This window comes from Stenotrophomonas sp. JC08 (assembly GCF_052180205.1).
In the GTDB taxonomy this organism is placed as follows: domain Bacteria; phylum Pseudomonadota; class Gammaproteobacteria; order Xanthomonadales; family Xanthomonadaceae; genus Stenotrophomonas.
Map to the genome: position 1 here is coordinate 2,778,674 of NZ_CP197473.1, position 57,671 is coordinate 2,836,344.

The 57,671-nt window shown below is 60.1% G+C and carries 50 protein-coding genes, 1 tRNA gene and 2 pseudogenes (2 of these 53 running past the window's edge); 33 read left to right on the forward strand and 20 right to left on the reverse strand.

The window, feature by feature from the left end:
• The 6 genes from purD to ACSBPQ_RS12755 all read left to right on the forward strand — a co-directional run.
• Positions 1–908, forward strand: the 3' portion of a protein-coding gene (gene purD / locus ACSBPQ_RS12730) for a phosphoribosylamine--glycine ligase (RefSeq protein ID WP_442682499.1). It extends 379 nt beyond the left edge of the window; the window shows 908 of its 1,287 coding nt (coding positions 380–1,287); its start codon lies off the left edge, out of view; the stop codon is at positions 906–908.
• A 152-nt stretch (positions 909–1,060) separates the two neighbouring features.
• On the forward strand, positions 1,061–3,268 hold the full coding sequence (gene yccS, locus ACSBPQ_RS12735; protein ID WP_442684589.1) for a YccS family putative transporter: 2,208 nt from the start codon (positions 1,061–1,063) through the stop codon (positions 3,266–3,268).
• An 85-nt stretch (positions 3,269–3,353) separates the two neighbouring features.
• Positions 3,354–5,243: an MFS transporter gene (locus ACSBPQ_RS12740; protein WP_442682500.1), complete on the forward strand. Its 1,890-nt coding sequence runs from the start codon at positions 3,354–3,356 to the stop codon at positions 5,241–5,243.
• A gap of 99 nt (positions 5,244–5,342) precedes the next feature.
• Positions 5,343–5,669, forward strand: a complete 327-nt coding sequence (locus ACSBPQ_RS12745) for a hypothetical protein (RefSeq protein WP_442682501.1) — start codon at positions 5,343–5,345, stop codon at positions 5,667–5,669.
• A 25-nt stretch (positions 5,670–5,694) separates the two neighbouring features.
• Entirely contained in the window at positions 5,695–6,003 is a 309-nt protein-coding gene (locus ACSBPQ_RS12750) for a CD225/dispanin family protein (protein ID WP_442682502.1), read from the forward strand.
• A gap of 10 nt (positions 6,004–6,013) precedes the next feature.
• Entirely contained in the window at positions 6,014–6,424 is a 411-nt protein-coding gene (locus ACSBPQ_RS12755; RefSeq protein WP_442684590.1) for a DUF2752 domain-containing protein, read from the forward strand.
• Positions 6,425–6,979: 555 nt separating this feature from the next.
• On the opposite strand, the gene ACSBPQ_RS12760 is transcribed toward ACSBPQ_RS12755, so the two are convergent.
• Positions 6,980–8,023 carry a hypothetical protein gene (locus ACSBPQ_RS12760; RefSeq protein ID WP_442682503.1) on the reverse strand — a complete coding sequence of 348 codons (1,044 nt, stop codon included), beginning with the start codon at positions 8,021–8,023 and terminating at the stop codon, positions 6,980–6,982.
• 44 nt (positions 8,024–8,067) lie between these two features.
• On the opposite strand from ACSBPQ_RS12760, the gene ACSBPQ_RS12765 reads away from it, so the two are divergent.
• The 5 genes from ACSBPQ_RS12765 (at position 8,068) to ACSBPQ_RS12785 (ending at position 16,824) form a co-directional block, all read left to right on the forward strand.
• On the forward strand, positions 8,068–9,504 hold the full coding sequence (locus tag ACSBPQ_RS12765) for a hypothetical protein (RefSeq protein ID WP_442682504.1): 1,437 nt from the start codon (positions 8,068–8,070) through the stop codon (positions 9,502–9,504).
• 254 nt (positions 9,505–9,758) lie between these two features.
• Positions 9,759–12,530, forward strand: coding sequence for a class I SAM-dependent DNA methyltransferase (locus tag ACSBPQ_RS12770; RefSeq protein WP_442682505.1), 2,772 nt, complete (start codon positions 9,759–9,761; stop codon positions 12,528–12,530).
• Complete coding sequence (locus tag ACSBPQ_RS12775) at positions 12,527–14,608, forward strand: DEAD/DEAH box helicase (RefSeq protein ID WP_442682506.1); 2,082 nt, start codon at positions 12,527–12,529, stop codon at positions 14,606–14,608. The genes ACSBPQ_RS12770 and ACSBPQ_RS12775 overlap by 4 nt, the downstream gene beginning before the upstream one ends.
• The gene (locus tag ACSBPQ_RS12780; protein WP_442682507.1) at positions 14,601–15,791 is read left to right on the forward strand and encodes a GIY-YIG nuclease family protein; all 1,191 of its coding nucleotides are present in this window, start codon (positions 14,601–14,603) and stop codon (positions 15,789–15,791) included. Before ACSBPQ_RS12775 ends, ACSBPQ_RS12780 begins: the two co-directional genes overlap by 8 nt.
• 22 nt (positions 15,792–15,813) lie before the next feature.
• Positions 15,814–16,824, forward strand: coding sequence for a restriction endonuclease (locus ACSBPQ_RS12785; RefSeq protein ID WP_442682508.1), 1,011 nt, complete (start codon positions 15,814–15,816; stop codon positions 16,822–16,824).
• A gap of 293 nt (positions 16,825–17,117) precedes the next feature.
• Here the strand turns inward: ACSBPQ_RS12785 and ACSBPQ_RS12790 are convergent, their stop codons facing one another.
• The 5 genes from ACSBPQ_RS12790 to aph(3')-Ia all read right to left on the reverse strand — a co-directional run bounded on the left by ACSBPQ_RS12790 (position 17,118) and on the right by aph(3')-Ia (position 20,873).
• Entirely contained in the window at positions 17,118–17,954 is an 837-nt protein-coding gene (locus ACSBPQ_RS12790; protein WP_000480968.1) for an aminoglycoside O-phosphotransferase APH(6)-Id, read from the reverse strand.
• The gene (gene aph(3'')-Ib, locus ACSBPQ_RS12795) at positions 17,954–18,757 is read right to left on the reverse strand and encodes an aminoglycoside O-phosphotransferase APH(3'')-Ib (protein ID WP_001082319.1); all 804 of its coding nucleotides are present in this window, start codon (positions 18,755–18,757) and stop codon (positions 17,954–17,956) included. Before aph(3'')-Ib ends, ACSBPQ_RS12790 begins: the two co-directional genes overlap by 1 nt.
• A 65-nt stretch (positions 18,758–18,822) precedes the next feature.
• Entirely contained in the window at positions 18,823–19,191 is a 369-nt protein-coding gene (locus ACSBPQ_RS12800) for a recombinase family protein (protein ID WP_012360778.1), read from the reverse strand.
• Positions 19,192–19,196: 5 nt separating this feature from the next.
• Positions 19,197–19,901, reverse strand: a complete 705-nt coding sequence (locus ACSBPQ_RS12805; RefSeq protein ID WP_001067855.1) for an IS6-like element IS26 family transposase — start codon at positions 19,899–19,901, stop codon at positions 19,197–19,199.
• A gap of 156 nt (positions 19,902–20,057) precedes the next feature.
• Complete coding sequence (aph(3')-Ia, locus tag ACSBPQ_RS12810; protein ID WP_000018326.1) at positions 20,058–20,873, reverse strand: aminoglycoside O-phosphotransferase APH(3')-Ia; 816 nt, start codon at positions 20,871–20,873, stop codon at positions 20,058–20,060.
• 150 nt (positions 20,874–21,023) lie between these two features.
• On the opposite strand from aph(3')-Ia, the gene ACSBPQ_RS12815 reads away from it, so the two are divergent.
• The 9 genes and pseudogenes from ACSBPQ_RS12815 to ACSBPQ_RS12855 all read left to right on the forward strand — a co-directional run bounded on the left by ACSBPQ_RS12815 (position 21,024) and on the right by ACSBPQ_RS12855 (position 29,190).
• The gene (locus tag ACSBPQ_RS12815) at positions 21,024–21,728 is read left to right on the forward strand and encodes an IS6-like element IS26 family transposase (RefSeq protein WP_001067855.1); all 705 of its coding nucleotides are present in this window, start codon (positions 21,024–21,026) and stop codon (positions 21,726–21,728) included.
• 448 nt (positions 21,729–22,176) lie between these two features.
• On the forward strand, positions 22,177–23,652 hold the full coding sequence (gene msr(E) / locus ACSBPQ_RS12820) for an ABC-F type ribosomal protection protein Msr(E) (protein ID WP_000052512.1): 1,476 nt from the start codon (positions 22,177–22,179) through the stop codon (positions 23,650–23,652).
• 55 nt (positions 23,653–23,707) lie between these two features.
• Complete coding sequence (locus ACSBPQ_RS12825) at positions 23,708–24,592, forward strand: Mph(E) family macrolide 2'-phosphotransferase (RefSeq protein ID WP_000155092.1); 885 nt, start codon at positions 23,708–23,710, stop codon at positions 24,590–24,592.
• A gap of 83 nt (positions 24,593–24,675) precedes the next feature.
• Positions 24,676–25,380 (forward strand): IS6-like element IS26 family transposase, encoded by a 705-nt coding sequence (locus ACSBPQ_RS12830; protein ID WP_001067855.1) that lies wholly within the window; start codon positions 24,676–24,678, stop codon positions 25,378–25,380.
• A 54-nt stretch (positions 25,381–25,434) separates the two neighbouring features.
• Positions 25,435–25,764 (forward strand): annotated as a pseudogene (locus ACSBPQ_RS12835) (transposase); the annotation flags it as partial.
• A gap of 315 nt (positions 25,765–26,079) precedes the next feature.
• Entirely contained in the window at positions 26,080–26,661 is a 582-nt protein-coding gene (mphR(F), locus tag ACSBPQ_RS12840; protein WP_021263609.1) for a macrolide resistance transcriptional regulator MphR(F), read from the forward strand.
• A 52-nt stretch (positions 26,662–26,713) separates the two neighbouring features.
• Positions 26,714–27,613, forward strand: a complete 900-nt coding sequence (locus tag ACSBPQ_RS12845; protein ID WP_021263608.1) for an Mph(F) family macrolide 2'-phosphotransferase — start codon at positions 26,714–26,716, stop codon at positions 27,611–27,613.
• Positions 27,610–28,803, forward strand: a complete 1,194-nt coding sequence (mrx(F), locus tag ACSBPQ_RS12850; protein WP_031943236.1) for a macrolide resistance MFS transporter Mrx(F) — start codon at positions 27,610–27,612, stop codon at positions 28,801–28,803. The genes ACSBPQ_RS12845 and mrx(F) overlap by 4 nt, the downstream gene beginning before the upstream one ends.
• Before the next feature lie 33 nt (positions 28,804–28,836).
• Positions 28,837–29,190 (forward strand): nuclear transport factor 2 family protein, encoded by a 354-nt coding sequence (locus tag ACSBPQ_RS12855; RefSeq protein ID WP_031943237.1) that lies wholly within the window; start codon positions 28,837–28,839, stop codon positions 29,188–29,190.
• Positions 29,191–29,333: 143 nt separating this feature from the next.
• On the opposite strand, the pseudogene ACSBPQ_RS12860 reads toward ACSBPQ_RS12855, so the two are convergent.
• A pseudogene (locus ACSBPQ_RS12860) lies at positions 29,334–29,842 on the reverse strand (IS5 family transposase); the annotation flags it as partial.
• A gap of 58 nt (positions 29,843–29,900) precedes the next feature.
• Here ACSBPQ_RS12860 and ACSBPQ_RS12865 point away from each other — a divergent pair.
• A complete protein-coding gene (locus tag ACSBPQ_RS12865) occupies positions 29,901–30,605 on the forward strand; it encodes an IS6-like element IS26 family transposase (protein WP_001067855.1) in 705 nt (234 codons plus the stop codon).
• On the opposite strand, the gene ACSBPQ_RS12870 is transcribed toward ACSBPQ_RS12865, so the two are convergent.
• Positions 30,551–30,958, reverse strand: coding sequence for a recombinase family protein (locus tag ACSBPQ_RS12870; protein ID WP_012360777.1), 408 nt, complete (start codon positions 30,956–30,958; stop codon positions 30,551–30,553). The genes ACSBPQ_RS12865 and ACSBPQ_RS12870 overlap by 55 nt on opposite strands.
• A 125-nt stretch (positions 30,959–31,083) precedes the next feature.
• Here ACSBPQ_RS12870 and ACSBPQ_RS12875 point away from each other — a divergent pair, with 125 nt between their 5' ends.
• Complete coding sequence (locus ACSBPQ_RS12875) at positions 31,084–33,969, forward strand: Tn3 family transposase (RefSeq protein WP_032494790.1); 2,886 nt, start codon at positions 31,084–31,086, stop codon at positions 33,967–33,969.
• A gap of 117 nt (positions 33,970–34,086) precedes the next feature.
• Here the strand turns inward: ACSBPQ_RS12875 and ACSBPQ_RS12880 are convergent, their stop codons facing one another.
• The 3 genes from ACSBPQ_RS12880 to ACSBPQ_RS12890 all read right to left on the reverse strand — a co-directional run bounded on the left by ACSBPQ_RS12880 (position 34,087) and on the right by ACSBPQ_RS12890 (position 36,410).
• A complete protein-coding gene (locus ACSBPQ_RS12880; RefSeq protein WP_442682509.1) occupies positions 34,087–34,491 on the reverse strand; it encodes a Mov34/MPN/PAD-1 family protein in 405 nt (134 codons plus the stop codon).
• A gap of 37 nt (positions 34,492–34,528) precedes the next feature.
• Positions 34,529–35,491: an IS1595 family transposase gene (locus ACSBPQ_RS12885; RefSeq protein WP_442682510.1), complete on the reverse strand. Its 963-nt coding sequence runs from the start codon at positions 35,489–35,491 to the stop codon at positions 34,529–34,531.
• 130 nt (positions 35,492–35,621) lie between these two features.
• Positions 35,622–36,410: a ThiF family adenylyltransferase gene (locus tag ACSBPQ_RS12890; protein WP_442682511.1), complete on the reverse strand. Its 789-nt coding sequence runs from the start codon at positions 36,408–36,410 to the stop codon at positions 35,622–35,624.
• Positions 36,411–36,477: 67 nt separating this feature from the next.
• On the opposite strand from ACSBPQ_RS12890, the gene ACSBPQ_RS12895 reads away from it, so the two are divergent.
• Positions 36,478–37,713 (forward strand): IS256-like element ISEc58 family transposase, encoded by a 1,236-nt coding sequence (locus ACSBPQ_RS12895; protein WP_001137513.1) that lies wholly within the window; start codon positions 36,478–36,480, stop codon positions 37,711–37,713.
• A 14-nt stretch (positions 37,714–37,727) separates the two neighbouring features.
• On the opposite strand, the gene ACSBPQ_RS12900 is transcribed toward ACSBPQ_RS12895, so the two are convergent.
• The 5 genes from ACSBPQ_RS12900 to ACSBPQ_RS12920 form a co-directional block, all read right to left on the reverse strand.
• Positions 37,728–38,612, reverse strand: a complete 885-nt coding sequence (locus tag ACSBPQ_RS12900; RefSeq protein ID WP_442682512.1) for a hypothetical protein — start codon at positions 38,610–38,612, stop codon at positions 37,728–37,730.
• A 48-nt stretch (positions 38,613–38,660) separates the two neighbouring features.
• Entirely contained in the window at positions 38,661–39,836 is a 1,176-nt protein-coding gene (locus tag ACSBPQ_RS12905) for a CBASS cGAMP synthase (protein ID WP_442682513.1), read from the reverse strand.
• Complete coding sequence (locus ACSBPQ_RS12910) at positions 39,829–40,776, reverse strand: CBASS cGAMP-activated phospholipase (protein WP_442682514.1); 948 nt, start codon at positions 40,774–40,776, stop codon at positions 39,829–39,831. The genes ACSBPQ_RS12905 and ACSBPQ_RS12910 overlap by 8 nt, the downstream gene beginning before the upstream one ends.
• A gap of 480 nt (positions 40,777–41,256) precedes the next feature.
• Positions 41,257–41,394, reverse strand: a complete 138-nt coding sequence (locus ACSBPQ_RS12915) for a hypothetical protein (protein WP_442682515.1) — start codon at positions 41,392–41,394, stop codon at positions 41,257–41,259.
• A 170-nt stretch (positions 41,395–41,564) separates the two neighbouring features.
• On the reverse strand, positions 41,565–42,065 hold the full coding sequence (locus ACSBPQ_RS12920; RefSeq protein WP_442682516.1) for a helix-turn-helix domain-containing protein: 501 nt from the start codon (positions 42,063–42,065) through the stop codon (positions 41,565–41,567).
• On the opposite strand from ACSBPQ_RS12920, the gene ACSBPQ_RS12925 reads away from it, so the two are divergent.
• The 4 genes from ACSBPQ_RS12925 (at position 42,015) to ACSBPQ_RS12940 (ending at position 47,320) form a co-directional block, all read left to right on the forward strand.
• Positions 42,015–42,293, forward strand: a complete 279-nt coding sequence (locus ACSBPQ_RS12925) for a DNA-binding protein (RefSeq protein ID WP_414547115.1) — start codon at positions 42,015–42,017, stop codon at positions 42,291–42,293. The genes ACSBPQ_RS12920 and ACSBPQ_RS12925 overlap by 51 nt on opposite strands.
• 250 nt (positions 42,294–42,543) lie before the next feature.
• Positions 42,544–44,904 (forward strand): Mu transposase C-terminal domain-containing protein, encoded by a 2,361-nt coding sequence (locus ACSBPQ_RS12930; protein ID WP_442682517.1) that lies wholly within the window; start codon positions 42,544–42,546, stop codon positions 44,902–44,904.
• Positions 44,898–45,971: an AAA family ATPase gene (locus tag ACSBPQ_RS12935; protein ID WP_414547117.1), complete on the forward strand. Its 1,074-nt coding sequence runs from the start codon at positions 44,898–44,900 to the stop codon at positions 45,969–45,971. The genes ACSBPQ_RS12930 and ACSBPQ_RS12935 overlap by 7 nt, the downstream gene beginning before the upstream one ends.
• Positions 45,971–47,320: a TniQ family protein gene (locus ACSBPQ_RS12940; protein WP_442682518.1), complete on the forward strand. Its 1,350-nt coding sequence runs from the start codon at positions 45,971–45,973 to the stop codon at positions 47,318–47,320. The genes ACSBPQ_RS12935 and ACSBPQ_RS12940 overlap by 1 nt, the downstream gene beginning before the upstream one ends.
• Before the next feature lie 63 nt (positions 47,321–47,383).
• Here ACSBPQ_RS12940 and ACSBPQ_RS12945 read toward each other — a convergent pair.
• From ACSBPQ_RS12945 to dtd, 3 genes are all read right to left on the reverse strand, one after another.
• Positions 47,384–47,459 (reverse strand) — tRNA-Ile (locus ACSBPQ_RS12945).
• Between the two features lie 344 nt (positions 47,460–47,803).
• Positions 47,804–49,654 (reverse strand): RNA polymerase sigma factor RpoD, encoded by a 1,851-nt coding sequence (gene rpoD, locus ACSBPQ_RS12950; protein WP_442682519.1) that lies wholly within the window; start codon positions 49,652–49,654, stop codon positions 47,804–47,806.
• A gap of 91 nt (positions 49,655–49,745) precedes the next feature.
• Complete coding sequence (dtd, locus tag ACSBPQ_RS12955) at positions 49,746–50,186, reverse strand: D-aminoacyl-tRNA deacylase (RefSeq protein WP_442682520.1); 441 nt, start codon at positions 50,184–50,186, stop codon at positions 49,746–49,748.
• A gap of 63 nt (positions 50,187–50,249) precedes the next feature.
• Here dtd and ACSBPQ_RS12960 point away from each other — a divergent pair, with 63 nt between their 5' ends.
• The 5 genes from ACSBPQ_RS12960 (at position 50,250) to ACSBPQ_RS12980 (ending at position 55,765) form a co-directional block, all read left to right on the forward strand.
• Positions 50,250–51,170: a lauroyl acyltransferase gene (locus ACSBPQ_RS12960; RefSeq protein ID WP_442682521.1), complete on the forward strand. Its 921-nt coding sequence runs from the start codon at positions 50,250–50,252 to the stop codon at positions 51,168–51,170.
• 73 nt (positions 51,171–51,243) lie between these two features.
• Positions 51,244–52,371 (forward strand): GTP cyclohydrolase II RibA, encoded by a 1,128-nt coding sequence (gene ribA / locus ACSBPQ_RS12965; protein ID WP_442682522.1) that lies wholly within the window; start codon positions 51,244–51,246, stop codon positions 52,369–52,371.
• A 65-nt stretch (positions 52,372–52,436) separates the two neighbouring features.
• Positions 52,437–52,952, forward strand: a complete 516-nt coding sequence (locus tag ACSBPQ_RS12970) for a PH domain-containing protein (protein WP_442682523.1) — start codon at positions 52,437–52,439, stop codon at positions 52,950–52,952.
• An 11-nt stretch (positions 52,953–52,963) separates the two neighbouring features.
• Positions 52,964–54,457 (forward strand): PH domain-containing protein, encoded by a 1,494-nt coding sequence (locus ACSBPQ_RS12975; RefSeq protein ID WP_442682524.1) that lies wholly within the window; start codon positions 52,964–52,966, stop codon positions 54,455–54,457.
• A 297-nt stretch (positions 54,458–54,754) separates the two neighbouring features.
• The gene (locus tag ACSBPQ_RS12980; RefSeq protein ID WP_442682525.1) at positions 54,755–55,765 is read left to right on the forward strand and encodes an IS110 family transposase; all 1,011 of its coding nucleotides are present in this window, start codon (positions 54,755–54,757) and stop codon (positions 55,763–55,765) included.
• 346 nt (positions 55,766–56,111) lie between these two features.
• On the opposite strand, the gene ACSBPQ_RS12985 is transcribed toward ACSBPQ_RS12980, so the two are convergent.
• A complete protein-coding gene (locus tag ACSBPQ_RS12985) occupies positions 56,112–57,143 on the reverse strand; it encodes a CDP-glycerol glycerophosphotransferase family protein (RefSeq protein WP_442682526.1) in 1,032 nt (343 codons plus the stop codon).
• 103 nt (positions 57,144–57,246) lie between these two features.
• On the opposite strand from ACSBPQ_RS12985, the gene ACSBPQ_RS12990 reads away from it, so the two are divergent.
• Positions 57,247–57,671 carry the 5' portion of a glycosyltransferase family 2 protein gene (locus ACSBPQ_RS12990; RefSeq protein WP_442682527.1) on the forward strand. It continues 364 nt past the right edge of the window, so the window shows 425 of its 789 coding nt (coding positions 1–425); its start codon is at positions 57,247–57,249; the stop codon falls past the right edge of the window.

Sequence of the window (57,671 nt, forward strand, 5' to 3'; positions counted from 1 at the left end):
AAGTGGAAGCGGCACTGGCCTACCTGCGCGAGAAGGGTGCGCCGATCGTGATCAAGGCCGATGGCCTGGCCGCCGGCAAGGGTGTGATCGTGGCGATGACGCTGGCCGAAGCCGAGGCAGCGGTACGCGACATGCTCAGCGGCAACGCCTTTGGCGATGCCGGCGCACGTGTGGTGATCGAGGAATTCCTTGAAGGCGAGGAAGCCAGCTTCATCTCGATGGTCGATGGCACCACCGCCCTGCCGATGGCCACCAGCCAGGACCACAAGCGCGTGGGCGACGGCGACACCGGCCCCAACACCGGCGGCATGGGTGCCTACTCGCCGGCCCCGGTGGTGACACCGGACGTGCATGCGCGCGTGATGCGCGAAGTGGTCAACCCCACCGTGCAGGGCATGATCAAAGATGGCGTGCCGTTCACCGGCTTCCTGTATGCCGGGCTGATGATCGATGCCAGCGGCGCGCCGAAGGTGATCGAATTCAACGTGCGCTTCGGCGACCCGGAAACCCAGCCGGTGCTGCTGCGCCTGCAGTCGGACCTGGTCGACCTGCTGGAAGCCGGCATCGACGGCACGCTGGCCGGGGTGGAAGCGCAGTGGGACCCGCGTCCGTCACTGGGCGTGGTGATGGCGGCCAGCCCCTATCCGGAAACCCCCATCACCGGCGAGGTGATCGGCGGTCTGGCCGACGTGCCCGACAGCGCCAAGGTGTTCCATGCCGGCACCACGATGGATGCCGACGGCAATGTGGTCAGCGCCGGTGGCCGCGTGCTGTGCGTGACCGCGCTGGGCGACTCGGTCGCTGAGGCGCAGCGCAATGCCTATGCCGGCGTGGCCAAGGTCAGCTGGGCCAACGAGTTCCACCGCAACGATATCGGCTGGCGCGCGATCGCCCGCGAGCAGCACTGAACCGCAGACGCGCAGGATCGGGCAGCGTTCATTCCGCCCCGAGCCTGCGCGCCACTTCCGCCGATGCGGACAAGAGTTGCCGGCGCAACTGCGCTTGCCCGGGCAACACACGCACCGCAAGCTGGACGTCCGCCCCACTGCAAGGCAATGCCATCGGCATGTCGCGCCTCGAACGCCATCTGGGCCAGCTCTGGGCCCACGAGAAAGCCAGCTACGGGCTGCGCGTGTTCATCGCGCTGGCCAGCGCCATCGCCTTCGGCTGGTACCACGGCCAGATCCAGGCCATTCCCAGCCTGTTCCTGGGCATCATCGCCAGCGCCATTGCCGAAACCGATGACAACTGGTGGGGCCGCACCCGCTCGGTACTGCTGTCATTGCTGTGCTTCACCATTGCCGCCGCCGCGGTGGTGGCGTTGTTTCCGTATCCGCTCGCCTTCATCGCCACACTGGCGCTGGCCGCCTTCGGGCTGACCCTGCTCGGTGCGCTGGGCGAGCGCTACGCGTCCATCGGCCAGGCTACCGTGACGCTGTGGATGTACGCGGCGATCGCCCTGGACCAGCATCAGGGCGGCGACCGCCAGCAGCTGCTGTACGACCTGCTGATGCTGCTGGCCGGCGCGGCCTGGTACGGCCTGTTGTCGATCCTGTGGACGGCGATGTTCGCCAACCGGCCGGTACGCGAGCGGCTGGCGCGGCTGTTCTTCGAGCTGGGCCACTACCTGCAGCTCAAGGCCGACCTGTTCGAACCGGTACGGCATGGCAACCTGCAGCAGCGGCAACTGGCGCTGGCCGAGCAGAACGTGCGCGTGGTGCAGGCGCTGAACATCGCCAAGACCGCCATCATCAGCCGCTTCGGCCGCTCCGGCCGACCGGGGGTGCAGTCGGGCCTATATTTCCGCCTGTACTACATGGCGCAGGATTTCCACGAGCGCGCCAGCTCCTCGCACTACCCCTACGAGGCGCTGGCCGAAGCCTTCTTCCACAGCGACGTGCTGTACCGCTGCCGGCGCCTGCTGTCGCTGCAGGGCAAGGCCTGCCAGGCGCTGGGCGAGGCGATCCGCCTGCGCCAGCCCTTCGACTATGGCGAGCGCACGCGGGTCGCCGGACAGGACCTGCAGTCCTCGCTGCACTACCTGCGCAGGCAGCACAATCCGCAGTGGGCGCGGCTGCTCGGTTCGCTGCAACTGCTCACCACCAACCTGTCCAGCATCGAACGGCAGCTGTCCGAAGCCACGCTGGCCGACACCCCGCTGGAAGGCATCGACACCCGCCTGCGCGATTCCTCGCCGCACACCCTGCGCGAGATGGCCACGCGCCTGCGGCAGGCGCTCACGCCGGGGTCACTGCTGTTCCGTCACGGCGTGCGCATCGCACTGGCACTGACCGCCGGCTACGCGGTGCTCACGTTGATGCATGCGGAGAACGGCTACTGGATCCTGCTGACCATCCTGTTCGTGTGCCGCCCGCATTTCGGTGCCACCCGGCGCCGGCTGGTGGAGCGCATCGCCGGCACGCTGGCCGGCCTCGGTGTGACCTGGGCACTGATGCAGCTGTTCCCCGGCATCGGGCTGCAGCTGCTGCTGGCGCTGGCCGCGGCACTGGTGTTCTTCTTCAGCCGCACCGACCGCTACCTGCTCGCCACCGCTGCGATCACGGTGATGGCGCTGCTGTGCTTCAACCTGCTGGGCGATGGCTTCGTACTGATCTGGCCACGCCTGCTCGACACCCTGATCGGTTGCGCGATCGCCGCCATCGCCTCGCTGCTGGTGCTGCCCGACTGGGAAGGCCGGCGCCTGCACAAGGTGATGGCGCAGGTGGTGACCGCCGCTGCGGCCTATCTTGATGAAGTACTGGGCCAGTACCGCAGCGGCATGCGCGACGACCTGCCCTATCGCATCGCCCGGCGCGACATGCACAACACCGATGTCGCCCTGTCGGTGGCCCTGTCCAACATGCTGCGCGAGCCCGGCTACGCGCGCGGCAACCTCGATGCCGGCTTCCGTTTTCTGGCCCTGTCCAACACCCTGCTCGGCTACCTGTCGGCGCTGGGTGCACACCGCGCGCAGGCCAGTGTGGTCGGCGAGGATCCGCTGATCGAGCAGGGCGTGCAGCTGCTGCGGCAATCGCTGGCGCAACTGGCCACCGCACTGGCCCAGCGGCAGCCCGCACCGCCCCAGGAAGATGAAATCGCCGTGGCCGATGCGCTGGAACAGCTGCCCGAGGACAGCGACGAGAAATCGGGGCTGGTGCGTACCCAGCTGGCGTTGATGCTGCGTCTGCTGCCCAGGCTGCGCGCGGTGGCGGCCGAGGCGATCACCCCCGTCAACAGTGCACCGCGGCCATCACCGGCACCGGCCTGAGATCGCCACGTCCCACGTAGTCCATCGCCGTCGCCATCCTGCCGCTGCCGCTCTGCTAATGTGCCGCGCAGACCAAGGAGTCCCGATGTCCGGCCACAGCCAGTTCTCATTGCTGAAGCAGCGACGCTTCCTGCCATTTTTCATTGTCCAGGCGCTGGGCGCGTTCAACGACAACATCTACCGGCAGGCAATCATCGGCCTGCTGTTCTATCTGGGCGTCAGCACCGAAGAACGCACGCTCTACACCAATCTGGCACCGGCACTGTTCATCCTGCCGTACTTCCTGTTCTCGGCGCTGGCCGGGCAGATCGCCGAGAAGCTGGAAAAGCAGCGCCTGATCGTGATCACCACGACGATGGAGATCGTGATCATGTCGCTGGCCGCCATCGGCTTCCTTACCCTGAGCCTGCCGGTGCTGCTGGTGGCACTGTTCTGCACCGGCCTGCAATCCACCCTGTTCGGCCCGGTGAAATATTCGGTGCTGCCCTCGATCCTCAAGCCGGAGGAGTTGACCGGCGGCAACGGGCTGGTGGAAATGGGCACATCGATCTCGATCCTCACCGGCATGATCGCCGGCGGCACGATCTTCGTGCTGGCCGGCAGCAACGGCCCGATCGTCGCGGCGACCGCGATCATCGTCCTGTCGCTGGCCGGCAATCTCGCCGCACGCATGATTCCCACCGTCGATGCCGGTGCACCGGAACTGAAGATCAACTGGAACCCGCTGCGCGAATCGCTGGCGGTGCTGCGCATGGCGAAAAAGCAGAAGGCCGTACGCAACGCCATCCTCGGCGTGTCGTGGTTCTGGTTCTTCGGCACCATCCTCACCTCGCAGCTGCCCACCTACGCCGAGGTGAATCTGGGCGGCGGCTCGACGCTGTATATCTTCGCGCTGGCGCTGTTCTCGCTGGGTACCGGCACCGGCTCGCTGCTGTGCGAAAAGCTGTCCGGGCGCATCGTCGAGATCGGGCTGGTGCCGCTGGGCGCATTCGGCATGAGCGCGTTCCTGCTGGACCTGTACTTCGCCCGCAGCGGCACGGTGACGGTCAGCGGCCTGGATGTGCTCGGCTTCCTGCAGCAGCCCGGCAGCGTGCGCATCGTCATCGACCTGCTCGGCATCGGCCTGTTCACCGGCTTCTTCGTGGTGCCACTGTTCGCACTGATCCAGAGCCGCTCGCCGAAGTCGGAGATGTCGCGCGTATTCGCCGCGCTCAACATCCAGAACTCCGGCTTCATCGTGCTCGCCGCCGGCCTCGGCCTGCTGACCCAGAGTGTGCTGGACTGGAGCGTGCCGCAGCTGTTCCTCGCGCTGGCCATCACCAACGCGCTGGTGGCGCTGTACATCTTCAGCATCGTCCCCGAATTCCTGATGCGCTTCCTCAGCTGGCTGATGGTGCACACGCTGTACCGGCTGCGGGTGCACGGCGTGGAAGACAACGTGCCCGACGACGGCCCGGCGCTGATCGTCTGCAACCATGTCAGCTACATGGACGCATTGATCCTTGCAGCGACCATCCCGCGGCCGGTACGTTTCGTCATGTACTACCGGATCTTCAACATCCCGGTGATGCGCTGGATCTTCACCACCGCCAAGGCGATCCCGATCGCCAGCCCACGCGAGGATGCCGCGCTGATGCAGCGTGCCTTCGACGAGGTCGATGCGGCGCTGGCCGAAGGCGAGCTGGTGTGCATCTTCCCGGAAGGCGCACTGACCCGCGATGGCGGGATCGCGCCATTCAAGTCCGGCGTGGAAAAGATCCTGGCACGACGCCCGGTGCCGGTGGTGCCGATGGCGCTCAAGGGGATGTGGTCGAGCATGTGGAGCCGGCGCGACACCCGGCTGGGGCGGATGCGCGTCCCGCGTCGCTTCCGCGCACATATTCAGATCATCGCGGCACCCGCTTTGGATGGCACCGACACCGATGCCGCCCGGCTGGAGACATCGGTTCGCGCCTTGCGCGGTGATGACGCCTGAGGCGCAAGTCACGCTTTCCAGATGCAGGGCAACTGGCTACGCTAGCGGCCTTGCGCATCGCAGGGGAAATGCGAGGCAACCGATACGCGCCGGGGATCCATGGACAACACCACACCACCATTGCCAGCGGTACCGCCACCGCCTGCCCAGCAGCAGGTGCACCACTACTACCACCCGCACAAATCCGGTGGCGTGGCCGCATTGCTGGAGGTGCTGCCCGGACTGTTCCAGGTGTTCGGCATCGGCCATATGTACGCTGGCAATGTCGCCACCGGCCTGATCATCATGTTCGGCTACTGGGCGATCGCCTTCGTCAACTTCCTGCTGTGCTTTGTCTTCATCGGCTTCATCACCTGGCCACTGTGCTGGATCGCCACCATGATCATCTCGCCGCTGACCGCGGCCAATGCCTGCAAGTCACGCTGACCGACGCTTTCAACCGGAGATATCAATGAACACCGCAACCTCCAGCAGCAACATTCCCAATCACCTCGCCTGGTCGATCATCGCCACCGTGCTGGCTACCTGCCTGTGCTGCCCGCTGGGGCTGCTGGGCATCGTCGGCATCGTGTTCTCTTCCAAGGTGAATTCGTTGCTGGCGCAGGGCGATATCGACGGCGCCCGCCGTGCATCCGACAGCGCCAAGACCTGGTGCTGGGTAACCACCGCACTGGCCATCATCGGCCTGCTGATCAATATCGTGATGTTCGCCACCGGCGGCATGGCCGAATACATGCAGATGATGCAGCAGCTCCAGTAAGCGCGTGACGCTGGCCCTGAAAACCAGCCACAGACTGCTGCTGGCCGGCACCGCGCTCGCGGTTCCGGCCGGCGTCTGGCTGCTCTGGAAATTCGATCCAAATGCCGCGGGAAACCCGTTCCCGCCGTGCATGTTCTATGCCTTCACCGGCCATTACTGCATCGGCTGCGGCCTGACCCGCGCCCTGCATGCACTGGTGCACGGCGATATCGCCCGCGCCTTCTCGTTGAACCCGGTCGGGCTGGTCACGCTGGCACTGGTTCCGCTGATGGCGCTGTGGTCGGCAGGCTGGCAACCACGCTGGCTGCAGCCTCTGATGCGATGGGTGATGGAACCAAAGTTCTGGCTGATCCTGCTGCCGTCCTACTGGATCGCCCGCAATCTGCCCTGGTATCCGCTCACGCTGCTGGCACCGGTCTGAGCGAGTCGCTCCAGCGACGTTGACCACCAGCATCGATCCACGGCGGGAGACACCCTCATCCGCCTCATCCCTCTCTACCAAACCAGCGTAATGCGGATCATCTGCGGCCCGTCCCTGCTGCGTCGGACAGGCAAACAGCGCACCAGAAGATATGAAAGCCGGCGGCTCGGGCTCATGCGTGGACTGCCCCCCAGACCGGCACATATCGCTCTGGCGAAACGGGCACCCAACGGACACCAGCAGGAATTGCGGGCAACCGCTTCACGGCAAGCAACATGTGCGAGAAAGCATAGTTGTACCCCGGCCTGAAAGCATAACCTGGCCAAACACATAAAATTTCATGTGTTTCAATGGGTTGCTGCACTTCAGGCCGGCACCGCTGAACAAGCTCTGTACCTTGCGGCAGCTGGGCCAGGCCCATACGGTACCGGATGCAAAATTATGCATTCGGCCATAACGATGCATAAGCGAACCGCCCTCCAATGCGAGCGCCGACGGACCTGCGGCCGGCTTGCCGGCCTTCTGCCACGCCCCCCGGCATCAGCCGGGGGAGTTTCATTGTCGGAAGCTCTGGGCCATTGTGGGGAGTTCTGGGCGCAGGAGTCGTCCTGTCAGCCGCACCGGATCGAAGCTGAAGACATGTTCCGACGGCGCATCGTGACATTTCCCTACAAGGCGCCCCGGAAACTCCCTGCCCCCATCCCCTAGGTCCACCTCTGCCGAGCAAACCGGGCATGTGCCCCAGTGGCGCACGACCGAGAAGATGCGTCGGCGGTCCGGCGTCTTTCCTTCCGGCATGGTCCTCAGCTGCCCGTAGAGCTCGCCGAACGCGAGGTACTGGGCGGTGGCCAAGGTGACCCGCTGCTCCGGCAGTCGGCGCACCGGCCCAGTCGCCCACCAAAGACACCACGACAGAACAGCGGTGATGCTCAGCACGGCGAACTCGTCGGTCGTCACCGGCCGGGGCGTTGCCCAGCGCGTGTAGAGCGCCCACCACATGAGGGCGATGATCAGGAAGTTCAGGACCGCAGATCCCATCAGGATCCAGCCGCGCCACGACGCAACCGGGAACGGCTTGCTGCCGAGCATGAGGCGAAGCCACAGCGCCGGCCGGGCAGGATCAATGCGGTAGACGATCTCGCTCCGAGGTTCCAGTCCGCCCGGATCCTCGTCCAGTTCCACGGCGGGATCCCGGTCCACCTGCTGGAAGCTGATGCGATAGCGCGTCGGGATGCTACGTCCACCCCCTGACAGGACTTCCAGCACGGGGACCAGCTCTGCGCCCTCGTCCTCCAACCGCTGCCGCAGGGGCTGCTGCCGAGCCTGCCACCATTTCCGAACAACGCCACTCCGCAGCGGCGCGACCTCGGACGACCGGGGTGCCTCCTCCTGCCGCCAGATCTCGGCCAAGGCGCCCGATTCCATCGCGGGCAGCGGCTGTCCGCTGCGCAGGGCCTCCTGGGTGGTCGTGACCAGCGTCTTGAGCAGGTGCCCCGGGCGGCTCGCGCTCCCCTCGCCATCGAGCCATTTGAGTGCAATTGCCAGCGCAGAAAGCTGCGCAATCGTGTTTTCGTCAGGTTTTGAGCTGTTTCCGTCCACGGCTGCCGATCAATTTGAGCTTTCCCCAACCCCGAGGAAAGCACATGGAGAGCATGCCGTTCCACCCTCAGCCGCAGCCCGATACCGCCTGCGAGTCTCCGAACCGCAATGGCCTGCGGGTCCCCTTTGGTCTCCGTAACGGCCGGGTCTGGGCGCCGCGGGAAGTCGCTCCGGGCCTTGCCTGCGGCTGTGTCTGCCCGGCCTGCCATCAGCCGCTGATCGCCAAAGCCATCACCAGCACCAAGCGCGTCCCCCATTTCGCCCATGCGGTCGAGGTGGCCTGCGAGACCGGGGCCGAGTCCGGCATCCATATGCGGGCCAAGCAGGTGATCGCCGACCGGATGCGCGTCGCGCTGCCGGCCTGGGGCGGCAATCTGCTCGACCGGCCCAATCCGCCCACCGGGCGCGACAACCTGCGCCGCCCCTACGAGGGGCGCCGGATCGACATCCCGGGTAGCGACGCCCCCTTGCTGGAGGTCCACCAAGAGTTCGTGATGGACGGCTTCATCCCCGACGTGCATGCCTTCGACGCCGACGGCGAGTTGCTGATCGAGATCCGCTACACCCATGCCGTCGACGACCAGAAGGAGGAGCGCGTCCGCGCCGGCGGGTACCGGATGTTCGAGATCGACCTGTCCGGCATGGACCGGGACACTCCCCACGACCCCGACGCCTTCGAGCGGCTGGTCCTGGACGAGCCCGCCAACCGCGCCTGGATCTGCTTCCCTGGCGCGGAAGCCGCCTGGGCCGAGTCCAAGCGCCTGCTGGACGAGCGGATTGAAGAGATCAACCGGCAGATCGAGGAAGATGCCCGGCGCGAGCAGCGGGAGGCCCGGCAGCGGCTTGAGGCGCTCCAGGCCGAGGCCAAGGACAAGGAGGGGCGCAGAGCGTACATGCGGCAGAAGCTCAGAACGCGGCACCTACCGGCGCTGGCTGAGTTGCCCGGTCGCGTCTCACCCGACCGGATCGCCAGCTTCACCGCCGATCTGGAAGCCCAAGCCGCCGACAGGATCGCCGAATTGCGTGAGGGGTTGCCGTCCGCGCTGGACCGGCTGTGCATGAAGCCGGACGAGGACGACTGGATCTACGGCGTCGCCCCCGCACTGTGGCGCCTCTGCCTGCTCCGCCACTACGTCCAGCGCCGCGAGCCGGGTGACCGGATCAACAACCGCGACGTCTTCCAGTGGATCAAGAGCAGCTTCCCGATCGACAGGGACCTCTACGGCCTATTCATTGCCCAATACGGCGCTCGACGCGAGGCCCGCGAAGCCGGCTACCGGAAGCGCACGCTCGATTTCTGGGCCTTCACCGAGGAGGAGAACGGCTTGATCCCGAACTTCTACCTGCCGGTGAACCGCTTCATCGAACGCCTGGCCTGGCTTCACGTGCTAAAGCCAGTCCCCGGAGAGCTGGGGGGCTACGAAGTCGCTTCGCCCCCGGAACACGGGATGTTTCCTGACGCCGAAGTGGCCCCTGACTGAGGAAATTCCACAGCACCGGATCCTGCATCCAAGCCGTCTTACCAAGCCGGAGCGCGCCAGTCGCACAAAATGGTGCGACTGTCTCGCCCGCTGCGACGGGCTCCACTACACTGTCTTTTCGCCGCCTTGAGGCCGAATTTTCAGGCGTTGCCCGCCTCGTCCGAGGCAGCGACCGGCCGGCGAAAGTCTGGGGGAGTTTGCTGCACTGTCGTTCCTCCGATTCGCTGCGCAAGAACCGGAGCCCGTGCCGCAAGATGAACGCCGTAGAGATTGAGCAAGCCCTCTCCGACCTCGCCCTCCAGCCCTTTGATGGGACCGAGTTCCCCTTCCAGTTCTTGGCTGCCTTCGGCAACAAGGCGGTCACCATCGACCGCCTGCGCAAGGGCAACACCAACCATTCCGACGTGCCCGGCGGGGTGCTGCAGCGCAGCCATATCCACATCGCTGTGGCCGAGCCCGGGCAAGTCGGGCAGACCCTCGCCGCGCTGAAGGCCAGCCCCGGCACCGCCAAGGCAAAGGCCAAATTCGTCCTGGCCACCGACGGCACTACCCTGGAGGCCGAGGACCTGGCCACCGGGGACGCCATCGCCGCCGACTACCCCCAGTTCCCCGACCACTTCGGCTTCTTCCTGCCGCTGGCCGGCATCTCCACCATCAAGGAGATCAAAGACAACCCCATCGACGTGCGCGCCACCGGGCGCCTGAACAAGCTGTACGTCGAACTGCTAAACGAAAACCCCGAGTGGGCCTCCGCCGAGCGGCGCCCGGACATGAACAAGTTCATGGCCCGGCTGGTGTTCTGCTTCTTCGCCGAGGACACCGACATCTTCCCCGGCACCACCCTGTTCACCACCACCGTCGACCGCATGACCGAGCGCGACGGCGGCAACGTGCATGAGGTGCTGGAAACCGTCTTCCGCGCCATGAACGTCAAGACCCAGGAGCGCGCCGCCGCCGGCCTGCCGCGCTGGGCCATCGAGTTCCCCTACGTCAACGGCGGGCTGTTCTCAGGCAGCACCGAGGTGCCGAAGTTCACCCGTACCGCCCGCGCCTACCTTTACCAGGCCGGACAACTGGACTGGAAGGAGATCAACCCCGACATCTTCGGCTCGATGATCCAGGCCGTGGCCGACGACGAGGAGCGCGGCGCCCTGGGCATGCACTACACCAGCGTGCCCAACATCCTGAAGGTGCTCAACCCCCTGTTCCTGGACGACCTGCGGGCGCAACTGGAAGCGGCCGGCGATAACAAGATCAAGCTGCTGAACCTGCGTAAGCGGATGGCACGAATCCGCGTGTTCGACCCCGCCTGCGGCAGCGGCAACTTTCTCGTCATCGCCTACAAGCAGATGCGTGAGATCGAAGCCGAGATCAACCGGCGGCGCGACGAGACCGATCTGGCCTCCGAAATCCCGATCAACAACTTCCGCGGGATCGAGCTTCGCGACTTCCCGGCTGAGATTGCGCGGCTGGCGCTGATCATCGCCGAGTTCCAGTGCGATGTGCTGTATCGCGGGCAGAAGGAGGCACTGAAAGATGTGCTGCCGCTGGACAGCCAAAACTGGATCACGTGCGGAAATGCCCTGCGACTGGACTGGCTGGCCGTGTGCCCACCTACTGGTACAGGTGTGAAGTTGGTTGGCGACGACCTCTTCAACACGCCACTGGACCAAGCTGAAATCGACTTCGAGAACGAAGGGGGCGAGACGTATATCTGCGGCAATCCGCCGTACAAGGGCAGTCAGACCCAGTCCAAAGAACAGAAAGCTGACTTGGCTGTCGTGTTCGACCCTTACGGCATATCGTCGAAGCAGATTGACTATGTGGGCGGTTGGTTCATGAAGGCCGCCGCCTATGCAAAAGCCACCAAGGCTGATTCGGCCTTCGTCAGCACGAACTCCGTTTGCCAAGGCCGGATCGTGCCGCTCCTTTGGCCGGTGATCTTCAAGGCCGGTTCGTTTATTAGCTTTGCGCACACGTCATTCAAGTGGGCGAACTTGGCTGCGCACAATGCCGGTGTGACAGTTGCCATCGTCGGCCTTTCGTCGGACACAAGCAAGAATCGCACGCTCTACGATTTGAACATTGAAGGTGAAACCACGGTGCGCGAAGCGGCGAACATCACGCCGTATCTGACCATTGGCGAGAATATGGTTGTCGAAGGACAGCGAAAAAGCATATCTGGGTTGCCGGACATGTCTTTCGGGAACATGCCCATCGATGGGGGGAATCTTCTGCTTTCGGCGGATGAAGCTACCTCCTTGAATCTGAGCAAGCGGGACGAAGAAACCTTTGTACGTCGCATTTACGGCTCACAGGAATTCATACGCGGGCAGGTTCGCAAGTGTTTGTGGATTGTCAATGAAGAATTGGAGCGAGCACAGGAGATCGGCGCGATCCGTGCGCGCATTGAAGGCGTGCGAGCCATGCGAATGGCCAGTAAAGATGCTGGCACGCGGGAGATGGCAGCGCGGGCGCACCAGTTCCGTGAAATGTACTGTGGCCAGCGGCACACGCTCATCTTGCCTGGTGTTTCATCTGAGGGGCGAGAATATTTGCCCGTCGGGTTGATTGACAGCCATTCTGTCGTCAGCAACCTTGCCTTCGCCCTATACGACGCGCCGCTCTGGAACATGGCGCTCATAGCCTCCCGCCTACACAAGGTTTGGGTTTCGACAGTTTGCGGCCAACTGGAGACGCGTATTCGCTACTCGAACACCATTGGCTGGAACGCTTTCCCGGTTCCTGCACTCACCGAACAGAACAAGGCTGACCTGACAGCGTGCGCTCAAGAGATCCTGCTGGCCCGTGAAAGCCACTTTCCGGCCACCCTCGCAGACCTGTACGACGCGGAAGCCATGCCGGACGATCTGCGCCGAGCGCACGAGAGGAACGACGAGGTGCTGGAACGCATCTACATCGGTCGCAAGTTCAAGAACGACACCGAGCGGCTGGAAAAGCTGTTCGACCTCTACACCAAGATGACGGCGAGCCCAGCCAAGCCGAAGAAGGGGAAGGCGAAATGACATCGGAAGGAACGAAGGCGATCCCGTCGGTTTCGATCGCGACCGCCCGCACAGGCGCGTCCAGCAAGCTCAACGAACTGGGCATGCGCCCCATGCAGGAGCGCGCCTACGCCAAGCGAGGCGAGCAGTACCTGCTGATCAAGTCGCCGCCGGCCTCGGGCAAGTCCCGCGCCTTGATGTTCATTGCCTTGGACAAGCTGCATAACCAGGGCATGAAGCAGGCCCTCATCGTGGTCCCGGAGAAGTCCATCGGCGGCAGCTTTGCCGATGAACCGCTGACCGAGCACGGGTTCTGGGCAGACTGGATCGTGCAGCCGCAGTGGAACCTGTGCAACGCCCCCGGCGACGATGAAGAGCGGGTCGACAGAAGCAAGGTGCGAGCTGTCGGCCGCTTCCTGGAAAGCGAAGACAAGGTGCTGGTCTGCACCCACGCCACCTTCCGCTTCGCCGTGGAGGAGTACGGCATCGCCGCCTTCAATGACCGGCTGATTGCCGTGGACGAGTTCCATCACGTCAGCGCCAATCCGGACAACGTGCTGGGCCGCCAGCTCACCCAGCTTATTGCTGCCGAGTCGGTTCACATCGTGGCGATGACCGGCTCCTACTTCCGCGGCGACTCGGCCGCCGTGCTGGCGCCGCAGGACGAGAACCGCTTCGAGATGGTGAGCTACACCTACTACGAGCAGTTGAACGGCTATACGTGGCTGAAGTCGCTGGAGATCGGCTACTACTTCTACACGGGCCGGTATCTGGACGCGATCACCAAGGTGCTCGACCCGGCCCTCAAGACCATCGTCCACATCCCGAACGTGAACTCCCGCGAGAGCCTGCAGGACAAGTACCGGGAGGTGGAGGAGATCATGGAGGCCCTGGGCACCTGGAAGGGTGTCGATGGGGCGACCGGCTTCCACCTGGTCGAGCGGGCGGATGGAACTGTGCTGAAGGTCGCCGACCTGGTCGACGACAGTGACGCCACCCGGCGCTCGAAGGTGCTCGGTGCGCTGAAGGACCCGGCGCAGAAGAACAACCGCGACCATGTGGACATCATCATCGCACTGGGTATGGCCAAGGAAGGGTTCGACTGGATCTGGTGCGAGCACGCCCTGACCATCGGCTATCGCAGCAGCCTGACCGAGATCGTCCAGATCATCGGTCGCGCCACCCGCGATGCACCAGGCAAGGAGCGGTCCCGCTTCACCAACTTGATTGCCGAGCCGGCCGCGGGCGAGGCGGAGGTGGTGGCCGCGGTGAACGACACCCTGAAAGCCATCGCCGCCAGCCTCCTGATGGAACAGGTGCTGGCCCCGCGCTTCGAGTTCACGCCCAAGGACCAGGGCAAGCTGGAAGGCTTCGAGTACGAGGGTGGCTATGTGGAGGGCGGCAACAATGTCGGCGTCAATGCCGCCACCGGGCAGGTGCATGTGGAGGTCGGCGGCCTGAGCATGCCGGAGTCGCAGGAAGCCACCCGGATCTGCAAGGAAGACCTCAACGAAGTCATCACCGCCTTCGTCCAGGACAAGACTGCGCTGGAGCAGGGCCTGTTCAACGACCAGACCCTGCCGGAGGAGCTCACCCAGGTACAGATGGGCAAGATCGTGCGCGATCGCTACCCGGATCTGAGCGACGCCGATCAGGAAGCCGTGCGCCAGCACGCCATCGCCGCCCTCAACATCACCCAGCAGGCCAAGCAGGCGCTGGCCGTGGCCGAGGAGAAGGGCGAGTACGCCAATACCGCGCTGATTGACGGGGTGCGCAAGTTCATCAACGTCCGCGACCTGGACATCGACCTGATCGACCGGATCAATCCGTTCGAGGCGGCGTACTCCGTGCTCGCCCGGGCCATGGACGAGAAGGTGCTGCGCCAGGTGCAGGCCAGTATCTCTGCCAAGCGGGTGAAGATTCCCATCGACGAGGCACGCAACCTGGCCCGCCGTGCGCTCGCCTTCAAGACCGAGAAGGGTCGCTTGCCCGACATCAATGCGGCCGACCCTTGGGAGAAGCGCATGGCCGAGGGCGTCGCCGCCCTCGCCCGCTACCGGGCGGAGGACAAGGCCCGGGAGGCTGGCGCAAATGTCTGATCTGGACGACGACGGCCTGCTGGACGCGCTGGGCGTTGAGGTCGCACCGGTCAAGGCTGCGGCCTACACCCGGCTGGAGGAGCGACTGATCGCGGGCTTCGAGGACATCCTGCGCTTCGTGGAGGCCAACGGCCGTGCGCCGCAGCATGGCGAGGACCGCGACATCTTCGAACGCCTGTATGCCGTGCGCCTGGACCGCCTGCGCGGCATGAGCGATGCGCGAGAGCTGCTGGCGCCGATGGATCCGGCAGGCTTGCTTGACGCCTCCGAATCGGCCGCGCCAGTCGATGCCGATGCGCTGGACGACGAAGCTCTGCTGGCAGAGCTGGGCGCCGATGAGCCGGCAGGTGAGGATGACATCACCCTGTTGCGCCATGTTCCCAGCCACGCCGAGCGCAAGGCGGCCGAGGAGATTGCCAATCGGACCCGCTGCGAGGACTTTGACAAGTTCAAGCCGCTGTTCGAGCGCGTGGAGCAGGAACTCAATGAGGGGCAGCGCAAGGCGCTGCGTTTCGGCCGGGATGCCAGCATCGACCTGGGCAACTTCTTCATCCTGGATGGGCAGATCGCCTATGTAGCCGAGGTGGGGGAGCGCACGCGCACGCCGAATGGAGAATCGAACGCTCGCCTGCGGGTGATCTTCTCCAATGAAACCGAGAGCAACTTGCTGGAGCGGTCCCTGCAGCGGGCCCTCTACAAGGACGAAACCGGTCGGCGGATTACCGATTCGGCGACTGGTCCGCTGTTCGGCGATGCGATGGAGCCGGACGACATCGTCTCCGGGACCATCTACGTGCTGCGTAGCAAGTCGACCGTGCCCTACATCGCCGAACACCGCGAACTGATCCACAAGATCGGCGTCACCGGCGGCAAGGTGGAAGCGCGGATCGCAAATGCAGCGAAGGACGCGACCTACCTGCTGGCAGACGTGGAAGTGGTCGCCACCTACAAGCTGTCCAACATCAACCGAACCAAGCTGGAGAACCTGTTCCACCGGATCTTCGGCCCGGCCCAGATCGATCTGACCATCGATGACCGCTTCGGCAACCCGGTGAAACCGCGCGAATGGTTCCTGGTGCCCCTGCCGGTGATCGACGAGGCGGTCAGCCGGATCAGGGATGGTTCGATTATCCAGTACGTATACGACCCGAAGGAGGCGTCGCTGGTGAGGGGAAAGCAGTGATGGTTGACCGCCCGGAGGCGATATGAGCGAGACCACGATTTGGGGAATCCATGCCGGGAAGACCGGCAATGCGGACGCGCTGTTCAAGCAACGCGGGTGCGTCGCCATCGGCTGGGCCAGGATGGGCGACCTGGCCGCGATTCCAGGCAACCGTGAGGCCTTCAAGAAGAAGTACGAGCTGGCCTATCCCGAGGCCAAGCCCGGGGCCATTCCCACGGCGTCCGGCGTCTCCTTCCGCTTTGTCCACGAGATGAAGCCCGGTGATCTTGTGGTCTACCCATCCAAAATGGACAAGCAGGTGCACATCGGTCGAATTACCGGCGAGTACACCCACGACCCATCGCAGGAGGCTAGCTATCCGCAACGTCGTGCTGTGGCATGGCTCAAGAGCGTCCCGCGCACGCGGTTCTCGCAGGGCGCCCTGTATGAGATCGGCTCGGCCCTGAGCATGTTCCAGATCAAGACCTATGCCGACGAATTCCGTGCGGTGGTGGAAGGCAAGGCAGTTACCGCGCCGGTTCCGGTGACCGACGATCACACCATCGCCGCGGTGGCCGACGAGATCGAAGAGAACACGCGGGACTTCATCATCAAGCGGCTGTCACAGGAGACCAAGGGCCTGCCGCTTGAGTCCTTCATTGTCCACCTGATGCAGTGCATGGGGTATCACGCACGCCTGACACGGAAGAACGAGCCCAGCGTGGACGTGATCGCCCACAAGGATCGGCTTGGAATCGAGCCGCCGATCATCAAGATCCAGGTCAAGAGCGGTGAAGGTACCGTGCAGGATCGAGACGTTTCCGCGCTTTACGGCAAGCTGTCGGCGGGTGAGTACGGCTTGTTCATCACCCTGTCGACCTTCAGCCCCGCGTGCCTGAACTTCGAGGCGGGCAAGCCCAACCTGCGGCTGATTGATGGCGACGAACTCGTTAGGCTAATCCTCGACCATTACGAATCTTTCGACTCCCAGCACAAGGGGCTGCTGCCGTTGCAGCGGGTGTACGTGCCGCTACCAATCGAGACAGATGGTTAGTGTCGCCCGGGGTCGATACAGGGAACGGCTTTGAGTCGGAGTTGCATTGCCCTTTAGGGGGAGAATTTCATGAACTATTCGGAGGCTTGGAGTTCTACGCAGACCGTGTTCACGGGAGTTGGGCGTAGGTCGAGCCGGGTGCAAAGCGCTATCTAAGGCGAACAAATTTCTGACAAGCAGTCTTCTAGGGGTCGTTTGCGGGAGAGGGCGAAATCCTACGCTAAGGCTTTGGCCAACGATATTCTCCGGTAAGATTGATGTGTTCCCAGGGGATAGGAGAAGTCGCTTGATATCTAGTATGACGTCTGTCGCACCTGCTTGATCGCGGCCGCGATAGCTAGATCGCGTTGCTCCTCTTCTCCATCCGCGTTCCAAGCTGCGGAAAGGCACCCATAAGCGTACGCCTGGTCGAGCAGGCGACGCGGATCGACGTCCAGCGCACGAGAGAATGCGTCCGCCATCTGTGCAATGCGTCTAGGATCGAGACAAAGGTCGTCTCTGTCAGCCGGATCGTAGAACATATTGGCGGCGCCAAAGCCCACTTCACCGACCAGACCGACGGGATCTATCACCAGCCAGCCGCGACTGGAGAACATGATGTTTTCATGATGCAGATCGCCATGTAGCCCACGCAGTTCCGAGGCATTGCTCATCATTTGATCGGCTATAATCGCCGCGTGGACGTAGTCAGTTTGACAACCTGCGTTTTGATCATCGCGCGCCCGCTGAAACAAAGCTGCAAAGCGATCCCGGATCGGGAGAAGGGCAGAAGGCAGGGGTTCCTCAGATGCGGCATACAGCTTCGCCATTAGTTCCGCTGCAATTTCGGTCGCCTGGTAGTCGCCGTGCTCGGCAACGATGTGAGAGAGCATTCGCTCCCCGGCATATTCGAGCAACATCAGATTGTTCTCACGACCGAGCAACCGGACTGCTCCCCTCCCATTGCGCCATACCAGATAGTCGGCCCCGCGCAGTTCATCAGCAATGTCTTCTATAGGTTTCAATCCCTTGACGATTGCAGGAGTCCCGTCTGGCAATGAAACTTTCCAAACGAGGCTGGAAAAGGTGTCCGCAATGAGAACAGGTTGCGAAACGTGCCAATGAGCAGGAAAAACAGGCGGCATGAACATCAACCCCAAGTCAGAGGGTCCAATCGCAGATAGAAGGCAAGGCGTTCGCGGTCGGGGGCTTCGATCCCCAATACATTGAATAGGACAGCGAAGGCGCGCTCTGCTTCATCTGGCGCTGCCCAGTTCTCTTCGGCGTTAGCAATCATGAGTGCCAAATCGGCATAGCGATCTGCTGTTCCGAGCCGCCCAAGGTCGATCAGACCCGTGCATTGAAGAGTTTTAGGGTCCACCATGAAGTTCGGCATGCAGGGATCACCATGGCAAACAACCATATCGGTGCGCTCTTGGTCGAGCCGCACCGGTAGCTCTCGTTCGACACGAGCCAAAAGATCGAGCTGCGGCGTACTCTTGTCCTCGTCCGGTAAGAAGTCGGGATTGACGGCATTGCGGGACACCACATCAACGGCGCGTCCGAACATTCGCGACAGCCTGCGCTCAAACGGACATTGATCAACCGATAGGCTGTGAACAGCGCCAAGTTGCTGCCCCATTGACGGCCACGCTTTGAGCAAATCCGCTCCAGACAGATCAGCCGCCGGTACTCCCGGAATTGCCGTTATCACCAAGCATGCACCCTCCTGTTCCTCCTGCCAGTTGATCACCTCGGGGCAAGCCACACCTCGACCTTTGAGCCAAATGAGGCGGTCACGCTCTCCAGCGAGCTCACCGCGGCGGGAAGCAGGTGCGATTTTCGCGAAGGCATGCCCGTCACCACGTCGAAAAACAAAATCACCAGATTCTCCGCCTCTGACAGGCAACCAGTCAGAATGCGATTCACCAAAAAAAATATTAGTTCGATTCAATGGAGGTTCCTTCAGTTTTCTGATGAAGCGCGGAGGTGGCTCAACCTGCGAAAAGAAACGAGTTGCTACGTAAGTCCGAGAACATGCTTTCCATGGTCTCTGAGCTCGCCTTTGGGACCGACATATCGGTAGAGAGTGACGCGCTCGATGCCGAGTTCCTTGCAGAGATCGGAAACTGAAGTATCGCGCTGGGCCATGGCGGCTTGCGCGAGACGCACCTGAGCTTTGGTGAGCGCGAATTTTCGTCCGCCCTTGCGACCGCGCGCTCTCGCGGAGGCGAGACCCGCCATGGTGCGCTCTCGGATCAGATCCCGCTCGAACTCGGCCAAGGTGGCGAAGATTCCGAACACCATGCGACCGGACGCAGTCGTGGTGTCGATCTGAGCGGGCACTGTTGCAAAGTTAGCGATGAGGCAGCCTTTTGTCTTATTCAAAGGCCTTACATTTCAAAAACTCTGCTTACCAGGCGCATTTCGCCCAGGGGATCACCATAATAAAATGCTGAGGCCTGGCCTTTGCGTAGTGCACGCATCACCTCAATACCTTTGATGGTGGCGTAAGCCGTCTTCATGGATTTAAATCCCAGCGTGGCGCCGATTATCCGTTTCAGTTTGCCATGATCGCATTCAATCACGTTGTTCCGGTACTTAATCTGTCGGTGTTCAACGTCAGACGGGCACCGGCCTTCGCGTTTGAGCAGAGCAAGCGCGCGACCATAGGCGGGCGCTTTATCCGTGTTGATGAATCGTGGGATCTGCCACTTCTTCACGTTGTTGAGGATTTTACCCAGAAACCGGTATGCAGCTTTGCTGTTACGACGGGAGGAGAGATAAAAATCGACAGTGCGGCCCCGGCTGTCGACGGCCCGGTACAGATACGCCCAGCGGCCATTGACCTTCACGTAGGTTTCATCCATGTGCCACGGGCAAAGATCGGAAGGGTTACGCCAGTACCAGCGCAGCCGTTTTTCCATTTCAGGCGCATAACGCTGAACCCAGCGGTAAATCGTGGAGTGATCGACATTCACTCCGCGTTCAGCCAGCATCTCCTGCAGCTCACGGTAACTGATGCCGTATTTGCAGTACCAGCGTACGGCCCACAGAATGATGTCACGCTGAAAATGCCGGCCTTTGAATGGGTTCATGTGCAGCTCCATCAGCAAAAGGGGATGATAAGTTTATCACCACCGACTATTTGCAACAGTGCCCCGTCCGGATACTGCCAGATATCGGCGTCCAGGGAGATGTCCTGAAGCGCGGTGTCCGGAATTTCAGGTTTGTGTCTCTACAAAGACTAACTATCAGAAAAACTCATCGAGCATCAAATGAAACTGCAATTTATTCATATCAGGATTATCAATACCATATTTTTGAAAAAGCCGTTTCTGTAATGAAGGAGAAAACTCACCGAGGCAGTTCCATAGGATGGCAAGATCCTGGTATCGGTCTGCGATTCCGACTCGTCCAACATCAATACAACCTATTAATTTCCCCTCGTCAAAAATAAGGTTATCAAGTGAGAAATCACCATGAGTGACGACTGAATCCGGTGAGAATGGCAAAAGCTTATGCATTTCTTTCCAGACTTGTTCAACAGGCCAGCCATTACGCTCGTCATCAAAATCACTAGCATCAACCAAACCGTTATTCATTCGTGATTGCGCCTGAGCGAGACGAAATACGCGATCGCTGTTAAAAGGACAATTACAAACAGGAATCGAATGCAACCGGCGCAGGAACACTGCCAGCGCATCAACAATATTTTCACCTGAATCAGGATATTCTTCTAATACCTGGAATGCTGTTTTCCCGGGGATCGCAGTGGTGAGTAACCATGCATCATCAGGAGTACGGATAAAATGCTTGATGGTCGGAAGAGGCATAAATGCCGTCAGCCAGTTTAGTCTGACCATCTCATCTGTAACATCATTGGCAACGCTACCTTTGCCATGTTTCAGAAACAACTCTGGCGCATTGGGCTTCCCATACAATCGATAGATTGTCGCACCTGATTGCCCGACATTATCGCGAGCCCATCTATACCCATATAAATCAGCATCCAGGTTGGAATTTAATCGCGGCCTCGAGCAAGACGTTTCCCGTTGAATATGGCTCATAACACCCCTTGTATTACTGTTTATGTAAGCAGACAGTTTTATTGTTCATGATGATATATTTTTATCTTGTGCAATATAACATGGGTTGGCACTGTTGCAAATAGTCGGTGGTGATAAACTTATCATCCCCTTTTGCTGATGGAGCTGCACATGAACCCATTCAAAGGCCGGCATTTTCAGCGTGACATCATTCTGTGGGCCGTACGCTGGTACTGCAAATACGGCATCAGTTACCGTGAGCTGCAGGAGATGCTGGCTGAACGCGGAGTGAATGTCGATCACTCCACGATTTACCGCTGGGTTCAGCGTTATGCGCCTGAAATGGAAAAACGGCTGCGCTGGTACTGGCGTAACCCTTCCGATCTTTGCCCGTGGCACATGGATGAAACCTACGTGAAGGTCAATGGCCGCTGGGCGTATCTGTACCGGGCCGTCGACAGCCGGGGCCGCACTGTCGATTTTTATCTCTCCTCCCGTCGTAACAGCAAAGCTGCATACCGGTTTCTGGGTAAAATCCTCAACAACGTGAAGAAGTGGCAGATCCCGCGATTCATCAACACGGATAAAGCGCCCGCCTATGGTCGCGCGCTTGCTCTGCTCAAACGCGAAGGCCGGTGCCCGTCTGACGTTGAACACCGACAGATTAAGTACCGGAACAACGTGATTGAATGCGATCATGGCAAACTGAAACGGATAATCGGCGCCACGCTGGGATTTAAATCCATGAAGACGGCTTACGCCACCATCAAAGGTATTGAGGTGATGCGTGCACTACGCAAAGGCCAGGCCTCAGCATTTTATTATGGTGATCCCCTGGGCGAAATGCGCCTGGTAAGCAGAGTTTTTGAAATGTAAGGCCTTTGAATAAGACAAAAGGCTGCCTCATCGCTAACTTTGCAACAGTGCCTAAAATAAGCCTTATATCCAAGCATAAAACAAGGTTGTCTAGACTTCTTTTAACAGTAAAGTTATCATAAAACTGAATTTTATTTTTTAGGTAAGTTTATGCATTCTATCCGCATTCGTTAAGACACAACTATTTGCATAGTGACACTATTTTATAATGGTGGGCTTTTGTTGTGTCTTTAAGAATATATGCGGATATATAAAGTAAAAGTATGCTTAATTTATAAGTATGCTTTTAGTGCATAGTTTCCAGTTATAACTTAATTGACTAGCTATTTGTCCACCCTGTGGATGAATAGCTTTTTTTTGGGAGGACACTGTGATGCTAGCTTTTGTTTTCACCTAAATCCTGTTTGCTGCATAAAAAATTTCAAGAGCTAAACAGGAGTAAATAAAAATGAGTTTAATTATTAAAGCGAGAAACATACGCTTGGATTATGCTGGGCGTGATGTTTTGGATATTGATGAATTGGAAATTCACTCTTATGACCGTATTGGTCTTGTGGGTGATAACGGAGCAGGAAAGAGTAGTTTACTCAAAGTACTTAATGGCGAAATTGTTTTAGCCGAAGCGACATTACAGCGTTTTGGTGATTTTGCACATATCAGCCAACTGGGCGGAATCGAAATAGAAACGGTCGAAGACCGGGCAATGTTATCTCGCCTTGGTGTTTCCAATGTACAAAACGACACAATGAGTGGCGGAGAGGAAACTCGTGCAAAAATTGCTGCCGCATTTTCCCAACAAGTACATGGCATTCTAGCGGATGAACCAACCAGCCACCTTGATCTCAATGGAATAGATCTACTTATTGGTCAACTTAAAGCATTTGATGGAGCATTACTTGTTATCAGTCATGACCGATATTTTCTTGATATGGTTGTAGACAAGATATGGGAGTTAAAAGACGGTAAAATTACGGAATATTGGGGTGGTTACTCGGATTACTTGCGTCAAAAAGAAGAAGAGCGACAACACCAAGCCGTAGAATATGAGCTGATGATGAAGGAACGGGAGCGATTAGAATCTGCTGTGCAAGAAAAACGCCAGCAAGCTAATCGATTAGACAATAAGAAAAAAGGAGAAAAATCCAAAAACTCTACCGAAAGTGCTGGACGACTTGGGCATGCAAAAATGACTGGCACCAAGCAAAGAAAACTGTATCAGGCAGCTAAGAGTATGGAAAAGCGTTTGGCTGCATTAGAAGATATTCAAGCACCAGAGCATTTGCGTTCTATTCGTTTTCGTCAAAGTTCAGCCCTAGAACTGCACAATAAGTTCCCGATTACGGCAGATGGTCTGAGCTTAAAATTTGGTAGCCGTACTATCTTTGATGACGCTAACTTTATAATACCGCTTGGCGCTAAAGTCGCTATAACTGGATCGAATGGAACAGGGAAAACGTCCTTGTTAAAAATGATATCAGAACGTGCTGATGGATTAACCATATCTCCAAAAGCTGAAATTGGCTACTTTACACAAACAGGATATAAATTTAACACGCATAAATCTGTGCTCTCCTTTATGCAGGAAGAGTGCGAGTACACAGTTGCGGAAATTCGTGCAGTATTGGCTTCAATGGGGATCGGAGCGAATGATATTCAAAAAAACTTATCCGACTTATCGGGAGGTGAAATCATCAAACTGCTTTTATCCAAAATGCTTTTAGGAAAATATAATATTTTGCTTATGGATGAACCAGGAAACTATCTTGACCTAAAAAGTATTGCCGCATTAGAAACAATGATGAAGTCCTATGCAGGAACTATTATCTTCGTATCTCATGACAAGCAATTGGTCGATAATATTGCTGACATTATCTACGAGATCAAAGACCACAAAATCATCAAGACTTTTGAGAGAGATTGTTAATGATAGCCAATCTAATCCGAACATTAATTATTGAACTCTTTAAAGGAAATTAAAAATGACAATTCAAGATATTCAATCACTTGCTGAAGCACACGGCTTGTTGCTTACGGACAAAATGAATTTCAATGAAATGGGCATTGATTTTAAGGTCGTTTTTGCTCTTGATACAAAGGGGCAACAATGGTTGCTGCGTATTCCTCGTCGTGATGGCATGAGGGAACAAATCAAGAAAGAAAAACGCATTTTAGAATTGGTAAAAAAACATCTTTCTGTAGAGGTTCCTGATTGGAGAATTTCATCTACAGAATTAGTGGCTTATCCCATACTTAAAGATAATCCTGTTTTAAATTTGGATGCTGAAACCTATGAAATAATTTGGAATATGGACAAAGATAGCCCGAAATACATAACATCTTTGGCAAAAACCTTATTTGAAATCCATAGTATTCCTGAAAAAGAAGTTCGGGAAAATGATTTGAAAATTATGAAACCTTCAGATTTAAGACCTGAAATAGCAAACAATTTGCAGTTAGTAAAATCTGAAATTGGTATAAGTGAGCAATTGGAAACCCGCTACAGAAAATGGTTGGATAATGATGTTCTATGGGCAGATTTCACCCAATTTATACATGGCGATTTATATGCTGGGCATGTACTAGCTTCAAAGGATGGAGCTGTTTCAGGCGTTATTGATTGGTCAACAGCCCATATAGATGACCCAGCGATTGATTTTGCTGGGCATGTAACTTTGTTTGGAGAAGAAAGCCTCAAAACTCTAATCATCGAGTATGAAAAACTAGGGGGTAAAGTTTGGAATAAACTATATGAACAGACTTTAGAAAGAGCAGCGGCCTCTCCTTTGATGTATGGTTTATTTGCCTTAGAAACTCAAAATGAAAGCCTTATCGTTGGAGCAAAAGCTCAGTTGGGAGTTATATAATTTAAAAATATGATTGCTGAGGCACTGTTGCAAATAGTCGGTGGTGATAAACTTATCATCCCCTTTTGCTGATGGAGCTGCACATGAACCCATTCAAAGGCCGGCATTTTCAGCGTGACATCATTCTGTGGGCCGTACGCTGGTACTGCAAATACGGCATCAGTTACCGTGAGCTGCAGGAGATGCTGGCTGAACGCGGAGTGAATGTCGATCACTCCACGATTTACCGCTGGGTTCAGCGTTATGCGCCTGAAATGGAAAAACGGCTGCGCTGGTACTGGCGTAACCCTTCCGATCTTTGCCCGTGGCACATGGATGAAACCTACGTGAAGGTCAATGGCCGCTGGGCGTATCTGTACCGGGCCGTCGACAGCCGGGGCCGCACTGTCGATTTTTATCTCTCCTCCCGTCGTAACAGCAAAGCTGCATACCGGTTTCTGGGTAAAATCCTCAACAACGTGAAGAAGTGGCAGATCCCGCGATTCATCAACACGGATAAAGCGCCCGCCTATGGTCGCGCGCTTGCTCTGCTCAAACGCGAAGGCCGGTGCCCGTCTGACGTTGAACACCGACAGATTAAGTACCGGAACAACGTGATTGAATGCGATCATGGCAAACTGAAACGGATAATCGGCGCCACGCTGGGATTTAAATCCATGAAGACGGCTTACGCCACCATCAAAGGTATTGAGGTGATGCGTGCACTACGCAAAGGCCAGGCCTCAGCATTTTATTATGGTGATCCCCTGGGCGAAATGCGCCTGGTAAGCAGAGTTTTTGAAATGTAAGGCCTTTGAATAAGACAAAAGGCTGCCTCATCGCTAACTTTGCAACAGTGCCCGTCAGACTATCTCGGCTTCGATCTGGTGATGGCGGATAATCTGCCCCGCCCGAGTGTGCTGCTCGCGGATCGCGGCTACGATGCAGACAAGATCAGAGACGGCATGGAGGGGCGCAACGTCCTGCCCGTGATACCGATGCGCAAGTCTCGCAAGAAGCGGATTGGTGTCGATCGCTCCCTGTATCGCCTGCGTAATCTGGTCGAACGCTGCTTCAACAAACTCAAAAACGCCAGGCGTGTCGCGACCCGCTACGACAAAACCGCGGAAAGCTTCCTCGGCTTCATTGACATCACGTCGATCCGTCTCTGGATCCGCCATTTGTCAACATGACCTAGAATTTCTTAGAGTTTTAGCCGAATTCATAGGTAGCTGGCGGGCGCGAAGTTTGGCGCGGTGTGAGCTCTTCTATGCGAGCGATAGGCTTCTCAGTGACATCGGAACAATGCGCGATACAGCAGGCGATTACACCGCTCGGCGCCCGTAAAACGCCAGTTTCGTTCAACAAATCGTCGACCCCCGCAAATCAACTGGACCGCCCCAGCCTTGAAATGGAAATCACCGTAGCGCCCGCTTCTCAAATACCTCAATTGTAACTGACGCGACAGTTATATAGAGTTTGCGCATTCCAACAGTCGGGGTGATTGCGTGCCGAGACCCAAAACCGTCGATGACAATACCGTCCTTGATGCGGCTCTGAAGATCATGTTGCGCCCTCAACGTGAGGCGTTCACCCTGTCTGACGTTGCCACGGAAGTAGGCCTCAGCCGAGCCGCCTTGATTCAACGCTTCCAGAATCGCGACGGCCTGCAACTGCGGGTCGCAGAACGCGGGCTCCAGATGCTCGAAGAGTACTTGCAAGAGGCGCCCTCTCATCAGGGTGTCGATGACGTCTGGACTTTCCTTCGTACTCTCGTGAATTCGATGGGTAGCGACGACCGGTTGCCATCTCTGCTGATGATGCTGCGCGACGACATGGTAGACAAGGAACTCAATACCATTGCCAAGGCCAGGAACCGCCTTATCAGAAACGCCATCTCGGAGCGACTGCCCGACGCTTCCGAGGGGCAAAATGATATGCTGGCAAGTCTTATCCAGGCCACCATGCAGGGCGCAGCACTTCAGGCGGGTGTGGACAGCCCAAGCGAACTCAAACGGCATATCCTCGATCACATACGGCTTCAGCTGGACCTGATCTTTCCCGGCAATGGCATTGCGCCAAACGATTGACAATTGCTCCATCAGTTTATAACATACGCGCAAGTTATAAATGAGATATGCGATGCTGCACGACACGGACCGAATACTGAAGCTGGCCAGGGAGGCAGGCTTGGAGCTTGCGCCCGGTTCCCTTAGGCTCAACGAAATGGGCCTCGATTTCCAAGTTGCTTTCGGCAGGGATGGGGACGCTGTAGAGTGGGTTTTGCGGATGCCGCGCCGGACGGACGTGGCATGTGCGGCAGTCAAGGAAGCGAAGATACTCGACTATTTCCGCAGTCGGCTGCCAGTCGCTGTGCCGGACTGGAAGGTCTTTAGCGATGATCTCATCGCCTACCCCTCCCTGCCGGGCAATCCGGGGCTGACATTTGACGCCTCGACCTATGAGACGACCTGGCACTTTGACCAGAATTCTCCGGTCTATGTTGAAACGCTGGGCGCGGCGCTCGCGCAATTGCATGGGCTCGACACCGACGATGCAATTAGCGCGGGGCTAAGCAATCTCAGTATCGATGCCGTACGAGAGAACTGGACGCGCGATCTCGAAACTGTCGAGAAAAGCTTTGAGGTACCGGCAGCAAGACTTGCCCTCTGGCGCGCTTGGCTTGCTGACTTGTCATTCTGGCCTACCCATGCCGCCTCAGTGCACGGCGATCTTTATGTCGGGCATGTCATGGTCAAATCGGACGGTACTGTCTGCGGGATAATCGACTGGAGTGAGGCTCATATCGGCGATCCTGGAATCGATCTGGCTGGACATCTCAAGGTGTTCGGCGAAGCTAGCCTGCGCGACCTCCTCGGTCACTACGAGGCGGCGGGGGGACAAACCTGGCCGCGTATAGTTGAGCATTGCAAGATGCTGCAGAGCGCCGAGGGCATCCGATATGCTATGTTCGCCCTTAAGACGGGCAGCGCAGAGCATCTGGAGGGTGCCCAGGGGCTTTTGTCGGCGCCAGGGATTTGACGCTCCGTCGGTCCGCGGCCCCGCTCCTGGGTGTACTTGCCGCAGGGTGCCTGTTTCGCCTGGGCAATGCGTTTGCCGCCGTCGCCCTGCCGTGGTTGGTACTCGATCTCAGCGGCAGCGGGCTCTGGGCCGGAGCGATTGCAAGCGCGAGCCTTATTGCTTTGGTTATCGGCGCTTTTTTCGGAGGGGCGCTGATCGATCGGCATGGCGCGCGCAGGGTCGCGATCATCGCGGGATTGGCGAGCGCTGTCTGCGTGGGTGCGGTTCCTGCCATAGTGCAGCTCGGGCCTGAAGCGCTGCCTTTCATCGCCGTGCTGGTGGCTGCGGGCGCGCTGCTCGACAGCCCCGGCATGACGGCGCAAGATAATCGCATTCCAGAACTGGCGCGGCTTGGCCAGATCCCGCTGGCGCGTGCCGTTTCGCTCAAGTCGCTGATCGGCAATGCGTCCTTCGTGGCCGGTCCGGCCCTTGCTGGTATCTCTATCGGCTTTGGCGGTGCGAGCGTGGCCCTGGTCATCGCCTTCACATGCAGCATGCTTTCGGCGCTTCTGATTGCCGTCTGGCTCCCAGAGGCGCGCCGACGCACTAAGCGTAATGATGGCGGCATGCTCTCGGCGTTCGGCTTTATATTTCGCGCTCCTCCGCTCGCCTATCTGACGTTGCTTGTCATGGTGGTGGTGGGTTTTACCAGCACTACTACGAGCGTGCTGCTACCCTCCCTTTTTCATCAGGCTGCCAGAGCGCCTCAGGAATTCGGTTTGGCCGCTTCCTCGATCGGCGCCGGATCGCTCTGCGGTGCCTTGCTGCTGACGATCTTTCCAAAGCTGGCCGGGCAGTTCACTGCACTTCTCGTGATTGTCGCGTCATTGGCAATGGTGCCGGTGGCGCTTCTTCCGCCTCTCCCAGCCATCCTCCCGTTGGCCTTCATCTATGGGCTTCTGCTGGCCCCTTTGGGTGTCGCCCTGAACACTATGCTCTTCATCCAAGCGCCTCAGCATCTGCGCGGACGGGTGCAAAGCGCGAGTGCAGTTCTGACTTTGGCGGCAGGGATACCAATTGCCCTCCTAACGGGTCTCCTGGTCGAGACGCTGGGAAGTGGCATGGCGCTGATGGCCTGCATGCTGGCTACGGCGTTGGCTACCATGTGTACGCAGTTGTGGTCGCGGTCCGCGGACGCCGGGCCGCGCTGAGCCTCAATTCCCTCGGCATAAGGAGAAACCGACATGCATGCAGCACTGAAAGAGCAGATTGCCGGGTTGGAGCGTAGGCTCTGGCTGGAAGGCTCCGAGGCTTTCGATAAGATCATGGCACCGGAGTGTTTCATGGTTTTTCCAAAGCCGATCGGTATTTTGACACGGCAGGAAATTTTGGCCAGCCTCGGAAATTTCGCCCGCTGGGACGAGGTCACAATTGAGGGGGGGCATTGGCAACTGCCGACAGAAAATGTCGTCGTTTTCAGCTACGAGGCGCAGGCGAAGCGGGGTGAACAGCCTTACGCCGCATTTTGCTCATCTACCTATGTGTTTATCGGGCAAGTATGGCGTATCGTGCTGCACCAACATACCGTCGGTGGCTAGGATTGGACCAATCTGGCAGCTGGTGGCACCGCGACATCGAGATGCTCGAGCACTGCAATGTTTTCAAAACCGGCAATCAGGGGAGTGGCTTCCTCGATTGCCCGGCTTACCAGTTCGGTGCGGAGAGAGGCTTCTTGGCTAGGTCATGTTGACAAATGGCGGATCCAGAGACGGATCGACGTGATGTCAATGAAGCCGAGGAAGCTTTCCGCGGTTTTGTCGTAGCGGGTCGCGACACGCCTGGCGTTTTTGAGTTTGTTGAAGCAGCGTTCGACCAGATTACGCAGGCGATACAGGGAGCGATCGACACCAATCCGCTTCTTGCGAGACTTGCGCATCGGTATCACGGGCAGGACGTTGCGCCCCTCCATGCCGTCTCTGATCTTGTCTGCATCGTAGCCGCGATCCGCGAGCAGCACACTCGGGCGGGGCAGATTATCCGCCATCACCAGATCGAAGCCGAGATAGTCTGACGTCTGGCCTGGCGTAATCTCTGCCCTCATGGGAAGCCCGTGTGCATTGACGAGGAGGTGGATTTTGGTCGTAAAGCCACCTCGAGAACGGCCGAAACCCTGTCGCGGAGTCCCCCTTTAGCGCCCGCTGCCTGATGGTGGGCGCGGATCACGGTGCTGTCGATCATCTGCAGGGGCACTGTTGCAAATAGTCGGTGGTGATAAACTTATCATCCCCTTTTGCTGATGGAGCTGCACATGAACCCATTCAAAGGCCGGCATTTTCAGCGTGACATCATTCTGTGGGCCGTACGCTGGTACTGCAAATACGGCATCAGTTACCGTGAGCTGCAGGAGATGCTGGCTGAACGCGGAGTGAATGTCGATCACTCCACGATTTACCGCTGGGTTCAGCGTTATGCGCCTGAAATGGAAAAACGGCTGCGCTGGTACTGGCGTAACCCTTCCGATCTTTGCCCGTGGCACATGGATGAAACCTACGTGAAGGTCAATGGCCGCTGGGCGTATCTGTACCGGGCCGTCGACAGCCGGGGCCGCACTGTCGATTTTTATCTCTCCTCCCGTCGTAACAGCAAAGCTGCATACCGGTTTCTGGGTAAAATCCTCAACAACGTGAAGAAGTGGCAGATCCCGCGATTCATCAACACGGATAAAGCGCCCGCCTATGGTCGCGCGCTTGCTCTGCTCAAACGCGAAGGCCGGTGCCCGTCTGACGTTGAACACCGACAGATTAAGTACCGGAACAACGTGATTGAATGCGATCATGGCAAACTGAAACGGATAATCGGCGCCACGCTGGGATTTAAATCCATGAAGACGGCTTACGCCACCATCAAAGGTATTGAGGTGATGCGTGCACTACGCAAAGGCCAGGCCTCAGCATTTTATTATGGTGATCCCCTGGGCGAAATGCGCCTGGTAAGCAGAGTTTTTGAAATGTAAGGCCTTTGAATAAGACAAAAGGCTGCCTCATCGCTAACTTTGCAACAGTGCCTCTGAGCGCCCTTTCCAGTCAGAACCCGCAGGCCGATCTTGCGGTCTGACAGCTCCTTCACCGTGTTGACCAGATGGGCAAGCGATCGTCCGAGGCGATCGAGCTTCCAGACCACCAGCACATCGCCGTCACGCAATGACTTGAGGCAGGCAGTCAAGCCAGGGCGATCATCACGACCGCCGGAAGCAAGATCATCATAGATATTGTCCCGTTCGACACCTGCGGCGCGCAAGGCGTCGTGCTGCAGGTCGAGAGACTGCGAGCCATCGGCTTTGGAGACGCGGGCATATCCGATCAGCATGTATCACAAACGTTGGTTTGAGGCGGCGCTTCGGCCACGATTGCATTGACCTCTGGAAATGTATCTCAACCAGCTTCATAAACAAAGCGTCTTGAACGCTATCAGATTTTGAAAAAGGAACATGTATGCCGCGTCGCGTCACTCTAACCGATCGGCAGAAAGACGCGCTGTTGCGCTTGCCGACTTCACAGACGGATTTGCTCAAGCACTATACGCTGAGTGATGAAGACTTTGGGCATATCAGGCTGCGTCGGCGCGCTCACAACAGGTTCGGCTTCGCCCTGCAATTGTGTGTCCTGCGCTATCCCGGCCGGGTGCTGGCTCCAGGCGAACTGATCCCTGCAGAGGTCATCGAATTTATCGGAGCGCAGCTTGGCCTGGGTGCCGACGATCTCGTAGACTATGCTGCCCGCGAGGAAACACGGCACGAGCATCTTGCCGAGTTACGGGGGCTCTACGGCTTCCGCACCTTCTCCGGACGTGGTGCGAGCGAGCTGAAGGAATGGTTGTTCCGAGAAGCCGAGATGGCGGTGTCGAACGAGGATATCGCCCGTCGCTTCGTAGCCGAGTGCCGACGCACCCGCACTGTCCTTCCCGCGACATCCACGATCGAGCGGCTTTGTGCCGCGGCTCTCGTCGATGCCGAGCGACGCATCGAGACGAGGATCGCCAGTCGGCTGCCTATGTCGATCCGAGAACAGTTGCTGGCATTGCTCGAGGAGACGGCTGATGATCGGGTGACCCGTTTTGTGTGGCTGCGCCAGTTCGAGCCTGGCTCGAACTCTTCGTCGGCCAACCGGCTGCTCGACCGGCTCGAATATCTGCAACGCGTCGATCTCCCCGAGGATCTGCTTGCCGGCGTTCCTGCCCATCGGGTGACTCGTCTGCGCAGGCAGGGTGAACGGTATTATGCCGACGGCATGCGCGATCTCCCGGAGGACAGGCGGCTTGCGATCTTGGCTGTTTGCGTCTCGGAATGGCAGGCGATGTTGGCCGACGCAGTGGTCGAAACCCACGACCGGATCGTCGGCCGTCTCTACCGTGCTTCGGAGCGTATTTGCCATGCAAAGGTCGCAGACGAAGCGGGGGTGGTGCGTGACACCCTGAAATCCTTCGCCGAGATCGGGGGCGCCCTGGTCGATGCACAGGATGATGGCCAGCCGCTGGGCGATGTCATCGCGAGTGGGTCAGGGTGGGACGGCTTAAAAACCCTTGTTGCAATGGCAACCAGGCTGACCGCCACCATGGCCGACGATCCGCTCAATCATGTGCTCGACGGTTATCACCGCTTCCGCCGATACGCTCCACGCATGTTGCGCCTGCTCGATCTGCGAGCTGCGCCCGTTGCACTGCCGCTTCTGGAAGCGGTGACGGCCCTTCGTACCGGTTTGAACGATGCCGCGATGACCAGCTTCTTGCGGCCCAGCTCGAAATGGCATCGCCACCTTCGGGCCCAGAGGGCTGGCGACGCTCGCCTATGGGAGATCGCGGTGCTGTTCCATCTGCGCGATGCGTTCCGCTCCGGAGATGTCTGGCTTACTAGGTCCCGGCGCTATGGCGATCTGAAACACGCACTCGTTCCGGCACAATCCATCGCGGAAGGCGGTCGTCTCGCTGTGCCATTGCGGCCGGAGGAATGGCTGGCAGACCGGCAAGCTCGCCTCGACATGCGGTTGCGCGAGCTTGGCCGTGCCGCTCGCGCAGGCACGATCCCGGGCGGGTCGATTGAAAACGGCGTTCTGCATATCGAGAAACTCGAAGCCGCCGCGCCGACAGGCGCCGAAGATCTGGTGCTCGATCTCTACAAGCAGATCCCGCCCACGCGCATCACCGATCTCCTGCTGGAGGTGGATGCGGCGACCGGCTTCACCGAAGCGTTCACCCATCTGCGCACAGGAGCACCCTGCGCTGACCGGATCGGGCTAATGAACGTTATCTTGGCGGAAGGGATCAACCTCGGCTTGCGCAAAATGGCGGATGCGACAAACACCCACACCTTCTGGGAATTGATCCGCATTGGACGGTGGCATGTCGAGGGCGAAGCCTATGACCGGGCGCTGGCCATGGTGGTCGAGGCACAGGCAGCGTTACCCATGGCCCGGTTCTGGGGCATGGGCACGTCGGCTTCGAGCGACGGACAGTTCTTCGTCGCTACAGAGCAAGGTGAGGCCATGAACCTGGTCAACGCGAAATATGGCAATACCCCGGGCCTGAAAGCCTATAGCCACGTCTCCGACCAATATGCGCCGTTCGCAACCCAGGTGATTCCTGCAACGGCAAGCGAAGCGCCTTACATCCTCGATGGCCTGCTGATGAACGATGCTGGACGCCATATCCGCGAGCAGTTCACCGACACGGGCGGCTTCACCGATCACGTCTTTGCCGCATGTGCCATTCTCGGCTACCGGTTCGCTCCGCGCATCCGCGACCTGCCATCCAAACGGCTCTACGCGTTCAATCCGTCGGCCGCCCCGGCGCACCTGCGAGCGTTGATCGGCGGAAAGGTCAACCAAGCCATGATCGAGCGCAATTGGCCCGACATCCTGCGCATCGCCGCCACCATTGCTGCCGGGACCGTCGCGCCAAGCCAGATTCTGCGGAAACTCGCCTCCTATCCGCGGCAGAACGAGCTCGCGACAGCCCTGCGGGAAGTCGGTCGCGTCGAGCGCACCCTGTTCATGATCGACTGGATTCTGGATGCCGAACTCCAACGGCGTGCCCAGATCGGGCTCAACAAAGGCGAAGCTCATCATGCGCTGAAGCGGGCAATCAGCTTCCACCGCCGCGGTGAAATCCGCGACCGTTCCGCCGAAGGCCAGCATTACCGCATCGCCGGCATGAATCTGCTCGCCGCCATCATCATCTTCTGGAACACCATGAAGCTCGGCGAGGTCGTTGCAAACCAGAAACGCGATGGAAAGCTGCTATCGCCCGATCTCTTGGCCCATGTTTCGCCGCTCGGATGGGAACACATCAATCTCACCGGAGAATATCGCTGGCCAAAGCCTTAGCGTAGGATTCCGCCCCCTCCCGCAAACGACCCCTTCTACGTTTCGTTGAGCAAGCCCTATCGGTCTCGGTTGGCGTGACAGAAGGATGGGTTGGGTAGAGCAATTTCTACTTGCCCTCTACTCAAGCTGGACCTGCCTCACTACGCCAGCAGACCCAACACCGGCCCATATCGTCTGGGTGCCGACGACTAGAAAGACCATCTTTTGGGGGTTGGGTCCAGCAAGAATCTTCTTCCACTCAACCAGGTCAGTGTCCGAAGGCGCAGGGTGAACCTGAGGATGGGTGTGCCACTCACCCAGGTAATCACCTGTGCCTGAAGAGGATGACCAATGCTCCAAGGCCGCAGCTTGATGACCCTCAGCGGCACGCTCAAATGAAGTGCGTGAGCAACGATCATGGATCGTTGGTGTGGTCGCTTTGGTCACATGCAGATGAGCACCACGTCGGTACCCCAGCAATACTCCTCCCGATTCCGGTGCATCAATGCCTCGTTGGCAGAATCCACGAATGAGCTCAACCACCTCCGCCTGAATCAAGAGACCTGATTAGCCCCGACTCTCAGCCAAGAAAGTTGCTCGCAATCCGCAGACGCGGCTCCGGACATGGTTTGCACCGCATCATCGCGGTCGCAAGTCGCGACAGCGTCTCGCGCAGGCGGAACCGGCGGTTGAAACGGTACGCCGCTTCGGCCAGGTAGCGCCGCGCGTACTTGGCTTGTTTGACGGCATGGTAGGTGCCACTGATCGCCCGCTTGAGGTTGCCCAGCACGACGTTAACCCATCGCGCTCCAGACACTTCGGTGGCGGCGCGGCCGCCGCCGGTGTCGAGCGTTGTGTGGGCGTGGCCGGCGTCTTCGAGCCGGCGGAAGCAAGCCAAGCCGTCACTGTAGACCTCGCACTCAGGTGCCAGGCGGCGCGTGATCCAGTCGTTGAGCGAGGCGTTGTCGAAGCTGCGGACCGGCTCGATCACTGCGAAGGCCGGGCGTTCGAGGTGTTCGTCCGTCTGCACTGCGATCACGAACGCCTGCTTGTTCTCCGATCCGCGCCCGGGCTTGCCGCCGTTGCGCTCGCCGCCCAAATAGGCGTCGTCAAGCTGCACGAAACCCTGGAGTTTTCTGGAATCCTCCCGCTCGGTCATGGCCTGCATGACCTTGTGCTTCAGGCGCCAGGCGGTCTTGTAGTTCACGCCCAGGTGGCGCATCAGTTCCAGCGCAGCCAAATTGGTCTTGGTCGAGGTAAGCAGGTGCATCGCCAGCATCCAGGTGCGCAGCGGCAGTTTGGTGCCTTCCAACAGGGTGCCCGCCGTCAAGGTCGTCTGATGCCGGCAAGCGCGGCACTGGTAGTAGATCGCATCGCCGCGCCTGAATCGCGAACGCGCGCGTCCGGCACAGGCCGGGCAGCGGTAGCCTTCAGGCCAGCGCCACTTGTACAAGGCCCGGTAACACTTTGCTTCGGTGCCGTAGCGGTGGATGAACTCGCTCATCGAGAGGCCGGGTTGGAACTGCACGCGGTTGATGCCCATGGCGCCACCTCGTTGGCTTCAGGTGGCACCATGCTGTGCCGCAGGCGGCGCAAATCCTGCGACTCGCGGCTGAGGGTCGGGGCTAATCAGGTCAAGAGATGGGCTCCTAAGCCAAGCGCGTCGGATGCAGTCAGATCGTGCGGCATGCAGGACAATCCTTGAGGGGCTCGATGTCCTGATTTTTGAGTTTGCGGGCGCTGCTGCCTTCTACCGTCCGGGTGCGGAATCGCGGCGAAGGCGTTCCACGAAGCCACGCGCTAATTTGATCAATTGCGAGCGCGCTGGCCATCATCGGAGCGGAGACGGCGTAGGGGGTAAACGTCTGGCATCCTTGCACAACTTCTGAATCCGGTGGAAGGCCCAGATCGTACCGTGGTGTCCGCTTACCGTCGTTCAAGACCATACATCTGTAACAAGCATGTTTGGCGCCATCAGCCCAGAGAACTTGTGCGCACTCTCCTTTCCCTGTCACCCACACGTGTTGAGCGTGAGGCCTAGTGGTCTCTGGAAGTTCAAGTCGGTGGTAGTTAATAGCCTCACTCAAAGACTCCTCCCCGGTTGCGTCAATCACGAGGTTGGCTCCATTGAAGTCCTTGGGAAGCTTCGCGCGCCGCACGCTTGAGGTGATCTTTGCGTGGGGAAACTGACTCGTCAGGAGCGCAGCAAGGGCAGCTGACTTTGCTTGGTAGAGGGACTCGATACCCAAGACGTGTCGTCCCAGGTTGCCGGGAGAAAGGTGGTCGTGGTCGATGAGTTGTAGCTCGCCGTCTCCCGATCCTGCCCCAAGCCTAACCAGGGCCTGCGCCAAGTAGCTTCCTATTGAGCCGCAGCCGATGAGGACAACACGACGGCCGGCGAGACTAGGAAAGGTCAAGTTGCGGCTGTGAATGTATTCCGGTGATATCTCATTGACCGACACTCTCCTGATCGGAGCGTGTCAGAAATTTTGTGTGAGAGGCATACCATGATGCTGCCAAGGAGCATGTATGCCACGCAAGAAGAAGACGCCGGTGGTCACGCCGGCCATTGATCTGCCGAAGGAATTTCTCGAGAAGCTGATCCCGGGTCCGATGGACGCGGCCGGGGTCGAAGCCGTGTTCCAGCAGCTGAAGAAGGCCGTGATCGAGCGGGCGCTGGGCGCGGAGCTCGGCCTGCACCTGGCCGACGCCGAGGGCGGGAGCGGCAACCACCGCAACGGCCGCAGCGGCAAGACGGTGCTGACCGACGAGGGTCCGCTGCGCATCGACGTGCCGCGCGACCGGACGGGTACGTTCGAGCCGCAGCTGATCCCCAAGCACGAGCGTCGCTTCGCCGGGTTCGACGATCGGATCGTCTCGATGTACGCCCGCGGCATGACGGTGCGTGAGATCCAGGGGCACCTGGCCGAGATGTACAGCGTCGAGGTGTCGCCGGAGTTCATCAGCAAGGTCACCGACGAGGTGATGGCCGAGGTCACCGCATGGCAGGCGCGGCCGCTGGAAGCGATGTATCCGGTGGTGTTCTTCGACGCGCTGCGGGTGAAGATCCGCGAGGACGGCGTGGTGCGCAACAAGGCGGTGTATCTGGCGCTGGGCGTGCTGGCCGACGGCACCCGCGACATCCTCGGGCTGTGGATCGAGAACACCGAGGGCGCGAAGTTCTGGATGAAGGTGTTCAACGACCTCAAGACGCGCGGCGTCAACGACATCCTGATCGGCGTGGCTGACGGCCTGAAGGGCTTCCCGGAGGCGCTGGAAGCGGTGTTCCCGGCGACCACGCTGCAGACCTGCATCGTGCACCTGATCCGCAACAGCCTGGACTATGCGGGCTGGAAGGACCGCAAGGCGCTGGCGGCGGCGATCAAGCCGATCTACACGGCCCCGACCGCCGAGGCCGCAGAGGCCGAGCTGGATGCGTTCGAGGCCGGCGACTGGGGCGAGCGCTTCCCGACGGTGGTCGCCGCCTGGCGCCGTGCCTGGACGCGCGTGGTGCCGTTCTTCGCGTTCCCGCCGGACGTGCGCCGGGTGATCTACACGACCAACGCAATCGAGAGCGTGCATGCGCGCCTGCGCAAGATCATCAAGACCCGCGGCCACTTCCCCAGCGACGAGGCCGCCACCAAGCTGATCTGGCTGGCGCTGCGGAACATCACCGCCGAGTGGAGCCGCGCGTCTCAGCACTGGAAAGCGGCGATGAACCAGTTCGCGATAATCTACGAAGACCGATTCACGCTGGCTCGCTGAAAGAGACTTCCGGACTAAACCGCCTCACACACAAAAAATCGGACACGCCCCCTGATCGCCGTGTCTCGACGTCCCGTGTGAAGCCTTTGACGAAGCTGGCCGGGCTTGCGGCGGAACGCCACTGCTAGTGTTTTATCTATCTCCATGGAGAAGCCGAACCAGCCCGCTGCGGAGTGGATCAGGAACGTGATCTCGCCATAACGCAGGTAGCTAGGCCCAGAGAAGACGCTGCAAACCCTTCGATAGAGGGAAGGATCCCAGGTCTTTAGCCATGTGAACATCTCCCCGATCGTTGCAGGGAGCCCATTAGGCATAAGCTTGGGCATCTCATTGGACCGGAGAATCCAACTTGAAGAGTCATCGCGCAGTGGTACTTCCCAACCACATGCGCGTGCAATCATCTCCGGCTCCAGCGCTAGGGATGAAATTAGATTTGCCGCACGTGTCTTGAAGGGAAGAAGATAGGAGACAGACTCGGAGTCGCCCGGACTTACAGTCCCCAGCAGGACTTGGCGAGGCAGGGGTTCCTGGCCGATCGACCAGTTCGCGCCAAACTCACTTTGGAACTCACCTTGTCTGTAGCTGGGATTGCCAAGAAGGCGGTCTAGCTCCTTCCTGGCAAGTACGAGACATTGTTCAACCGCCACATCGGGATTGTAACGATCAAGTACGACTGAGCCGGGTGCCAGGTAGCAGAACCCACCCCATGCGCTGATATGAGGGATGAGTGCCGGTGAGCCACCGGGTAGTTCGTGGACTTGAATGATGGGGTAGTTGACAAAGTCCCAATCGACAATCGTCAACGTGACATTTGCCACGCCACCAGTACAGGGCAGCGAGCCGCAAAAGCTATACAGCCCATCTCGAGTTGGGAGCTGCTTGAAGCCTTGCGAGGTCATGAACCTCAGCAGGGAAGAAAGCGCCGTCTTCCTTGGCTGGCTCATCGATTAGCCGGCCTTGGTCGCGCCCACTGCAGGTGCAACGACCCGGACAGGCTCGACTGAGCGAACCTCGGCAGCAGTGTCTATCGACACCAATGAAGGCTCGTTCGCTATGCGATTGCCGAACTGTCTCCTCATGTTCTGGATTGCTGATGCGATCAATCCTTGCCCATAGTGACGGCTAGAGTGGATGGCCTGATAGAGCTCACGAGCCTTCTCAGCTGCCTGAGTTCTTTTAGCTGCATCGAGGCGATTAAAGTCTTCTTCACCGAAATCGATGCCGACTTCGCGGACCTCACCCGATAGCTTCTGAGAAAGCACTTGGGCCACGTTCTCGAGGGCGAGATCGTCTCTTCCTCGAATTGCTTTGAAGGACTGTGAAGCAATGATCATCAACAGGACTGAAGACGGACCGCCGATTTCCCAGTGGTGATCGCGCCATGCTTTCAGGTAGCGGCATACTCGACGCAACTGATCGGTATGCTCGGTGACGCGATCATCGAACCAGTTCGCGACTTGTTCCGGATCTGATTTCTGCCAAGTGCCATCTCGTTTGGCAACGTGGATCTCTTCCATCAACACCCAGAAATCGTTGGGCATCTCGCCACTGTCAGAGTAGTCCTCCAGTCCAGCGCTTTCGCGCAAGTAGTTGGCGCTGGCCTTCGCGGAGTCCAGAACAACTCGTTCGGACACGTGCTGGAACTTCTCTTCAGGCGCCGCATAAAGCGGTAGGTCGATGTGACCCCAACTAGCGATCTTTACGCGAACGCAACGATTGTTGGTGCGATCCAGAATCCAAGGGCGCGTAAGGCAGAGTTCGGTCAGTGAATGTTCTACGAATTCAAAATACAGCTTCGCCATCGCTCGCGGAGGTGCGGTGTCCTCCCAGGCGGTCACCGGCAAGTACACGCCGAAGTCCCAATCCATCTCCTGAGGTGGAAGGTGTGCTCCTTGGATGCAGGTCCGATAAGCCCATGAACCCTGCGTGCGGAACCGTGGTGAGACCATGTGGGACATGCCCAAGACCGTGACGGTTGCCTCCCGGATACTCTTGCGCAGGTGATCACGGATGACGTTCTTTGCTTCCTGCAGCTGACGCTTCTGATCATCTGTAGGCGTGATGACCTTATCTAAGCTGATGGGGTTGTCGTCATTGAGAAAGAGCTTGTGCAGGTTAAGCATGGGTAACTCCTTCTTCGGTTGCATTGGGGCCGTAATAGAACGTGGGATTCTCAGCGGGACTTCTAAGAAGTTCGCGAAATATTGAGTTGCCCAGCGCGACTTTCGATGATTGACGAGCGGCGCCGATCAGTGCTTCCTGTGCTGCATAGTCGGTCTTGTCGAGGGCGACTGATCTCGCCTTTTCATCGGTCAAGGGCTCGTCGATATGGTGATACTGGCCTGTTTTGACCCTGTGCGAGAGCATGGAATTCACGAGGGATTCCTGCGAAGAGATCGCAATCCCGAAAAGGCGCTGTGGTGTATTTACCGGATTGAATCCGCCCCAGTCCAACGTTCCGCCATCGCGCCCCGAGCTTGGGTCAACGGTGAAACGGGATGACATCGTGCCTACAGATAGGACATGAATATCATCCCGTTTTGCACCCAGATAGTGTTGCGCTTCATGTACGGCCAAGAGACCAGGCGCATTGGCGAACAGCCCCCCGTCGATGAACTGACGATTGTCGAAGCAATGTCGCGGGAAATAGCCTGGAGCCGCGCTAGTGGCAAGCGCCACATCGGTCGCCGCGTATGCATGGTCCCTTGTCAGATCGGGATGATGAGGCGTCTTGAACAGCACGGGCACCCCGTTGCTGTAGTCAATGGCCGGTACGATGACCCTTCGGCTGCAGTGTCCCAGCGTCTTCTGTCCGTAGAGGTCCTCTCCTCGGAGTAGATCCAGCAGCGCGAGCTGTGTGTATTTTGAGCGCCAGACGCCCCAAGCAGAAGTGCGGGCTTTGAAAATCTCATGCCCATGAGCCGTGAACAGCTCAACCATCCTAGCGGCAGGAACTTCGAGCGAGAGAGCTAGCGCCAGAATGCCTCCAATAGAGGTTCCTGCGATCAGGTCGAATCGAGAGGCGATAGGCGCTTGGATATGAGCTTCGAGGTCGGCCAGCACTTGAGCTGTATATAGCCCCCTGTAACCCCCTCCTGAGAGAGCCAGAACCCTGAAAGGGTTCGTAGCGGCGTCAACGATTGGATCAGAGGGGAGCGCAACGTCTACCACTCCCGCACCAGTAGATGAGTACTGCTGAGTCACGTCCTGTTTCCCCCTGAGAAAGGTCACTTTCCAGCAACTATCAGGTCCAGGGCTCTCAAAAGTTGCGACGAGACTTCCTTGACCGTCTTTGCATCAGGATGGTGACGTGCGTCACTCCTTTCAAGGGGACAAGGAGTCAAATCTTGAGCTCTAGTGCGAAGCCCCCTGATCGGCAGTGCTAAGGCACCATCTGCTTTAGTTACAAGGGAAGGCCTAATGGCATACCAACCCAACGCCGTGATCTGGGAGCGGCGATTGGCGACCTCGTGTGAACCTAAATGCCCAAGCAGCGATATTCCTCACAAAAGCCTCTGCCAAATGGCTTGATCGAGTCACCTGTTAACTTTTCCCGGCCTTGTCGATTTGCCACGCCCCAACGAGCAAAGTCAGCCACGCGAACCCGAAGAACGTCCAACGGCGATCATCATCAGGCAGCACTACGACCATCAGCATCTGGAAGACGGCAAGCAACACCATGGCCAGTCCGAAGCGATATCGCCGGGGATTGCCGCCTGTCGGGGGATGCGAGACGACTCTACGGATCCGTGCGATGGACCCTTCCGGGCCCTCGTTGTCCACGGAGCGCAACCTGTCGCGAACTTCCTGCCGTTGCTGGGGAGTCAGTCGACCCTTCTTGCGTGAGCCAGTCATTTGGCGAGCCTGAATATCGTCGCAGCAGCTGCGGGATCAACGCTTCCCTGATGGTTGAACTGCGCATATAGCGCGGCCAACAGGTTCTTCCGGTCCGAGCGTGTTGTGGGCTTATCCCGCTCTGACGCCCACTCTTCGATCAACTCCAGAATCTCGTCCATCAGGTCCCAGTCGACGTCACGTGCGGCGCGCCGATCCGTCGCCAGCCACAGGATGTCGACACCCACCTCGGCGATCCTCGACAGATAGCTGATATCGGGCCGGGTCGCATCCGCTTCGTACGCCACTTGGGTCGCCTTGCTGACGCCCCCTGATTCGGCAAGAGCGGCTTGGGTCAGCCCCAAGCGCAGGCGCTCTGACCTTAGTTTCTTGCCGTAAAGTCGGGTTTCTTTACTTTTTACTATCATCGCTCCATATTGTAAAGAATTCCAACCTAGGTCGTAACCATGGCCGATCGCCCACAGGTACTCAACAACCTCCGCCATGCTTTTGAGCACGCCGGCATCTCCGTATCTGAATGGGCTGATTCACACGGATTTCGCCGCGAGAACGTCTATGCCGTGCTTTCAGGCCGAACGAGGGGGCGGCGCGGCGAGGCGCACAGGATCGCGCTCGCATTGGGACTGAAGCCGGAGGCGCACTCCAAGGCTGCAGAGACGCTGCACATGCAACTGAAGAGACTTCGGGCCATCCCGCCCTGCCTGGAGGATCCCCCTATGAGCTAGCTTGCCGGGGGCCAGAACGACGAACCCCGGCGTCAGGGCCGGGGCGTCGAAAGGACAGCGTTGGTAGCGCTTGGCCTGACTGTACCCCCAACTTCCACACGAAGGCAATCCCCAGTCGGTTCGGGAGGTTTTGTGCTGTCCGAAAGACAGCATCCTCCCGGGATGCCGAACGGGAACGCGCCACGGGCCAAACTTTACGGATGCCGGGGAAGAGATGTCATTCTCCAATTTGGATATCGAGTCATACATCGTGAGCCACGATCTGCCGCCAGTGGCAGCAGACTATCTGCGCAGTGCATCGAGGGGGCTGTCAAGAAATGTTGGCACCAGCGGCTACGCCAGCATCAAGACCGAGTATCAGTCGCCCAAAATGGGAACAGCCGTGAACACGGAAAGCCGGACGGGCGAGCTGGCCTTCGCTGTTCATCTGGATCACGACCCTGATGTGATCGGCTTCTATGAGCAGCCACCTGCTGTGGATTGTCATCGTGTCCTGAAGTCCGGTACGAGCCGGCTCATCGCCTATAGGCCGGATTTTATCGTCCTCCACAAGGAGGGCCCTTGTGTCGTACAGATCAAGCCAGAAGACAAACTAAAAAAGCTGGCGGAGAAGTCACCAGACTGGATCATTGAAGGCGACAACTATCGTGATCTTGCTGCGGAGCGAGGCCTTTCAACACTGGGGCTTCCGCACAAGGTCGTTTGCATCTCGCAACTGAGCAAGCTTCGAACAGCAAACATTGCCTTGCTCCTCCAGTCCCTCGACGAACCGTGCCCAGATGCAGCCCTCACAGACTCATGCCTATCCCATCTGCGGGAAGCGGGCATGATGTCACTGGCATCGCTGGCAAAATCGCTCGGACTGGTGGATCTGTCGCCTCTGCTTGTACTGCTTGCAAAACGACAGATCTTTACCGAGCTCTCTCGCTTCTCGTTGACCCAACCCGACGCTTGCTTCATCACTGCTGATCCATCCTTGTTGCATGAAGCCGTACTCCATGAGTGGGAGCAAATGGCTCGCGATCCTGCGGGCGACCTGGAGGGACATGCATGCCGCAAAGGCTTGCCCTTGGCCCGGCACCTGAAACTTGGTTTAGCCAACCTTGAAGCGCTTGGCAATGGAGCCAGGGGCCGAAGTGCGAGGCGTTGGCGGCAAAGAGTGCTGGAAGGTGAAGCCATCGGTCTGTCGCCAGTCGTGGCCGTCACGCCCAAGTACCACTTGTCTGGGAATCGGAATCCAAAGCGCCCAGAAATCGTGCTCGCATTCGCCGAGGACGTGATCCGAACACATTGGCCTTCCGATAATCGCCCAACGCCCAGCGCCCTTTACCGCCTGTACAAGACCGCTGCCGAGGATTTCCACCCGCATTACAAGCATATTTCCAAACCCGCATTCTGCAGAATCCTGGACTTAGTCAGAGATGCATTGGCGCTGGGTCGTGGTGGAAAGCGCGCCGCGAACGCCGCCCAGGAAGCGACCGATGTCCACGAACGTGCACTGCTCCCCAGCAGGCCCTTCGAACTGGCTACTTGCGACCACTATCTCACCGATTTGTACTGTGAAGTTCTGGATGCAAATGGCATGACCTATGCCATGCAGCCATGGCTGACCGTTCTACGTGACTGTTACACGAAGTCGATTCTCGCGTTCTGGATCACGCTGAAGCCGCCGAGCCGTCGCAACTGCGCGCTGATCATCCGACAGTGCTTGCGACTGCATGGTCGACTGCCTGAAACGATCATCGTGGATCACGGCGCCGAGTTCGAATCCGTCTATTTTTCGAGTCTTCTCGCCCACTGCCGCGTCAATCTGATGTTCCGTCCATCGGGGCATCCACGGTTCGGTAGCGAAGCAGAGCGCTTCTTTGGCCAATTCAAAGACCTGTGGCTGTCGTTGCGGCCAGGAAACAAGGTGTCGGTCAAGGAAATCCGCAGCGTCTCGGGAAGTCACCGTCCCGAAAAGCTCGCCTGCCTTTCGCTGCTCGATCTGTGGGACGACCTTCTGACCTTCAATCAGTGGCTCGACAGCTACGCAACTGAATCCAGCCTTGCCTCGCCGAGCGTACTTATGCAGCGTGGCCTCGGAAGCTTCGCATGCTCTGGCAGGAAGCTCCCCTACGACGACACTTTCATCATCGCTTCGGCCGTCGACGACGGAAAGTACGCGCTTGATCGGCAGCGCGGGCTCCACATTGGCGCCTTCCACTACTGGAACCCGAAGCTCTCCTTGCTTGTCGGGCGCGGCTCGGTCAACGTCAGGATCGATCCGGAAGATCCATACCGCGTCTACGCACTGGTTGAGGGAAGCTGGATCACGTGTCTTGCTTCACGGTCTCCGACATACATGACGCAGACGCACTTGAAACAGGCCGTGGAAGGGGTCCTGGTACACGACGGTGGCAAGGCACGTGACGCGGCCAAGAACGATGCCGACAGGAATCTGGTCCGCGCAATCCTGTCCAGACAGTCCGGTAATGGCGATACTTCTTCCGCCAACATGACCTCACCGCCCCCCAGCCACGCAGTTCCCGCCGCCAACACTGAACTCGAGGAGCTGTTCTCTGCCGCCGCGTCAAGTCAGCTCGAGAGGCTGGAGACTCATCAATGGTGAGCCCGGGATGCTGGATACGCGACGCCATTGATCAAATACAGATATCGAAAGTCGAGCACAAGCGCTACGTCACTGTTCGAAAGACGATCGTTGCGAGACTGCGCGCCATTCTGCCCGGCGAGTTGATGGTGCTGGTTGGGCCTCCTCGTGTCGGGAAGTCGCGTTGCATATGCGACGCCCTATCGATATCGGAAGACAACAAGCCAGATTCCAAGCTTGTGATGAGCGCTGTCATGGTCGATGCGGAGAACTCCGCAAAAAACGGCGAGTTCTCCACGAAGGATTTCATGATCTCCTGTCTGAAGGCCATCCATCATCCAATCTATGGCGAGCCCGCCGAGGATGATCTCTGGGGATTCAAACTGGATCAACTCCTGCACAAGACCTCGGAAGCCACATTGCGCCAAGCTTTCGAACGTGCTTTGGAGCTGAGGCAAACCGAGTACCTGATCATCGATGAGGCACATCACGTCAAATATGTCCCCGGTGGCGACGCTGCGGCTGCACGCGTTCTTGATTCATGGAAGTGCCTTGCTAACAAGACCAAGGTCAAGCTGGTTTTGTCTGGCTCGTACAAGTTACTCCCACTTCTGGCCCTGGCACCCCACATGGTAGGCCGCCAAAGTCCGCTGGACTTTGGCCGATACAGAGTCAACCCTTCCGACGTAAACAGTTGGGAGCAAGTGCTCAGGGAGTTCAGCAAGCTTCTCAGGTTCGACGAGAAAGTTTCTCTCAGCACATGGAACATTCTGCTCTTTGAAGGTTCACTGGGCTGTGTTGGCCTGCTTTCCAGATGGCTTCGTTCTTGCCTCGCATCGATGCTGAGTGAAGGCGTCAACGCTCTGACGCTGGAAGCGCTGCTGGCGGAGCGCCTCCCCACAGTCCAGGAATGCAAGTTGCTCGACGAAATACTGTTGGGAGAAGCGGCTATGAAGCGGTTCCACGAGAACAACCAAACGCAGCTCCCGCCTCAGAAAGTGAACAAGGAGAGCAAGAGCAGCCACCAGAAGAATGGGCGGCCATTCCAGCGCAATTCTCGACGCAGTCCGGCGGGCGGAAGGGCCTGATGGGCCACTTGCTGCCGCTTCGGATGCTGGGCACTGGATCAGCCGATGTCGAAGCACTGCCCTCTTATCTGATTCGCCTGGCTTCCGCACACGGCATCACTACGGGCCATCTGATGCGTCTGCTACTAGCGAACACAGGAAACTCGGAAGTCGACCTGGCGGCAGGAATCCACTCTCAGCCGTTTGCAGGCCTGGTACGTCCGAACACGACTACGCGGAGGGTATTGGAGAGCGCGACCCGGCACGTTCTGGAGCCGCTCGGAACGTTGATCCAAGGGACCTTTCTGTTTCTCTATCCCGCGATCAAGCGATCAACCTACACTTATTCCCCGACGATCAGATGGTGTCCTGCATGCCTGTCCGAGCAAACGGTCATTCACGGCGCGGCGTACCTGAAACTCTCATGGCTCCTTGAAGGCGCAGAGGCTTGCGCGATACACCGCCTCCGGCTAAGGAACACGTGCCCTCATTGTCAGAGGTTTGCTCGGCCGATGAATCGCTGGCTAGCGATCAACGTTTGCCAGCATTGTGACGCGCCGTTGGACCGGGTGACCGCTGACGATGTCGTTCTTACCGTCTCGACAGCTGCTGCACCTGATCTGGTCAGATTTGTTGGAGACCTCGCCCATCGCCACATCCCGTTCCCGATCGGTGCCGCCAATCGCTTCATCGATCAGATATTCAATGAAGCATGGGCTAGCCAGAGGGAGCAGGACCTCTGGAAGAAGCTTCCGCGAGACGACTGCCTCCGCTACGCGAACCCGGATGAACCGATCACACTGCCAACAGCGCGCCGAATCGCCTATCTGCTCGAAATGCCCATCAGCGAGCTTCTCGACGGCGGCACCCCAACTGTTCAGTCGTTTGGCTTCGCTGCCGAACAACCACTGCCAGCCCCTATGGAGCCAGGCAAGCGAGGGCCGAAGGTGAAAGTCGAAGCGCTTGGCAAAACGCTGATGGAGGCACTAGCGACTGGCGCTCCCCGCTCCCTTGAGCAAATCTCACGAGATTCTGAGACAACGGTAGGCGCAATGCGCTATCACTACCCGGACCTCGTCCGTCGGCTTGCCTTGAACTGGAATGCGCATCTTGCTGCAGAGCGCAATCGCAAGAGGGCCCAGGCGCGGGAGGCCACCTTCAACGGCATCCAGACCTGGCATCAACGGCAGACGAAGCCCCTGTCCCGGAAAGGGCTGCTGGCCGAACTGATCAGGGAAACCGGCCTCCCGAAGGAGGTACTTCGGCAAGCGATCCAGCAGTTCTGGATACCGGCCTTGTCTGCTGCCCTTGGCTCGGAACCCGCCAAACCCCCGACACCGAGCCGGACCGACTGTGCTTTACGCAAATGATAGTCTGGCCATTCCGGCCAAACTATGCGTTCCAGAACAAACACCGCAACGCATTGATTTCCATGGTGGGCCCACCAGGATTCGAACCTGGAACCAAAGGATTATGAGTCCTCTGCTCTAACCGTTGAGCTATAGGCCCGCAGCGACGGCACAGTGTAGTGGAGCGGGCGCACAACGGCCATGGTGGAAGCGATATTTCCTGCTGGATTGCAGGCGTTTTTGCCATCAACAGACAGGCCTTTGGCATGACATGCGGCCCGGAAAATACCGGGCACAACTTCTTCCGAAACGAGGATGTCCAGAGGCATTGGACGGGAGAAATAGACAGCCCCACGCCTGCTGCAGGCACGACAAAGCCACTGTCCGAAAGGCCACGCAGCAGCATCACCGGCAACATCTCCGATGCCCGGCAGCCGGAAAAGAAGAACCCCGCCAAGGCGGGGTTCTTCTTTGCAAACTTCTACGACCCGATGATCCCTGCGATCAATCGATATCCAGGAAGCTGCGCAGCTGTTCGGAGCGGCTCGGGTGACGCAGCTTGCGCAGCGCCTTGGCTTCGATCTGGCGGATGCGCTCGCGGGTGACATCGAACTGCTTGCCCACTTCTTCCAGCGTGTGGTCGGTGTTCATGTCGATGCCGAAGCGCATACGCAGCACCTTGGCTTCGCGCGGGGTCAGGCCGCCGAGCACATCACGCACGGTCTCGGACAGGTTGATGTTGACCGTGGTATCCACCGGAGACTCCACATTGGTGTCTTCGATGAAATCGCCCAGATGCGAATCCTCGTCGTCGCCGATCGGGGTTTCCATCGAGATCGGCTCCTTGGCGATTTTCATCACCTTGCGGACCTTGTCTTCGGGCATGTCCATTTCCTTGGCCAGCTCTTCCGGCGTCGCCTCACGGCCGAACTGCTGCAGCATCTGGCGGGAAATGCGGTTCAACTTGTTGATCGTTTCGATCATGTGCACCGGGATGCGGATGGTGCGCGCCTGGTCGGCGATCGAACGGGTGATGGCCTGGCGGATCCACCAGGTCGCATACGTGGAGAACTTGTAGCCGCGACGGTACTCGAACTTGTCCACGGCCTTCATCAGGCCGATGTTGCCTTCCTGGATCAGGTCAAGGAACTGCAGGCCGCGGTTGGTGTACTTCTTGGCGATGGAGATCACCAGGCGCAGGTTGGCCTCGACCATCTCCTTCTTGGCCTTGCGGGCACGGGCCTCGCCATAGGCCATCACGCGGCTCATTTCCTTCAGCTCTTCCAGCGACAGCGAGGTGCTCTTCTCGACGTCCTGGGTGGCCTGCTGCTCGGCGATGATCTGGTCCTTCACCTCGCGCAATGCCGAGGACCACTTCTGCTTGCGCTTCAGTGCGTCTTCCACCCATTCCAGGTTGGTCTGGTTGCCTTCCCAGGAGCGGATGAAGTCCTTGCGCGGCATCCGTGCGGTGATCGTGGCCAGGTGCAGCACGCGGCGTTCCTGGGCCTTGATCGAGCCCATCACGTCACGCAGCTGCTTGACCAGTACGTCGGTCAGCGGCAGCGGCAGCTTCAGGGTGACGAAGGTGGCCGACAGCTCGTCACGCAGCTTGGTACGGGCCTTGTCGTCGCCCTTGGCGTGGGCCTTCTTGAACTTGACCAGGTCACTGGCCAGCAGGTCCATGCGACGCTCGACCTCGGCCGGGTCCGGACCGGTCGGGCCGGCTTCCTCTTCGGCGACGTCGTCGTCTTCCTCGTCCGCCTCGGTATCGCTGTCGGCCTCTTCGGCCTCGGCCGCCGGTGCCGGGGGCGCCGGCTCCTCTTCGGCAAAATCATTGAAACCGACAATGATTTCCGCCAGGCGCTTCTTGCCTTCCTTGTGCAGCTCGTAATCGGCCAGCACCGCTTCCACGGCCAGCGGGAAGGTGCCCAGTGCAGCCTGCACCTGGCCCAGGCCTTCCTCGATACGCTTGGCGATGGCGATTTCGCCTTCGCGGGTCAGCAGCTCGACCGTACCCATCTCGCGCATGTACATGCGCACCGGGTCGGTGGTGCGGCCACCTTCGGTATCGAGTGCGGTCAGCGCGGCGGCGGCTTCTTCGGCCGCGGTATCGTCGACTTCACGGTTGCCGGTGTTGCCATCACTCAACGCCAGCGTGTCGGCGTCGGGGGCAACTTCATGGACATCAATGCCCATGCCGGTGATCAGGGCGATGATGTCCTCGATCTGCTCCGGATCGACCATGTCGTCGGGCAGGTGGTCGTTGACTTCGGCGTAGGTCAGGTAGCCCTGTTCCAGGCCCTTGCTGATCAGAAGCTTGATGTCGTTTTGCTGGGCAGGACGTTCGTTGGCCATCTAGTACTCGCGCCACCGGCGGGGAAATGAAGAGAACCTACTATTATACCAGCGCAGCATAACGCTTGCCGGGCGGTGGTTTCACGGCGCGTCAGGATCTGAGCAGGAAGGTCACGGGCCCGTCATTGACCAGGCTGATTACCATATGGGCACCGAAGCGGCCGGTTTCCACCCTTCCGGCGTGTTTTTCACGGCAGATGGCGACCAGCTGGTTGAAAGCCGGTTCAGCTTCGTCCGGCGGCGCCGCGGTGCTGAAGCCCGGACGCATGCCCGAACGGGTGTCGGCGGCCAGCGTGAACTGGCTCACCAGCAGCAGTCCGCCGCCGGTATTGCGCAAAGAGAGGTTCATCTTGCCGGCATCGTCGGCAAACACCCGGTAACCGAGCAGGCGCTCGGCCATCCGCGACAGCGCCGCGTCACCATCGCCGGGCTCCACCCCTACCAGCGCCAGCAGGCCCTCACCGATTTCGCCGACAACGTCCCCTTCGACCGTGACCGACGCCCGGGTGACACGCTGGATCAGACAAAGCATGGCAACTTCCTGCTATAGGGTCACAAACCTTAACACCCCCCAGCAACCGCTAAACTCGCCCGGATGAAACCCGAAACCGCCGCCAACCTCTATTACCGACTGGCCCTCGTCCTGACCCGTCTGCCGTGGCCGTGGCTGCGTGCGCTGGCCGATGGCCTGGCCTGGGTGTGGGGACGGATCGATGCACGCGAAAGCCGCGTGACCCGCCGCAACCTCGAACTGGCCTACCCCGGGATGCCGGCCGCCGAACGCCAGCGCCTGCACCGCGAGATCCTGCGCACCACCGCCCGGCAGGCACTGGAAACCCTGTACCTGTGGACCCGCGACCCGGCCCGCAACCTGCAACGCCACCTGCGCCAGCGGCATGGGCAGGATCTGTACGACGCGGCGCTGGCCGCCGGCAAGGGCGTGATCGTGGTCGCCCCGCACTACGGCAACTGGGAGCTGCTGAACCAGTGGCTGGCCTCGCGCGGCCCGTTCGCGTTCGTCTACGCCCCGCCGGACAACCCGGCCGGCGACGCCTTCCTGCAGCGGGTGCGCAGCGGCGACAACGTGCGCCAGGTGCGCGCCGAAGGCCCGGCGGTGCGGCAGCTGTTCAAGGTGCTCAAGGACGGCGGTTCGGTCGCGATCCTGCCCGACCAGCAGCCCAAGAACGGCGATGGCGTGTTCGTGCCGTTCTTCGGCATCCAGGCCTTGACCATGACCCTGGTTAACCGGCTGGCCCAGCGCACCGGTGCCACGGTGCTGTTTGCCTGGTGCGAGCGGATCGGCCCGGACCTGGAATTCGCCCTGCACGTGCAGCCGGCCGAGGCCGGCATCGCCGACCCGGACCTGGCGACCGCCGTGGCCACGCTCAGCGCCGGCATCGAACGCATCGCCCGCCGCGACCCGGCGCAGTACCAGTGGACCTATAAACGCTACACCCTGCGCCCGCCGGGCAGCGGGGAAACAGACCCCTACGCCACCGCCCGGCACCCGCACTGATCCGCTGCGTGCAACGCTGCCTCACCCGCCTGCCGCGATTGAATCCCGCGCGACGACCCCCATCTGGTTTCCGATGAGCGCCTCTTCCTCCACTTCGACCCTTGCCCCGGGCTTTGCCGAAACCGCCGCCATCCGCAGCGAGCGTGCCGCCGCGGAGCTGCGCGCAGGACGGCCCCTGGTCCTGGTCGACGGCAACCGCCAGCGCGCCATCCTTGCGCTGGACAGCACGACCCCGGCCAGCTTCAACGCCTTCGCCGAAGCCGCCGGACAGCAGCACTACCTGTTCCTCAGCGCCCACCGCGCACAGACCCTGGGCATCACCAGCCCCCATGGCATCCGCATTCCGCTGGCCGGCCTGGCCCTGGACAGCCTGCCGGCGCTGGCCTACCTGCGTGATGCCACGCCACCTCCCGGCCCGTTCGCCGAAGGCGATGCCGGCGATGCCGCCGCCGTCGAGCTGGCGCGACTGGGCCTGCTGCTGCCGGCGCTGGTGGCGGTGGAGCTGCCTGCCGGCAATCCTTCGTTTGCCGGCTGCCTGTCGCTGGAGCTGTCCGACCTTGCCGCCGGTGCCGCCGAGGCCGGCCAGGACTACGAACTGGTGATCCGCTCGCCGGTACCGCTGCGGGATATCGGCATGAGCGAGTTCGCCGTGTTCCGCGGCGGCGTGGCCCAGCGCGACCAGGTCGCGGTGATCGTCGGCACGCCGGACCTGGACGGCATCGTGCCGGTGCGGGTGCATTCGTCCTGCCTGACCGGCGACCTGTTCGGCTCGCTCAAATGTGATTGCGGCGACCAGCTGCGACGCGGCCTGCACACGCTCAAGGAACTGGGCGGCGGCATCCTGCTGTATCTGGACCAGGAAGGCCGCGGCACCGGCATCGCCGCCAAGATGCGCGCCTACGGCTACCAGCACGAGGGCCTGGACACCATCGACGCCGATGCGCAACTGGGCTTCGGTGCCGACGAGCGCCGCTACGGCAGCGCCGTGGCGATGCTGCGCGGACTGGGCGTGCAGCGCGTCCAGCTGCTGACCAACAACCCCACCAAGGTGCAGCACCTGCGCAATGCCGGGATCGAAGTGGTCGGCTGCGTACCGGTAACCGGCCAGATCACCCTCGAGAACGAGCAGTACCTGCGCACCAAGGCCGAGCGGGCCGGGCATCAGCTCGATGTCGACGCCCTGATCATGGCCGCGCAGTAGCCCCATCTCACAGACCTGCGGGCGGATGCTAGGCTCGCCGCTGCCTTGTCGCCGGAATCCTCCGCGTGTCGATCCAACCTCCCGCGCTCCCTCCCGATCCCCCTGTCCACGATGGTGACTGGCAGCCGCTGCCGCCGCGCGGCGCCCTGTTCGCCGCGATCGGCGCCGGACTGACCAGCGCGATCATCCTCACGCTGGCACCCGGCGTTCTGGCGCTGGTACTGCGCAGTCCACACTGGATGCCGATCGCCGTCTCCGGTCTGGTCATCGGCCTGCTGGCGGGCAGCGTGTTCGGCTGGCGCCGGCACCGCCGCACCTTCTGGCGGCTGGATGAGCAGGCACTGGGCGTACGCCGCGGCCACCTGTGGCAGAGCGAAAGCCATGTGCCGGTCTCGCGCGTGCAGCACCTGGACCTGCGCCGCGGCCCGCTGGAGCGCGCCGCCAGCCTGGCCACCCTGACCGTACATACCGCCGGCACCCGCCTGAACACCGTCGCCATCACCGGGCTGGACCAGGCCGATGCCGAGCGCCTGCGTGATCGCCTGGCGCGCCAGCTCAATCACGATGACGACGCGCTGTGAGTCAGGCGCCCATGGACGCTGAAGAACGCCGGCTGCATCCGTGGTCGTGGCTGTTCGCGCTGCAGCAGCAGATCCAGCAGCTGCTGGTACCGCTGGTGGCACTGCTGGTGTTCGGCCGCCGCAGCAATGAGGACGGCCTGCCCTACCAGCACTGGATCATCGCGGCGGTGTTCGCTGCCGTGCTGGGCTCGGCGCTGGCCCGCTACTGGAGCTACCGCTACCGCATCGGTACCGACACCCTGAGCATCCGCAGCGGCATCTTCGAACGTACCCGCCGCGAGATTCCCTTCGCCCGCATCCACAACGTGGTGGTGCACCAGAACCTGCTGCACCGCCTGTTCGGCGTGGCCGAGCTGCGGCTGGAGTCGGCCGCCGGCGACAAACCCGAAGCGCAGATGCGCGTGCTCAAACTGGAGCAGGCGCTGGAACTGGAACACCTGATCCGCCATCGCGGCAAGGCCGCGCCCGGCGCGGAGGCGCAGGAACCGGCCACGGACGTGCTGCTCACCCTGCCACTGCCGGAACTGGTGCGACAGGGCCTGATCTCCAACCGCGCGCTGGTGGTGCTGGCCGCGGCGGTCGGTGCCGCCTACCAGCTGTTTCCGCGCCGTGCCATGGAGGAGGCCATCACCCAGCAGGGCCGTCAGGTGTTCGGCTATGCCAGCCAGCTGCAGCTGGGCACCGGCACCGTGGTCGCTGGCGCGGCCATGCTGCTGGTCGCCGCGCTACTGCTGATGTGGGCGATGTCGATCGGGCTGGCGATCATGCAGTACCACGGTTTCCGCCTGACCGAGGCCGACCGCCGGCTGACCGTCGAACGCGGACTGCTGACCCGCCTGCGCAGCAGCGTCGCCCGTCGCCGCATCCAGGCCTGGACCCTGCGCGAAGGTGCGCTGCACCGGTTGTTCAGGCGCCGCCAGCTGCGGGTGGATATCGCCGCCGGCGGGGCCGGCGAGAAGGACGGCCGGGCGCTGAAGGAACTGGCACCGCTGGCGCCGCCGGACACCTGCGATGGCCTGTTGCAGCAGCTGCTGCCGCAGATCCAATGGCCGCCAGCGCACTGGCACGCGGTTTCCACGCGCGGCTGGTGGCGGCTGTGCCTGCCGGTGCTGCTGCCGGTGGCCGCATTGACCGCGGTGCTCACCCATCAGACCGGCGCGCCGGGGCTGCTGCCGCTGCTGCCGCTGCTGTGGCTGCCGTGGTCGGCGTTCAAGGCCCACCGCCAGGTCAGCCGCATGGGTTACAGCGTCGACGCGCAGCGTGTCGCCGTGCGCGGCGGCTGGTGGAACCGCTGGTGGCGCATCGCCGAACTGGACAAGCTGCAGGCGCTGCGGCTGGAGCGCTCACCGCTGGACCGCGCGTTCGGCACCGCCACGCTCACCCTGGACACGGCCGGCGCATTCGGCGCACCGCCGCTGCAGCTGCGGTTCCTGGACGAACAACGGGCGCGGGAGCTGATGGAGCAACTGGGCCGGGAAATGGCCCGGCGCAAGCTGCGCTGGTAACGGCCCGGCCGGCGTCAGCGGCAGCCATCACGCCGCGCCTCCAGCCGGCTGAAAACCCGGCCGCTCAGTTCCGTAGCCCGGGTAAGCAAAGCGCACCCGGGAGGCACGCCAAAGTCTGGTAACGGAAAACCTGCTTTTCCGGATCCGGTATCAGGCGTGAAGCCGAGTCACCGGGTTGATCCCTCTCCCCGGGTGCGCTGCGCTTACCCAATGGAATGGACTCCTCCCACTGATCCGGCATCGAGGTGCCAGACTGGAGGTGTTGATCAACCAGTCCCACAGCAGGAGGAGTCCGTCATGCAGATTAATCGTGTTGCATTGGATCTGGCAAAGCAGCTGATCCAGGTGCATGCCGTGGATCTTTCGGGCAAGGTGCTGGTGCGCAAGCCGCTGCGCCGAACCCAGCTGTTGCCGTTTTTCCGTGAGCTTGTGCCGTGCGAGGTGGGCATGGAGGCCTGCAGTGGCGCTCATCACTGGGCGCGGCAGTTGCAGGCGATGGGGCATCGGGTGCGGTTGTTGCCACCGCAGTACGTGAAGCCGTTCGTGCTAGGGCAGAAGAATGACGCCAACGATGCCGCTGCCATCTGTGCAGCCATGAGCCGACCAGAGATTCCTGCAGTGACGGTCAAGACCATCGCCCAGCAAGATCGGCAGGCCCTGCATCGGATCCGCAGTGCGCGGGTGGCGCAGCGTACCGCGCTGGTCAACCAGACCCGTGGGCTGCTGGCCGAGTATGGGTTGGTGGTCGGCCGCGGCCGAGGAACCTTGCGCCAGGCAATCCCCGAGTTGCTGGAAGATGCCGAGAACGGCCTGAGCTTGGACTTTCGCCAACTGCTGGCCGAGCTGTATGACGAACTGGTCGTGCTGGATGCGCGGGTTGAGCAACTGACGGGCCGCATTGAGCAGCAGGTGCGCCAGGAACCGGACACGCAACGCTTGATGCAGATCCCCGGCATCGGCCCGTTGACCGCCAGCGCGCTGGTCGCAGCAATAGGCGATGCGACCCAGTTCCGCAATGGTCGGCAACTGGCCGCGTTCCTGGGGCTGGTACCGCGGCAGCACTCCAGTGGCGGCAAGGCACGGCTGCTGGGGATTCACAAACGCGGTGACAGCTATCTGCGCCAGTTGCTGGTGCATGGCGCACGCAGCGTACTGCGCACCGCCGCCAACAAACCCGATGATCGCAGCCGCTGGCTGGTGAATCTGTCGACCCGCAAACACCGCAACACCGCCACCGTGGCCCAGGCCAACAAGACCGCACGCATCGCCTGGGCGGTGCTGGCACGCAACGAGCCCTATCGCCCCTGAGAATGGGGCACGCGTCACTTCACCTTGAGTTTGCTCAGTGGTTGATGAGGAATTTCGGTAAGACCGTCGCGGGAAGAGCCTGAGTAGCCCGGTGGCCACAAGGCCGCTTACCCAATGAGGCACCCGCGGGCGACTGCTCCATCATGGCCAGAAGCACAGGCTTCACTCACAGGCCGAATATACGTTCGCAGTCTCTACCGGAAAAACTCAAAAGCGGCTTGGCAATCGGGAGGAGTCCATATACGGGAGGAGTCCATATACGGGAGGAGTCCATATACGGGCTACAACCATCTCGCTACAACCTGACTTCGCCCTTGGCATCGTGGCAAGGCGAAGTTGCTTACCCTCAAACCCGCGCCGGCCCCCAATAGCCGATGCGCTTGCGGAGCTTGAGCTTGCGCCACCAGTTGCGCGGCTTGGGCTTCCGGTTGCGCCCGCCCTTGGCGACGAAATCGTCGATCGCCTGCAGGATGCGCTCGCTGGACTGGCCGTCACGGTACGGGTGCAACTGGTCGGCGAACTCGCGCACCGCGGCCATCAGCTCCGGCGGCCGCGACAGCGCGGTGCGGATGGCACCTTCGAAGTGCGCCGGATCGTCGATGTCGATCAGCTGCGGGCCGGGGCGGCGGTTCTTGAAGGTCACCACCGGCTTGTAGGTCAGCAGGAACTCGTTGAGCGCCGAGGAGGTGTCCGAGCACATCATGTCCACCTGCGGGAACAGGTGCAGGATGTTGTCGTCATCGGCAAAGCGCAGGTATGGGCCTTCCAGTGCGCGGTACCTGGCCACCATTTCCGGATCCATCTTCGGATGGAAGGTGACTATCCAGCGCCATTCGCCGGTCTGCGACAGCCGCTTGATCTCCTCGTACAGAACCGGCGCGGCGCTCCATGACGGCGAGAAGGTGGAGTGATACAGGATCACCGGTGGCTCGCGCAGCGGCTCGGGCTCGTCACGCAACTGGCTCATGAACGGGTCGATCTTCGGAAAACCGGTTTCCACCACCGAGAAATGTCCGGTCTCCTGCGCCAGCTCCGAGAACGCGGCGGTGTCGCGCGGACCGGTGGTGCAGTACAGGTCGAAGAAGCCGCGGATGTAGATGTGGCGCGGCTTGCCGGCGTCGAAGCCGTGGAAGGTCTCGACCTTCACCCCGGGGAAGAAGTGCGGCACCGCGTTGGACGAGGTGATCACCGCATACGGGTTCCACGCGCGCACCTGTTCGACCGTCAACAGGGTCTCGTCGGCTGCCAGATCCTCCGCGCCGGGGCCGTCGAAGAACCACGCCGCCTCATCGCCGCGCGCACGGATCGCCGCCTGCACCGGGCGGAGGATGGCCAGCGCATAGCGCTCGGACCCGTACAGCAGATAGTGGCGTGGCACGCGGAGAACTCCTGGATATTCCGGCAGAGGCGGCGGATTATCGCATCGCCAGTCAGTGGCGTCGCTGCTAGGCTTGCCCCCGGTTCCCCGCGTCTGCCGCTGCATGCCCACCTCAGCTCCCTCCTCCCAGCGGCCACACCTGTCGGCCTGCATCATCGCCTTCAACGAGGCTGACCGGATCGGCGACTGCCTGGCCTCGCTGGCGTTCTGCGACGAGATCGTGGTGGTGGATTCGTTCTCCACCGACGCCACCGTGGCGGTGGCCGAGGCGGCCGGGGCACGGGTCATCCAGCGCGCGTTCGACGGCTTCCGCAGCCAGAAGGCGTTCTGCGTGGAGCAGGCCCGCCACGACTGGGTGCTGTGTCTGGATGCCGACGAGCGGGTGGACGCGACGCTGCGTGCGGCCATCGAGGCGGAGCGCGATGCCGGTTTCGCGCGTGCCAAGGGCTACCGGTTCGCCCGCTGTTCGGAATACTTCGGCCGCTTCCTGCGCCACGGCACCGCCTATCCGGACCGGGTGCTGCGCCT

Bases quoted from the DNA above. Each gene is read 5' to 3' on its own strand.
- ACSBPQ_RS12740 (WP_442682500.1), top strand. From the start codon at position 3,354: ATGTCCGGCCACAGCCAGTTCTCATTGCTGAAGCAGCGACGCTTCCTG.
- ACSBPQ_RS12745 (WP_442682501.1), top strand. From the start codon at position 5,343: ATGGACAACACCACACCACCATTGCCAGCGGTACCGCCACCGCCTGCC.
- ACSBPQ_RS12750 (WP_442682502.1), top strand. From the start codon at position 5,695: ATGAACACCGCAACCTCCAGCAGCAACATTCCCAATCACCTCGCCTGG.
- ACSBPQ_RS12765 (WP_442682504.1), top strand. From the start codon at position 8,068: ATGGAGAGCATGCCGTTCCACCCTCAGCCGCAGCCCGATACCGCCTGC.
- ACSBPQ_RS12770 (WP_442682505.1), top strand. From the start codon at position 9,759: ATGAACGCCGTAGAGATTGAGCAAGCCCTCTCCGACCTCGCCCTCCAG.
- ACSBPQ_RS12775 (WP_442682506.1), top strand. From the start codon at position 12,527: ATGACATCGGAAGGAACGAAGGCGATCCCGTCGGTTTCGATCGCGACC.
- ACSBPQ_RS12780 (WP_442682507.1), top strand. From the start codon at position 14,601: ATGTCTGATCTGGACGACGACGGCCTGCTGGACGCGCTGGGCGTTGAG.
- ACSBPQ_RS12785 (WP_442682508.1), top strand. From the start codon at position 15,814: ATGAGCGAGACCACGATTTGGGGAATCCATGCCGGGAAGACCGGCAAT.
- ACSBPQ_RS12790 (WP_000480968.1), bottom strand. From the start codon at position 17,954: ATGTTCATGCCGCCTGTTTTTCCTGCTCATTGGCACGTTTCGCAACCT.
- ACSBPQ_RS12805 (WP_001067855.1), bottom strand. From the start codon at position 19,901: ATGAACCCATTCAAAGGCCGGCATTTTCAGCGTGACATCATTCTGTGG.
- ACSBPQ_RS12815 (WP_001067855.1), top strand. From the start codon at position 21,024: ATGAACCCATTCAAAGGCCGGCATTTTCAGCGTGACATCATTCTGTGG.
- ACSBPQ_RS12825 (WP_000155092.1), top strand. From the start codon at position 23,708: ATGACAATTCAAGATATTCAATCACTTGCTGAAGCACACGGCTTGTTG.
- ACSBPQ_RS12830 (WP_001067855.1), top strand. From the start codon at position 24,676: ATGAACCCATTCAAAGGCCGGCATTTTCAGCGTGACATCATTCTGTGG.
- ACSBPQ_RS12845 (WP_021263608.1), top strand. From the start codon at position 26,714: ATGCTGCACGACACGGACCGAATACTGAAGCTGGCCAGGGAGGCAGGC.
- ACSBPQ_RS12855 (WP_031943237.1), top strand. From the start codon at position 28,837: ATGCATGCAGCACTGAAAGAGCAGATTGCCGGGTTGGAGCGTAGGCTC.
- ACSBPQ_RS12865 (WP_001067855.1), top strand. From the start codon at position 29,901: ATGAACCCATTCAAAGGCCGGCATTTTCAGCGTGACATCATTCTGTGG.
- ACSBPQ_RS12870 (WP_012360777.1), bottom strand. From the start codon at position 30,958: ATGCTGATCGGATATGCCCGCGTCTCCAAAGCCGATGGCTCGCAGTCT.
- ACSBPQ_RS12875 (WP_032494790.1), top strand. From the start codon at position 31,084: ATGCCGCGTCGCGTCACTCTAACCGATCGGCAGAAAGACGCGCTGTTG.
- ACSBPQ_RS12885 (WP_442682510.1), bottom strand. From the start codon at position 35,491: ATGGGCATCAACCGCGTGCAGTTCCAACCCGGCCTCTCGATGAGCGAG.
- ACSBPQ_RS12895 (WP_001137513.1), top strand. From the start codon at position 36,478: ATGCCACGCAAGAAGAAGACGCCGGTGGTCACGCCGGCCATTGATCTG.
- ACSBPQ_RS12900 (WP_442682512.1), bottom strand. From the start codon at position 38,612: ATGACCTCGCAAGGCTTCAAGCAGCTCCCAACTCGAGATGGGCTGTAT.
- ACSBPQ_RS12905 (WP_442682513.1), bottom strand. From the start codon at position 39,836: ATGCTTAACCTGCACAAGCTCTTTCTCAATGACGACAACCCCATCAGC.
- ACSBPQ_RS12915 (WP_442682515.1), bottom strand. From the start codon at position 41,394: ATGGTGTTGCTTGCCGTCTTCCAGATGCTGATGGTCGTAGTGCTGCCT.
- ACSBPQ_RS12925 (WP_414547115.1), top strand. From the start codon at position 42,015: ATGGCCGATCGCCCACAGGTACTCAACAACCTCCGCCATGCTTTTGAG.
- ACSBPQ_RS12935 (WP_414547117.1), top strand. From the start codon at position 44,898: ATGGTGAGCCCGGGATGCTGGATACGCGACGCCATTGATCAAATACAG.
- ACSBPQ_RS12940 (WP_442682518.1), top strand. From the start codon at position 45,971: ATGGGCCACTTGCTGCCGCTTCGGATGCTGGGCACTGGATCAGCCGAT.
- rpoD (WP_442682519.1), bottom strand. From the start codon at position 49,654: ATGGCCAACGAACGTCCTGCCCAGCAAAACGACATCAAGCTTCTGATC.
- dtd (WP_442682520.1), bottom strand. From the start codon at position 50,186: ATGCTTTGTCTGATCCAGCGTGTCACCCGGGCGTCGGTCACGGTCGAA.
- ACSBPQ_RS12960 (WP_442682521.1), top strand. From the start codon at position 50,250: ATGAAACCCGAAACCGCCGCCAACCTCTATTACCGACTGGCCCTCGTC.
- ribA (WP_442682522.1), top strand. From the start codon at position 51,244: ATGAGCGCCTCTTCCTCCACTTCGACCCTTGCCCCGGGCTTTGCCGAA.
- ACSBPQ_RS12975 (WP_442682524.1), top strand. From the start codon at position 52,964: ATGGACGCTGAAGAACGCCGGCTGCATCCGTGGTCGTGGCTGTTCGCG.
- ACSBPQ_RS12980 (WP_442682525.1), top strand. From the start codon at position 54,755: ATGCAGATTAATCGTGTTGCATTGGATCTGGCAAAGCAGCTGATCCAG.